Below are 57,116 nucleotides of genomic sequence, written 5' to 3'. Positions count from 1 at the left end.
AGGGCCGCGTCACCATGCCGGGCCCGGTCGACGCCGCCCGCATCCTGGTGTTCGAGCTCGTCGACGGCGCCTTCGAAGGCGTGTCGGGGCAGGTGGGCCCCGACTGGAGCAAGGCGCGGGTAGGTTAGGCCAGCCCGCGGCAGTGCGTAGCCCGGACGGAGCGCAGCGCAATGCGGGAATCCTGTTGTTGCTGAGGCGCCGCTCCCGGATTTCGCTGCGCTCCATCCGGGCTACGGCGCTCACAATGACCTAGAACTTGAAGTTCGCGAAGGCCCGCACCCCGATGCCGGGCATCAGCACCTCGTCCTTGTTGTAGGACACCGAGTTGCGGATGTTCTCGTTGAGGAGGTTGTTGCCGACGATGCCGGCCATCATCTCGCGCGCGCCGAACCAGTTGCGGTCGAGCTTGGTCTTGTAGCTGACCTCGGCCTTCAGCAGATTGTAGCCTGCCGTCGGCGTCTCCGCGATCACCGCGACGTTGTTCTGCGCGAAGGCGTGCAGCAGGTTGACCCGCATCAGCCAATTGTCGTCGCGCCAGAACACGCCGCCGCCCATCCGCATGGGTGGAATCCGCGGCACGTTGGTGCCGTCGCTGAACGTGGCACGGACGAAATCGAACTGGTTCTCGATGCCCCAGATGCCGCCCTGGAAGGCCCCGACGTCGAGCTGCGACTGGAATTCGCCGCCGCGGAAGTTGGCATTGCGCTGCGAGTAGACCGCCTGGTTCAGCTCGGCACCCGGCGTACCGCAGGATGCAAAATCGTCGTCGCAGGACACGCCGGTGAGGCGGCGATAGATGAAATTGTCGAAATGCGTGTAGTAGACCGTCGCCTCGAAGCGGAACGGCCCCGTCGCCCTGCGCACGCCGACCTCGATTGATTTCGCGGTCTCGATGGTGAGATTGGGATTGCCGATGTCGAACGTCGCCGTCGCGTCGTGGCCGCCGCGGGAGAACAATTCGGCCGCCTTCGGCGCGCGCTCGACATATTGCGCGGTGATGCTGCCGACCATGCCGCCCGGCAGATCCTGCAACAGGCCGATGCTGCCGCTCTTCGGCGTGAACGACGGATTGCGCGAGATCGCCGCCTGCGGTGTGCCGTCGGGCAGATAATCCGTCGGGAAGTTCGGCGTCGTGCCGTGCAGCTCGACATGCTCGATGCGGCCGGCGACCTGCGCCCGCGTCGCCTCCGTGAATTTGAACTCGTTGAAGGCATAACCGGCAACGCGGTTGCTGTTGTTGGGGTCCCACAATCCGTTGAACAACGTGCCGGGATTGTCCGGGCTCGGCGCGTTCAATTCCTGATGCCCGACCTGGAAGCCCAGCGCCGTCGTCACCTCGGCGAAGCGCGCGTTGAACGGCATCAACTGCACCTCGGTGCGGATCTCCTGCTCCTTGTTGGTGAAGGTCTGGCGGATGCCGTCGCTGGTGAGGTCGGCGGGATCGGCAAGGCCGATCTCGTTGTGGCGGTAGTCAGTCGCGCCAGCCCAGAAGCGGACGGCGTCGATCGCGGCCGCATCGGGATGGTACTCGCCCTTGACGTTGATCTTGGTCTGGTGGCCGTCGATCCGCGTTTGGTGGTCGGCGCCGTCGATGCCGGGGATGTGGTAAAGCGAGTCGTTCTGCGTGATCGACGCGCCGATATAGCCGCCCTGGAAGAAGTAGGAGCCGCCGATCGAGGCGCCGTCCGAACGCGTCGCCGAGTTCGGCTGGCGGCCGTTCACGGGGCGCGACTGGTCGTTCAGATAGGGATAGCTCGGAATCGAATAGTCCGAGGTCGTGCGGCCATAGGCGTCGGCGTGGAAGGCAAAATTGCCGCCGCCGGTGTCGAGCAGCACGCCGCTTTCGACGCCGCGGTCGACCGAGGAGAACGCGGTGCGCGTCTCGGCGGTGACGCAAGGCGAGGTCGAGGCGCTCGCGAGCGGAGCCTTGGTCGGCAGGCCGTAAGCCTGGAATGACGGCGCGCAGGACGGCAGCGCATCCGGAATCCGGTTATTGGTGGCGCTGACGACGCCGCCGATCGAGGTCGAGCCGTAGCGCAGCGCGGCGGGTCCGCGTACCACTTCGATCTGGTTGGTGGCGAGCGGATCGATCGGGACGAAATGATCCTCGCCGAGGTCCGACGCGCCGTTCGCATTGGTGCCGTTCTCCAGGATGCCGACGCGGTTGACGTCGAGCCCGCGGATGATCGGCCGGCTGGATGCGCCGGGCGCGAAGCTCGAGCCGGTGATGCCGGGCTTGGAGAACAGGAGATCGCCGAGCTGGCCGCCGCCTTCGCGGCGGATCTCCTCGTTCGGCACCACGGTGACCGTCGCGAACTGGTTGGTCACGACAGGCAGCACGCCCTGTTGAGGCGTGGCAGGCGCGGCCGTTGCCGGTGTCGCGTCTGCCGCCTGCTCGCGGCTGCGCACCCGCGCCGTCCGCGTGCCACGGCCTGCGTTGCGCGACGGCACCACCGCTCTGCGCACGATGGGGCTCGGCGCCGTTACGGTGACGGCAGGGATCTCGGTCGATGATTTGTCTTGCGCAGGCGTTTGGGCGAAAGCGGGCGTGGCGGCGGCGCCGAGCAGGAGCAGGCTTGCTCCGCCAAGACGCTGCGCGCGTCGCATTTGAAATGACATGGTCCTGATTCCAGTCAGGCGCCGTCCGCGTGATTGTCTGCTGATCGGAGGCGGCCTGCCGTCGCGGCGCGACGGAATTCGACTTCAACGGATCCCGGGTCGTCGCCGATTGGCGGCGAGCCAGGTGTGATTAGATGTTGAGAGTCAGGACGCGGGAGGGGCGCGCGGCTGGAATGCCGTGCCGGCCGATTTCAGATGGAGAAATTCGGCATCGGTGGTGCGGTGGAGCAGCTCGATCGCCTGCGGCAGCTGCAGCAGCGGCGGTGTCGCCGAGACGACGGCGCCCGCCATCGCAATGATGGCGCAGATCGCGCAATTGTCCTCGCCCGGATGTTCGCGGTCCGGGCTCGAGGGCGATTGCTTCTGGACTGCGGCGCGGTCGACAGCCGCTTGGCCCTTGGCGTTGTTCTTGGCGCCGCCGGTCTGCTGCAGCGTAGCCTGGGCCAGCGGTGCGGCCTGCGCAAACCAATGGCTGTGGCCGAACGTCAGCGCGAGCTGCACCAGCATCGCGAATAACGCGAGCCGGGCGCCGTGCCTGATATTCGACCGGAACCAGTTCATTGAAAGTGCCATCCCCACATCGCGAGGCGCCAATCCGCGGCAGCTGCAATGTAATAATGTAACATCGCAGCATTGATCAGTTGGTGTCAATGGTGGGAACACCGGCGGCTGCGGGCAGCCGACCCGATGTGTCGTTCGGGCAACTCGAGCGAGATGGGTTCACGTGGCGGCGCGCTCTGTACACCTCTCCCGCTTGCGGGCTAGGTCGGCGCAATGCGCCGGGTGAGGGCTCTCTCCTCTTGGGGGTTTTTCGATTGCAGAGATACCCTCTCCCCAACCCTCCCCCGCAAGCGGGGAGCACACCTTCGTTGCGGCGGCATTTGAGCCTGAACTTGTTTCGCTTTACCGCCCCTCGCGGACCCACGTCGCCGCGAACGCGCCGAGCAGCAGCAACAGGCCGATCAGGCCGGCGAAGATCGGCAGCACGCCGACACCCTTGACCACGCTGGCATCGCGCATTCGCACGCCCATCCAGCCGTCGCCATGGAACATGCCGACCGAGCGTACTGGCAGGATGCGCGGCAGCTCGATGCTCGAGCCACTGGCCACGCGCACGGCATCGCCGCCGGTCGCCTGGGTCAGTGGCTTCAGCGTATCGACCGTGGAGGTGACTTCCGAAAACTCCTTGGGATTTGTCGGGCCGACATTGATCAGCGCCTTGAGCGTGCCGTCGGTGGCCTGCCACAGGCCGAGCTCGCTGGCGGGAAGGCTGGCGCGCCATTCGCCGGGATCGCCGGGGCTCAGCGTCAAATCGTTCGACACGCCCGACGGCGAGGTCACGCTCACCGGCTGGACGCTGTCGGCCATGGTCTGGCGCACCACGACGAGGTCCTTGCCCTGCACCTGGAGACGCAGCGCCTCTTCGTCGAGATCGGGCTGCTTCATCAGCCAGTGTGACATCCGCCTCAGCAGGTCGAGATGCGGGCCGCCGCCTTCATAACCGCGCGCCCATAGCCAGATGTGGTCGGAGAGCAGGAGCGCGACGCGGCCCTCGCCGAAGCGCGACAGGAACAGCAGCGGTTTGCCGTCGGCCCCCGTCATGACAGGCGGGTTGACCGAGTTGCGGGTGTCGACCGTCCTGAAGAAACGGCTCCAGCGCGGCGGCTCGCTGGCGGAGCCCTCCAGGGCGCGCGTGACGGGATGGCGTTTGCCGACGTCGGACAGATGCGCATAGAACGGCTTCTCGGTCACGCCGACCGGTTCGGCCGGCAGCACCGTGTCCAGCGGCGTGCGCCAGATGCTGGTGTTGGAGGCGTAATCGGGTCCGGCCGAGACCAGCACCGCGCCGCCCGATCGGACATAGCGCGCGATGTTGTCGAAATAGGCGATCGGCAGCACGCCCTGGCGGGCGTAGCGATCGAAGATGATGAGCTGGAATTCGTTGATCTTCTGCTGGAACAATTCGCGGGTCGGAAACGCGATCAGCGACAATTCGTTGATCGGCGTGCCGTCCTGCTTCTCCGGCGGACGCAGAATGGTGAAATGCACGAGGTCGACGCTGGCGTCGGACTTGAGCAGGTTGCGCCAAGTGCGCTCGCCGGAATGCGGCTCGCCCGAGACCAGCAGCACGCGCAGCTTGTCGCGCACGCCGTCGATGGCGACGACGGCGCGGTTGTTGACCGGCGTCAGCTCTTTCTCGAGCGGCGAGGCTTCGATCTCGACGATGTTCGGCCCGGCATGCTTGATGTCGACGTCGACGCTCGCGGCCTGGCCGCTCGACAGCGTGCGCTCGTTGATGACCTCGCCGTCCCGGCGGATCGTCACCTTGGCGCGCTCGCCCGTGACGCCCTGGTCGTCGAGCCGGTAGCTGATGGTCTGGGCCTGCCCGACGATGCCGAAGCGCGGCGCGGCCGTAATCGCGATGCGGCGGTCGCGCTCGTCCTTCTGGCCGGTCACAAGCGCATGCACCGGCGCCTGGAAGCCGAGCGCGGCGGCGTTCGCGGGGATGTCGTGGACGCGGCCGTCGGTGATCAGGAACGCGCCGGCGACGCGGTCGACCGGGACGTCGGACAAGGCCGAGGCGAGGGCGCCGAACAGCTTGGTGCCGTCGGTCTCGCCGTCGGCCTGTCCGGCCTCGACGACGCGGACCTCGAGCCCCTTGATCTTCTTCAAGCTGTCGACCAGGGCTTCCTGCGCCTGCGCGGCCTCGCGGTTGCGGTTGCCGAAATTCTGGCTCGGGCTCTTGTCGACGACGACAGCCGCGACCGAGGTCAGGGGATCGCGGTCCTCGCGGGTGAAGGAGGGATTGGAGAGCGCCAGCAGGAACAGCGCCAGCGCGGCCACGCGCACGGCGGCGCCGCGCGCGCGGGCCACCAGCAGCACGAGCGCGACGACGACGATCGCGGCGAGCGCGAGCCAGAGGACGATCGCGGGGACAAGCGGCGTGAATGCAATACCGTAGTTCATGACGGTCCTATTGCCCCAGCCGTTCGATCAAAGCCGGTGCGTGCACCTGGTCGGCCTTGTAGTTGCCGGTGAGCGTGTACATCACGATGTTGGCGCCGGCGCGATAGGCGAATTCGCGCTGGCGGGTGTCGCCGCCGGTCACCGGCAGCATGGCCTGGCCGTCGGGCCGCACCGCCCAGGCGCCGGCAAGATCGTTCGAGGTGATGATGATCGGCGAGACGCCGTCGCCGCCGCGGGCCGGCCGCTGCGCGCTGTCGTCGTCCTCGTCGCGCGGCAGGGTCTCGACCCAGGTCTGGCCGGTGACGAAGCGGCCGGGGAAGTCGCGCAGCAGATAGAAGGTTTTGGTCAACACGTGCTCGCGCGGCACCGGCTCGAGCTCCGGCACGTCGAGCTGGGACAGAATCTCGCGCAGCGTCTGCATGCCCGGGGTCTGTGCCGCGCCGTTGGCGCCAGGCGGCGCCTCGATCGCATCGCGGGTGTCGAACAGCACGGTGCCGCCCTGCTTCATGTAGGCGTCGATCTTGTTGATGGCGTCCTGCGGCGGCTTGGGTGCGCCCGGCACGATCGGCCAATAGATCAGCGGGAAGAAGGCGAGCTCGTCGCGCGCGGGATCGATCCCGACGGGATCGCCGGCCTCGAGCGCGGTGCGCTGCGCCAGGAACAGCGTCAGCCCGTTCAGGCCGGCCTTGACGATGGAATCGACGTCGGCATTACCCGTGACGACATAGGCGAGGCGGGTCTGCGACGTCGCCTTCATCGCGAAATCGTCAGCGGCGCTGTCGGCGCGTGACGGCGCCGGGGAGAGCGAGGTGAGCAGCAGGCCAAGGACGATCATCGCGGGCGCGGCGCGGCGGCGCAGCAGCGCGGCGATTCCGCCGCCGAGCACCGCGACGATGATGGCGTCGATCAGGAACAGCGCGAGCGCCGTCGACAGCAACCAGCCGCGCAGGTCCCGCGGCTCGGCATTGGTGTAGGTGGCGTGCCGCGCGCGCAAGTTCGCGGTGTTGAGGGCCGCGATGCGGTCGGCGCTGGCAAGCGTGTTCACGGCGAGCGGTCCTTCTGCCGGGCCATAGAAGCCCGGCGGATGATCTGACGTGGCGCGGTCGCGATAGTCCGCGGGCAGCGGCTTTGCGGTCGCCGGCGGCGGGCCGAAGGCGCCGAAGCCGTCGAGCATGTGCAGCGGCGCCACCGTTTCGGTGGTCGCTTCGCTGGCAACGCCGGCGCCGGGCTTGGATGTGTAGCCGGACATGTCGACGACCCGCCGCAGCATTTCGACGAAGGTGCCCGACATCGGCAGATCCGACCAGCGCATGTCGGCGCTGACGTGGAACAGGCTGACGAGGCCCTTGCCGCGATGCTCGCCGGTCACCAGCGGCGTGCCGTCTTCCAGCGAGGCCCAGCTCTTGGTGGCGAGCACCGCGTCGGGCTCGGCCAGCACCTGGCGGTTCACGGTCACGTCCTTGGGCACCGCGACGCCCGCGAACGGGCCGTCGGCGGCGAAGGAGGCCAGATGTTGCGGCTTCTCCCAGGTCAGGCTGCCGCCGAGCGTGCGACCGCCCTTGCGCAGCTTCACCGGCACGAGGTCATCCTCGGCCTGCGCGAGGCGGGGCCCTGCGAACCGCACCAGGACGCCGCCTTGGTCGATCCAGGCATTGAGGCGCTCGCGCAGCTCAGGGGCGACGGTGCCGACATCGGCGAGGATGATCATCGGCAGCTTCTGGTCGAGAAACTGTGTGATGCCCTGCTGCGGCGAGCCCTTGTCGGCGAGCCGGACGTCGGCGAAAGGCGCCAGCGCGCGGGTGAGATAGAAGGTCGGCGCCAGCAACGGCTGCGCGGTCTCGCTGGTCGCGCCCGAGACGAGACCGATGGCGCGGCGGCGCCAGCGCTTGTCGAGTAGCTGCACCGCGCCGGCGGAGCGCTCGCCCGAGATCTCCAGCCGCGTGATGTCGTTGCGCAGCTCGACGGGCAGATCGAACGCGGCGTCGGTCTCCTTGTCCTGCGGGCCGAACGCATAACGGGCTTCGCCGATCGGCGAGGCCTTCTGGTCGAGCGCGCGCACGGTGCCCATGGCGATGCCGCTGTCGGTGCGCAGCACCTTCACCGTCATCCTGGCGGCGGCATTTTCGGCCGCGACGAGCGCCAGCGGCGAGGCGGTGCCGCCTTCGAAAATCGTCAGGCTGCGATCGCCGATCGTCTTGCCGAGGCTGCCTACGAACTCCTCGCCGCGGCCGGTGTCGACGCCGTCGGACAGCCAGGCGATCTCGCAGTCGCCGGTGGCTTTCAGGAAACGGTCGATCGCGGCGAGCGTGTCGACACGGTCGATCGAATAGGGTTTTGGCGCGAGCTGGCGCAGCGCGACGCGGGCGGCGCCCGCCGGCATCAGCGTGATGTCGCGGTTCGGCTCGGACAGCGGCACCAGTGCGATGGCGCGGCGGTCGTTGTCTGCGTTGGCGATCAGCTCGTCGGCGGCCCTGATCCTGACGTCCCAGTGCGAGGCGGCGCTCCAGCCGTCGTCGAACATGATCATCAGCGGCGCCTTGCTGCCGGCAACGCCGGTCTGCGGATTCCAGATCGGGCCGGCGGCTGCGAAGATGACGAGAGCTGCAGCCAGCAGACGCAATGCGGTCAGCCACCATGGCGTCCGCGACGGCGTCTCTTCCCTTGGCGCGATGTCGAACAACAGGCGCGTCGGCGGAAATTCGATGCGGCGCGGCCGCGGCGGCATCACGCGCAGCAGCCACCACAGCACCGGGAGGCTGACGAGGCCGATCAGCAGCAGCGGTTCGGTGAAGGCGAGCGGCAGTCCCATCATGCGGCCGGCCCCGCCTTGATCGTGGTGGTGCGGGCGCCCGACTTGCTCACCTGCATGCCGGCGTGCAGGAACAGCAGCAGCTCGGCAGCGGAGCGATCGGTCGCATGCGTCGTGAACAGCCAGTCGAGCTTGCCCGTCTCGGCGCGGATCTGGTCGCGGTGCAGCGCCAGCCGCGCGGTGTAATCCTGCGCCCAGCTCTCTGCGCGCCCGGCGGTGATCACGCCAAATCCTTCCGGCTCGACGAACTCGACGCGGCCGGAATAGGGGAACGATTCCTCGGCGGGATCGACGATCTGCACCAGCGTACCATGCGCGCCCGAGCCGGAGAGCCCTGCGAGCGTGGTCCTGATCTCGGAGATCGGCGACCAGAAATCCGACAGCACGATCGTCTCGGCCAGCGCTGCGGGCACGAAGGACGGCGGCAGGCTGAGCCGGTCGGCATCGTCATGCAGCATCGCCTGCGCCATCTTGTCGATCACGCTGCGGCTCGCCGTCGGCGCCATCAGCCCGGGAATGCCGACGCGCTCGCCGCCGGAGACCAGGAGCTCGGCCAGCGCGAAGGCAACGATCAGCGTCCGTTCGAGCTTGGACTCGCGCGCGGTCTTCGAGGCGAATGCCATCGAGGGCGAGCGATCCGGCCAGATCCACACCGTGTGCGAGGCTTCCCATTCGAGCTCGCGGACATAGAGATGGTCGTCGCGCGCCGAGCGCCGCCAGTCGACGTTCTGCGCCGGCTCGCCGGAGACGAAGCGGCGGTATTGCCAGAAATTCTCGCCGGAGCCGGCGCGGCGCCGGCCGTGCAGGCCGTGGATGACGTTGGCGGCGATACGGCGGGCCTCGAGCACCAGGCGCGGCAAGGAAGCTGCGAGCGTGCGGCTTTCGCCATCGGCACGTCGGATCGCGATGATCTCCTTCGCCGTGTGCCCGTTCTCCGCCGCCATCAACCGATCCGTGTCTTCAATTGCCGGATCACGTCCGGAATCGTGCGGCCTTCGGCGCGCGCCTGGAACGTCAGCGCCATGCGGTGCTTCAACACGGGCTCGGCGAGGTCGAGCACGTCGTCGACCGAGGGCGCGAGGCGCCCGTCGATCAGCGCACGCGCGCGCACCGCCAGCATCAGGGATTGACTGGCGCGCGGACCCGGGCCCCAGGCGATGAACTTGCCGGCTTCACCGGCATCGGGACCCGGACGGGCCGAGCGCACCAGCGACAGGATCGCCTCCACGACGGAATCGCCGACCGGCAGGCGCCGGATCAGCCGCTGCGCGGTGATCAGCGCATCCGCAGTCATCGATCCCTTCGCCAGCGTCTCCTCGGCGCCGGTGGTCTCGAACAGGATGCGGCGTTCGGCGTCGCGGTCGGGATAGTCGACGTCGATCTCCATCAGGAAGCGGTCGAGCTGCGCTTCGGGCAGCGGATAGGTGCCTTCCTGCTCCAGCGGGTTCTGCGTCGCGAGCACGTGGAAAGGCTTCGGCAGATCGTGGCGGGCGCCGGCGACGGTGATGTGCTGCTCCTGCATCGCCTGCAGCAGCGCAGACTGCGTGCGCGGCGAGGCGCGGTTGATCTCGTCGGCCATCAAGAGCTGCGCGAACACCGGACCTGAAATGAAGCGGAAGGCGCGCTTGCCGGCGGTGCTCTCGTCCAGCACTTCGGCGCCGAGAATGTCCGACGGCATCAAATCGGGCGTGAACTGGATGCGCTTGGCGTCGAGGCCGAGCGTGACGCCGAGCGTCTCGACCAGCTTGGTCTTGGCAAGGCCGGGCACGCCGATCAAGAGCGCGTGGCCGCCGGAGAGGATCGTGACCAGCGTGTTCTCGATCACGCGATCCTGGCCGAAGATGACGGATGCGATCGCCTCTTTCGCTGCGCGAATCTGGCCCGACACCTGCTCGGCCGAACGGACGATCCCGTCCTCGAGTTTCTCGACACTCTCCGCCATCCGTTTAGCTCCTTCAGCCCGCCATGCGGCTCGCCTGCATCGTCACGTGATCACATCAAATCAGGTCATCACGCCAGATCATGGGCCCTATGCTAGACTTGCAGGAAGGCCATGTATTCGTTGAATTAACCTATCCCCACCTTATCGGCTTCGGGTTATGTACGGCATCACGAAGTGGCGACCTCCCACACCGGACTAATCCGGGGTGGAACCGAACACCGAAATACAACGTAGACCTGCACCAATCGTGCCAAGGACAAAGTCAGGGCAAACCATGGCGAACCAAGGGCAGAGCGCCGATCGCGGTCTCGAGGGACTGACTGCCGCTGCCAAAACTGCTGCCAATGCCGAAGGCGCCAAAAAAGGCCTGCCGCCGGTGCATCTGTGGAATCCGCCGTTTTGCGGCGATCTCGACATCCGAATCGCCTCCGATGGTACTTGGTTCTACTTGGGCACGCCAATCGGCCGCCCGGCCCTGGTCCGGCTGTTCTCGACCATCCTCAAGCGCGAGGGCGACAAGCATTTCCTGGTCACGCCGGTGGAGAAGGTCGGCATCCGCGTCGACGACGCGCCGTTCATGGCGGTCGAGATGCTGACGCATGGCGAGGGCCGCCAGCGCGTGCTCAGCTTCCGCACCAATGTCGACGACTGGGTCATTTGCGATGCCGCGCACCGGCTGCGCTTCGAGCAGGCCAAGGACGGCGGGTTGACGCCGTATTTGCATGTCCGCGCCGATCTCTGGGCCAAGGTCACGCGGGCGCTCTATTACGATCTGGTTGACATGGGCGAGGAGCGGATGGTCGATGGCCAGCCGATGTTCGGCGTCGAATCATCAGGCGAATTCTTCGCCATGGCCGATGCGGAGCAGGTGAGGGCCGCGCTTTGAACAAGCCTATCCCCAGGAACGATCCCGCCATCATGGGCGCGGCGGATTTCTTCGCCCGCTCGAAGGCGAAGCTCGGCTTCGACGTGCCGCCCGGTCTCTACGATCCCAACATCATTCCAGCCTCCGGCGATCCCGGCACCGACAAGATGCTGGAGATCATCGCGCGCGAGCAGCCGGTGCGCCCCGCGGCGGTGCTGATCGCCGTTGTCGACCATCCCGAGCCGACCATTTTGCTGACGCAGCGCGCGGCGCATCTCAACGACCATGCCGGCCAGATCGCCTTTCCCGGCGGCAAGATCGACGCGACGGATTCTTCGCCGCTGGACGCGGCGCTGCGCGAGGCCGAGGAAGAGGTCGGGCTGTCCAGGGACTTCGTCGAGCCGCTCGGCTATCTCGATCTCTACGGCACCGGCTTCGGCTTCCGCATCCTGCCGACGGTCGCCAAGGTGCGGCCCGGCTTTTCGCTCACCATCAACCATTCCGAGGTTGATGACGCCTTCGAGGTGCCGCTATCCTTCCTGATGAACCCGGTGAACCATCAGGTGCACAGCAAGGAATTCCGCGGCATGGAGCGGTCCTACTACGCGATGCCGTTCGCGGAACGCTACATCTGGGGTGCGACGGCCGGGATGCTGCGTGTGCTGTATGAGCGGATCTATTCGTCATGATCCGGCCGGTTCTGACCGAGATCGGAATCTTCCTCATTCCCTTTGCCGTCTATGCGCTGTTCCTGGCCGCCACGCGCTCCGGCCTGTTCGCGCGCTCGTCCTGGCCGGTCACCGTCGTGGCGCGCCTCGTTCTGGCGGCGCTCGTGCTTGTCATCGCGGGGTTGATCGGCTTTGCGCACTTCTCCGGCGCCGCACCGGATTCGACCTACGTTCCCGCCCATATCGAGAACGGCAGGCTGGTGCCGGGCGTGGAAAAATAGGGACAGCACGATGAGCGCAGAGCCAATACTCGCCGATGCGCCCTGGCTGATCTCGGGCGGGACCGCGCGCGTCCTGCAATTGCTCAATGCCGACGGCGAGGAGGCGCGGGTGGTCGGCGGCGCGGTGCGCAACGCGCTGCTCGGTCTTCTGCCCGGCGACATCGATATCGCGACCACGGCCCGGCCGGAGGAGGTGATACGGCGCGCCAGGGCCGCCGGCATCAAGAGCGTGCCGACCGGCATCGAGCACGGCACCGTCACGCTGGTGATCGACAGCCACCCCTACGAAGTCACGACGCTGCGCGAGGACACCGAGACTTTCGGCCGCAAGGCCAAGGTCGCGTTTGGCCGCGACTGGGTGAAGGACGCCGAGCGGCGCGACTTCACCATGAACGGCCTGTCGGTCGATGCGAGGGGCGTCGTCTACGACCATGTCGGCGGCATCGCGGATGCCAAAGCGCGCCGCGTGCGCTTCATCGGCGATCCCGACCAGCGCATCGCCGAGGACTATTTGCGCATCCTGCGCTTCTTCCGCATCCATGCTGCCTTCGGCGCGGGCGATCCCGACCGCGACGGCACGCTTGCCTGCATCCGCGGCCGCGCCGGCCTTGCCAGCCTCTCGGCGGAGCGGGTGCGGATGGAGATGCTGAAGCTCTTGGTGGCGTCGGGCGCCTCCGCGGCCGCGCTGGCCATGGCCGACGGCGGCTTGCTGCAGGCACTGGTCGGCGGCGTCGTCTACACCGGACCGCTGGCGACGATGATCGCGATCGAGCGCGAACTCGGCCTTGCCGCGAGCAGCACGCGGCGCCTCGCGGCGCTGACTGTCGCCGTGACCGAAGATGCCAAGCGCGTCGCCACGCGCTTGCGGCTGTCCAATGCCGAGACCAAGGCGCTGGATTCGATGGGCCACCGCTGGTGGCGCTTCGCGACCAAGGACGAGGCCAATGCGCGGCGGTTGCTCTACCGGCTCGGGCCTGAGCGCTATCACGATCGTGTGCTGCTGGGATGGGCGCGCGCCGGCGGCGACGTCGCCTCGATGCGCTGGCGCGCGCTCGCCGAGCTGCCGCAGCGCTGGACTGCACCGAAATTTCCGCTGAAGGCCGCCGACTTCATCGCGCGCGGAATGGCGGAAGGACCCGGGCTCGGGCACGTGTTGACGCTCGCCGAGGACGCTTGGCTTGCGGCGGATTTTCCCCTGGATGAGGCCGCGCTCGCTGCCATTGCCGATCAAGCTGCGGCCCGCATCAGCCGCGACGAGAGAACGTGACCATCGTCCCGCCGATCATGTGTCGCCTTGGTTCATTCCCATGCGATATTGCGTCGGTGAGCAGCCGAACTGGGCGCGGAAGCGGCGATTGAAGTAAGTCACTTCATTGAAGCCGCAGGCGAAGGCGATGTCACTCACCTTTGTGCTGTCGTAGCGAACGTCCGACAGCATCGCCCTTGCCTTGCGCAGGCGCAGTTCAAGGACACGCTCGGAGAATGTCGAGCCGCTTTCAAGCAGCAGGTCGCTCACATAGCGACGCGACAGGTTGAGGGCGTTCGCGATGGTCGTGATCGACAGGGACGGCTCGGCGAAACGCTTCTCGATGACCGCGATCAGCTCGCGCTGCCGCGCGGCGCGCAAGCCGCGTTCCGTAGCAATCTCCGCGACCTCGCCGCGCGCGCCGAGCGCCAGCACGATCAGATCCCCGAGCATGGCCTGCGCGTGACGTGTCAACTCCTGGTCTTCGCAGACCTCGTCGGCATCAAGGAGAAAACCGATGGCGCGATCGAGATGTCTTACCGCCGGATTGGCGGGGTCGAGCAACGTTGCCGGACGATTATCGGCATGCGGAACGAGCTTCAGAATATGCGCACGAGGTATGGACGCCAGATTCCAGGCCGTCAGCCCGTTTGTGAAGCTCGAGACCGGTTGGGCGACGTTGAAGGCGACCACGCTTCCCTGTTTCAGCTCGACGCCCTGGTTTCCCACCGTCCATAATTGCGGTTGGGGGCTGCGATAAAAGCCGACGAGAATATCGTCGCGATCATTGGCCACATGCTTGCGCGTGCGCACGTAGTGCCCGGTCGTCGTGGCAAACCGGCTGACGCTCAACTCGCCGAGCAGAACATTCTTCGACGCGGTATAGAACGGCGTATCCTCGGCATGCTTCATGTCCGCGTTGCCGAGCTGCTCCATCCATATGTCGTGCCAAAGGCGGAATCGGGCTCTGTCATTCAGATGTGATGGAAGCTGGTCCGATGAAAATTCAATCTTCGGCATGTCCGTCCAAAATCCTCGCGCTCCGGTTCCACTCGTATCATGATCGCCGCGCGAAAGGCATCCACCCGCTTTCCCACCGCGGTGATGCAAAAGCGGTCAGCCGTGCATCTCAGGTCAAGTTGAGCGCCGGACAGGTCAAGTCTGCGGCTGCCGACCGTTGCGCCGAAACAACATTCGCCGGCGATCGTGCTGCCGTACCGTTTCGATCAACTCCGGCACCTTCGCGGACAAGACGGCCCGGGCACGACCCGGTAGGGATTCCGAGCGAGGGACTTGCTGGGAATGCCGAACATGAGAAAATTGATCGCGGCCGGATTTGCCGTTTCAACCATGATGCTGTCGCCGGCATCGGCTGCCGACTTGATGGTGAAAGCAAAGCCCGTCCCGATCTATGACTGGACCGGATTTTACGCCGGTGTGAACGTCGGCTATGGCTGGGCCGATCGCGATCTGGGTTTTTCCCCGAACGATGACGCTACCCGGCTCTGGTCTGCCTTTGACGGCATCCCGCCACCAACGTCGTTCAACACGTCGGGTGCGCTCGGCGGATTGCAGTTCGGCTACAACCGACAGCTCGGCGCGGGCTGGCTTGTCGGCCTCGAGGCCGATTTCGCCTGGTCCGGCATCAAGGGCTCAGGCATCAGTTCCGGCGCCTTGCCCCCGGTGCCCATTCCAGGTCCATACTCGGCACCCTTCGACGAGCGGATCGACTGGTTCGGCACGGTGCGAGCCCGCCTCGGCTACCTGCCGACCAGCACGCTGTTGACCTATGTCACCGGGGGTCTGGCCTATGGGCAGGTCACGCGCAGCGGGAGTTATATCAACAATAGCACCGTTGGCTTCACGGCCAATGGACTGCCGGACAACAGCGGCTTCACATGCGCGAGCGGCGCTACCTGCTTTTCCGGCGTGTCGCGCGACGTAACCGCGGGTTGGACGGTGGGCGGTGGATTTGAATACGCTCTCGGAGAGCGCATAACCCTCAAGGCCGAATATCTCTATGTAAGCCTTGCGGGAACGAAAATCACCGAAAGGGCCCTGGCGGTCTTCGTTCCCGGCGATACGCCGGCCTCGATCAGCGCCAATGTCGGCCGCGCTAACTTCAACACCGCGCGCGTCGGTCTCAACTATCGCTTCTAGAGCCTGTTCGATTCCAATTGAACCAGAGCCCGGCTCCTTGCGTCCTTCCCCGTCGTCGCGAAGCAAAAGAAGCGATCGCAGGCGCAGACCCGCCCGCGATCGTCGGCCGCTCAAGATGTGTTGACATTGGCCGAGGAGAGGACGCTTGGCTTGCAGCGGATTTTCCTCTAGATGAAGCCGCACTCGCTGCCATTGCCGATCAAGCTGCGGCCCGCATCAGCCGCGACGAGAGAACGTGACCATCGTCTCAGCCTTCGCCGACATCTCGATCTTTCAGCTTCTGCTGGTCGCTTTGATGGCGTTGTTCGCTTCGATCATCGGTGGTCTCGCCGGCTACGGCACCGGCGCCTTGATGCCGCTGGTGCTGGTGCCTCTGGTCGGCGCCGAGCCGGTGGTGCCGATCATCGCGATCTCTGCGATGCTCACCAATTCGAGCCGTGCACTCGCCTATATCAGGTATGCCGACCGCCGCCGCGCGCTGATCGTGCTGGCCTGCGCGGCGCTGACGACCGCGCTCGGCGCCTACGGCTATACGCGCCTCACCAATGCCGGTGCAGCCCTCGTGATCGGCACCATGCTGATCCTCAGCGTGCCGCTGCGCCGCGTGCTCCGTCGCCGACAGGTGCGGATCGGCGACGGCGGCCTTGCCGCGGGCTCGGTCGGCTACGGCGTGCTGGTCGGCGGCACCTCCGGCTCCGGCGTGATCCTGCTGTCGCTGCTGATGGCCGCCGGCTTGGAAGGGGCCGCGGTCATCGCGACCGATGCGATGATCTCGCTCGGCACCGGCCTCATCAAGATCTCGGTGTTCGGCCTCGCCGGCGCCGTCTCCGCGCAGGTGCTCGCTTTCGCGCTGCTGATCGGAGCCATCGCGATCCCCGGCGCGTTCCTGGCAAAAGCCTTCGTCGAACGGATGCCGCTTCACATCCACACCGCGATCCTGGATGTGGCGGTGATCACAGGCGGGCTGGTGATGATCTCGGCGGCGGCGCGGCAGCTCGTCGCGTAGATGGGTCGCGCGGCATCAGCGACGCAAACAACAGCGTCCAGAAGGTCAGCGCACAGATCGGGATCGTATAGTACTGGGTAAAGATCGGGTGAGTGATGAAGAAGCTCAAATTGATCGCAAGCCCGCTTCCGAGCAGAAGCGCAAGACGGCTCTGACCCCGACGCCAGATCCACACTGTCCAAGCAGCGGAAAGAAGAATGAAAAGCGACTGCGGGTCACCGAGATAGGATCGAATGGTCTCACCGTCGAATGAAGGAGGAACCGTATCGCCGTCGCTGTAGGTGGTCGAGAAGGGACTGCCCGCGTTGATGGCGTTGGCCGCGAGGGTCGGGCTCATGCCGATCACGAGCGCGACGGCGAACAGCGCTCCCTCAAGAAATTGCGTGGCCCTGGTCGTCGCCAGGAATGCGATCAGCAGATAGGTGCAATAGCCGGCCGACAGAAGAAAGTTCGGCACCCGCATATTGACCGCGATGCCGATCAAAAGGCCGATGACCAGAATGAGAAGCATCCTCGGCTTTTGCCGTTCCTCGACGAACAACCTGGCCGTCAGCCATCCGGCTGCGGCGCACAGCACCATGGTCGGCGCAATCGAGTAACTCGCCTTGACCGGATTGATCATCACGTAGATGGCGACAAAGCCAAAGACGGTCGCAATGGCCAGTTGCGCTCTCGATCGCGACAGCCAGATCGCAGCACAGGCAAACAGGAAAATGATCAGCGTGCAGGTGACATAAAGCGGCACGACCTGATGGCCGGAAGGGAACAGCGCCAGCACCAGGCCCGTGCCCGGAGGGTATTGCAGGACCAGCTTGCCGGTCGCGGGCATCGCCGTGTGGCACACCGGACCCTGGCCATCGACCCAGGTCGGCAGCTTCTTCATCTTCGCGACGAAATAGCCATCGTCATCCCGCGCGAAGCTCGTGTCGAGGCCGGCGACACCAAAGCGCTGGAATAGATGCGCTTGCCTGAGGTAGCAGATGTCGTCATTGACGCCGCGGTCCTCGGACCATCGCGACATCGAGAGCAGGTGGCTGGCAAGGATCGCGGCGCAGAGCAGGACACCGATGGCCTTGCCGAGGCGCAGCGAGCTTGCAGACCGGGTCACGGCAGCTTGTCCTGCGTGATGACGGTGAGGCCATGCGGGCCTCCAATGCCCTGCGCGCGCGCTTGCGGAATGAAGGCGGTGGACTTGCCTGGCTCTTCGCCGTCATGCCCGCGCCGTTCGATCGCATCGACGACGAACAGGGGCCTCTCCTTGCTGCTTAGATAGATCCTGCCGACATATTCGCCGATGATGCTGAGCGAGACGAGCTGGAAGAGCGAGGCCAGAATCGTCGAGATCATCAGGCTGGTCCAGCCCGGCACGACCTCCAGATACATCCAGGAATAGAGCGAATAGCCGGCGACGATCAGCAGGACGACGAACATGCCGAGCGCCGCAAGCGAGGAGAACCGCAGCAACACCATGGAATAGCCGAGAAAGGCGTCGGTCGCGAAGGCGAGCATCTTGCGGAGCGGGTATTTGGTCCGCCCTGCAAAGCGTTCCTGCCGGTCATAGACGAACGGCACCTGCCTGAAACCGAGTGAAGCGACCATGCCGCGGATGAACCTGTCCCGCTCCGGCATCCGCGCAACGAGGTCGGCAACGCGGCGGGACATCAGCCGGAAGTCGCCGGTATCCCTGGGGATGATGACGTCGGTGGTGCGCTCGAGCAGCCGATAGAACAGGCTGGCGGACTTCTTCTTGAACCAGCCCTCGCCGGCTCGGCTACGCCTTTGGCCGTAGACCACATCGGCGCGGGTCTCCCGCATGCGCTCCAGCATCGGGCCGACCAGCTCCGGCGGGTCCTGGAGATCGGCATCGATGACCAGAACCACGCTGCCATTCACGGCGGCGAGGCCTGCGGTGAGTGCGATCTGATGCCCGAAATTCCGCGAAAGCCGGATGCCCGTAACCCGGGTGCACTTGGCGATCTCGTTGCGGATCGTGTCCCATGTGGCGTCGGTCGAGCCGTCGTCGATCAGAATGATCTCGTAGTCATCGCCGAAGACGGCCGCTGCGCTGGCGCGGCAGCGCTCGACCAGATGAGCAATTCCATCTTGCTCGTTGAAGCAGGGCACCACGATCGACAGCAACGGCGGGCTGATACCGTCAGACGAGGTCGTGAGCGATGCGTGTGTCATGGACAATCTGCCTCAGGGCGATGAGCGCATCGCTGTCGGATCCAAACCGTTGATGATCTGAATGCCCTCGCAGGCAGGGTCAGGACGCGTGTAGAGTCCGATGCCGAAGCAGCCGCCGGCACGCTTCTCCCATGCCTCGGCGAGCGGCGTGAGGGTGCTGGTCCGCGCCGTCTCCATTTTCATCGCCTGCTGCTGAAGGTTCTCCAGCAGGGGACCGCGTGCGTGTTCGTTCCGATGGTAGCGAACCGAAATGGTGTTCTGCACGCCGAGCGCCGTCAGGAATTGCTGGAGCGAGTGGATGCCCTCAAAAGCGAGTGGTCCTCCAGCCTCTATGATGATGGGACGTTCAGGCGCCGCCTTCGCGAGCTGGGCGAGCCTTTGTACGTCGGTGAAGAACGCCTGGCTTGTTTCGATATTCCGTTTGACGGCGGAGGCGAGCGCCGGGGGCTGGCCGAGATGGCTCGTCACCAGGAAGAAGACCACGAAGAAGGCGGCGGCGCACAGCGCATGATCCACGGTCCGCTTCGGGTAACGAGGGCCCAATTTGTAAACGATCTCGGCAATCAGGATGCATGCCGTGAGCGGGATCAGCAGCATCGCCGGAAAATCGTAGCGGTTGTTGTGCGGAAACAGCATGCGATAGAGCCCGCACTGGGCGGCATACATGGCGATCAGGAACGCATAGGCGGCGAACGCCGGCCCCGATTCCAGAACCCGCTGCTTCCAGCTGCGGGCCGGTATCACCTTGAGCAATTGAAGGACGGCGATCGGCAGGACCCATACCCACCAGGTGCGCGCAACGCCGTCGATCAGGCCGAGCAGCGCGTAGCGCACCGTGACGATCGGTCCGGCGGATCGGCCGTAATAGTCCGCACCGGCCGAGCGCATCTCCCGAACGACGACGACGCCGATGGCCACAATAGAGGCCGTGAGCAGCAGGCCAAGCGCAGCGACAAGCGACAGGGGCAGGCGGCGGGTGATCACCGCATAGCCAAGGACAAAAGCCGGCAGGCCGGCGGCGACCGGGACGAAGGTTTCCTTGAGACCCGCGAGGACAATGGCAAACAGGGTGAGCGCGACGGCTGCGCAGAGCCTCACCCTGCGCCCTTCGGCAAACAGGATGGCGTCGGCTGCGAACAGCATCAGCCCGAGACAGGCCGTGCCGAAGATCTCCGAAGGCCCCAGCCGCGACCAGATATCGGCCCACATGGGCAGGACTGCGATGGCCGCGGTCAAGGCGCCGCTGAGCCACACGCCGATGAAGCGCACAAGTCCCCACCAGATCGAAGCCAGGAAGATGGCGAAGCAGGCGCTGTTAACCAGGTACCAGAGATGGACATCCGCGCCGAGCAACGAGGTTTCGGTGAGCTTCAGGATGTAGAAGGTCGGGCGAAAACGGCCCTGCAGCTGACCGACCTCGGTCTTGGTGATCAGCGTTTCCCAGATCTCGCCAAAGGGCAGCCGCAGATCGGATCCTAGGTAGGTGAAGACCTCATGGTCGTCGATCAATCCCCAATTCGCCTGGGTGATCTGCCGGCCTGTCAGCGCCAAGGAAAAAGCGCAGGCCAGTACTGCAACTGCGAAGAACTGATGAACACGACCAGTCGGAAAGAGCAGCCGCTCAGCTGTTGATTTCATCTCAATAAAAAAATTGTGCGCTATAAATCTACGATTGGTCGTACCCTAGGGGCTGCACGCTTGCAAGTCGCGCCCTCTGGAAAAGCAGGGCAATCGCATAAGGAAACGATCTTGCTGTGGCCGTCCCGCGGGGACCGCCGTTGGCGGCCTCAGGGGAGGGCCGAGTGCGTTGCAGCAGTTTCGACGAGCACCGATGCCGGCTGAGCCGAAGCGAACCAGCTTAGCTCTTTCCGAACCAGGCCGTGACCGTCGCCGGGCACCGCGCGCGGGCAACTGCGTCATCGGATCGCAACAGCGATTGTGAAGCACTTCACAACACGCCCTAAGGCCCGGGGCGTAGGCTCAGCTTTATTGAACGTGTTGCGGATGCGCTGGCGTCCTTCGGTTCTCGCCCGGGCGTAACCATGAAAGCCGGCAAAAGCCGCGCCGGCGAACATTGCATAGTGTGAGGGACTTTGAATGAGCACATCGGCGGATCGTCAGCGGATGGCAGCCGCCATTCTCAGCTTCGAAGCCCGGCGCGACAAGCAGGGACGACTCACGATCTACAAGCTGCCGGCCGACGACGGTGGTGGAGCGTATGAAGTCGCCGGCATCAACGAACGTTTCCACCCTGAAGAAGCACGGATGCTCGCCGATCTGGTCGAGGCGGGGCACTTTCAAGAGGCGGAACGGGCGGCCTGCGAAATCATAGCCACTTACACCGACGGCGTGTCGAGCTGGTCGAGACAGCCGGCGATCGAATGCTACTTGCGCGATTGCTGCTTCAACCGAGGCCCGCGTGGTGCTGCGCGAATACTCCAGAGAGCATTGGACGTTCCCGATAATGGCGTGATCGATGACGCAGGACGAGCACGTGTTGCCGCTCGCGAGGACGACACGTTGGAGCTTCTGCAAGACCTGCGCGCTGCCCGCGAACAGTACGAGCGCGATGTCGCCAAGCGCAGTGAGAGCAGCAAGTTCTGGAAGGGCTTGGTCAATCGCTGGAATAACGCATTGAACGTCGCAAAGAGTTTTATCACCAGCTCAGAGGAGGTTGTCGTGACCGACACGCAGATCGAAAGCCCCGGGATTCAGCCGCAGCCTCGCGGCTTCAGCGCAACACGAGCCGCAACCAGTGCAATGGTGTCGGGCGGAGGTGCAGGCGCTGCACCGGAGGTCGTGCCGATCGCGGAGACGCCGGCTTCGTCGCCGGGTGAATCGACGCGGCCCATCGCTTTGCGGGCGCTTCGGCTTGGCTCGCAGGGACCGCTCGTGAAGGCCTGGCAAAGCTTTCTGCAGGGCCAGCATCTCGATCCCGGTGGCTTCGACGGAGAGTTCGGTGACAAGACCCAGGCGGCGACGAGTGCGTTTCAGGCCGCAAACGGACTGACGAGCGACGGCGTCGCAGGTCGCCAGACCATCATGAAAGCCATGCAACTCGGATTCGAGCTCATTGAAGAGCCCGCTTCCGACATGACGGGTTCAAACTTCCCGCCGCGACCGGATTTTCCGCCGCTCGAAAACACCGCGGCAAGGCAGGCGGTTTTCGGAGCGTTCAACTTCGTCTCGGAGCCCCGTCCGGACAACCGCGAGAACATCCGAATCCTCGGGACCTGGACCAGGGACAACATCGTGAGCGTTCCGATCCCGCAATTGCGGAAGGCATTGGGATCGCACGCGCCTGCTTCCATGCAGTTCCACAAGCTCGCCGCGGCACAGCTGAAGGCGCTTTGGGAGGAGTGGGAGCGCGAGAATCTGCTGGATCGGATCCTGTCCTATGACGGAGCCTTCGTGCCTCGCTTCATCCGGGGATCGACGACGCAATTGAGCAACCACGCTTTCGGAAGCGCGTTCGACATCAACGCCGACGAGAATCCGTTGGGAGCCCGACCAGCGCTCGTGGGCACGCGCGGAGCGGTCCGGGAGTTGGTCCCGATCGCAAACAAGCATGGATTCTATTGGGGCGGACATTTCGGAAGCCGCGCCGACGGCATGCATTTCGAAATCGCCTTCATCCAATAGGCGAACGAACTCGCGTCGCGTGAGGCGACCATCGCAAGCGACCGGATCGGTCGGGCCGAGTCACTCGGCCCGATAGGTCATCTTGTGCTCTAAGAGGGACGTCCGACGTGCTGGAGCTGAAGCACATCAATCCAGATAGGATGCAGTGTTAGCGTTGCCTACTCGTCGTCCTCGTCGTCTTCTTCCTCGTCTTCATCCTCTTCCTCTTCCACCTGCACCAGCGTGGCCAGCGGCAGCGTTTCGCGGAACAGGTCGCCTTCCATGCCCATCCAGAGGCAGAGCACCTCGTTCTCCCTGACCTCCGCAACCGTCAGCGGCTGGCCGCCGGATTTCAGCATCACGACATCGCCGGCTTTCAATTCCATGGATTGTTCCTTTCGAGTGATCAATCCGGGGGAACCTAGCAAGCGGTCATGACAGGCCGATCACGCGGGTCGGGCACAACGGCAAATTCCGCCGACGGGGCGCGCGACGCCCCGCCGTCGCCAATCGGTCATGGCGAAGTTAGTCGTTCGTCAGCAGCAGAAGATGCGGCACGGCCTCGCGGTCGATGGTCGCGCCCAGGCGCTGATAGAATTGCATGGCCTGCGCGTTGTGCCTCCAGACGTCCCAGCCGAGCTTCGTCACGCCGTGATCGAAAGCCCATTCCTTGGCCTTCGTCATCAGCGCTCTGCCGACACCTTGCCTGCGCGCGTCGGCATGCACCGCAATGTCGCTGATGTAGATGCCGGCCTGGGCGCTATAGAGCTCGTGGGTCAGGATCCACGCGATCATGCCGACGACGCGATCCCCGAGCTGCGCGACAAAGAGGTGCACGGGCGCGTGCTCGCGTATGTAGAAGGCGACATATCGGTCGAGCGTCAGCGGCGGTGGCGGCTCTTCGATGTGAGCGGCCAGTGCGTCCGCAAGACCGCGAACGGCGGCATAATCGCTCGCCTCAGCTCTCCGGATGTTCAGTTCTCCACTCACGATGCCGTACCTCCCTTTAGCGCTGAAAAGCGCCCGCGGGGTGATCTACGTGCAAGCATGGCGGCTCGTTACGTCAGCAGGCGAGGAAATTCGCGGCGCCTGCTGCCGTTCGATGCAGAGCAGACGACCGCAGCTCACGCAAAAATTTCCCCGCCGCAAGGTTCGACGATGGCATCATACCCCTGTTTTGCCTGACGGATCAGAAGGCTTTTTGGAAAATCCGTATCCCTTTGATTCTGCTGGGGCCGTCTACTGTGCATGGGGTTGTTTTTCAATATTTTGGTTGGCGGCCCCGTCAGGGCCGGCCGGGCACCAGTTCGGTCAGCGAGCGGATGATGCGATCGGGCTTGACGGTCGAGCCTTCGGGCAGGCCGTCGCCATGCACGTCGATCCAGATCGAATAGATGCCGAGACGCTGCGGCGTCACCACTTCCCATTCCAGATTGTCGCCGATCATCCAGGTGTCCGCAGGCGTGACGCCGAGCGCCTCCATCGCGTGCAGATAGGCGCGCTCCTCGGGCTTGCCGAAGCCGTGCTCGCCCTCGATCTGGATGTGATCGAAGCGATGCGCCAGCTCGAAGCGCTCGACCTTGGCGCGCTGCATGTCGGCGGCGCCATTGGTGACGAGCGCGAGCTTGATGCCGAGCGCCTTGAAGTGGTCGATCGCGTCATGTGCGCCCGGGAAGACGAACATCTCCTCCTCGCGATAGGCGGTGAAGCGGTCGGCGAGGCGGACGGCGAGGTCGTCGGGCAGGGCGCGATGGCCGGCGGCCGCGAGCTCGGCAAAGCCGCCCTTGACCGTGAGGTGCCGCGCCTCGGCGAGCTTCATCCGCCATGCCGCTTCCGCGTTCGCCCAGAAGTTTCGCGCGAAGGCGAGCACCGTCGTTGCGACCAGCTCTGGCGGCAGCGGCGCAAGCTCCTCGGCGAACTCCTGCGCGATCGTGTTCCAGGCGATCTCGGGCCGGCCATAGGCCGACAGGATGGTATCGTCCATGTCGATCAGCATGGCACGGGGCAGGGGCTTCAAGTTGGGCTTCATCGTCGTCACGGCCATTTCACCTCGGGCGGCATCGACGACAGGATCGAATCGACGTTGCCGCCGGTCTTGAGCCCGAAGATGGTGCCGCGATCATAGAGCAGGTTGAACTCGACATAGCGGCCGCGCCGGATCAATTGCTCCTCGCGGTCGGCGGCGGTCCAGGCGCTTGCGAAATTGCGCCTGACGATCTCGGGGTAGATCTTCAGGAAGGCGCGGCCGACGTCCTTGGTGAAGGCGAGGTCGGCCTCCCAGTCGCCGCTGTCGTGCCAGTCGTAGAAGATACCGCCGATGCCGCGTGCCTCCTTGCGGTGCGGCAGGTAGAAATACTCGTCGCACCATTTTTTGTACTTGTCGTAATCGGCAACGCCGCTGTGCTGGTTGCAGGCTTGCTTCATCGCAGCGTGGAAGGCGATGCTGTCGGCGTCCTCCTGCGTGCGCCTCCGATCAAGCACCGGCGTGAGGTCGGCGCCGCCGCCGAACCACGCCTTGGTGGTGACGACGAAGCGCGTGTTCATGTGCACGGCCGGCACGTTCGGATTGCGCATATGCGCGATCAGCGAGATGCCGGAGGCCCAGAATTTTGGATCCTCGGCGGCGCCGGGGATCTGGGCCCGAAATTCGGGTGCGAACTCGCCATGCACGGTCGAACAGTGCACGCCGACCTTCTCGAACAGCCGGCCCGACATCATCGACATCACGCCGCCACCTCCGGCCGCGCCGGTATGGTCGGTGCGCTGCCAGGGCGTTCGCTTGAAGCGGCCGGCCTCGCCCGGATAGAGGCCTTGCGGGGCGTCGTCCTCGAGCCGCTCGAAGCTCGCGCAGATGTCGTCGCGCAAGGCTTCGAACCAGGCGCGGGCGCGGGTCTTGCGGTCTTCGATCGTCGACATGTCCATCTGCATTCCCGGTCGCGTCCTATCTGATGCCGAGCGATTTATGCGTCTGCACGCTCAGCCGCCATTGCGGATGGTGCAGGCAATAGTCGATCGCGCGCGCGGTGTTCTCGATCACCTCCGGGCCGTCCATCGGCTGCAGCGAGAAGCGCTCGAAGGCGAGATGTTCGAAGGTCTCGGGCGCGGCGAGGGCCTGCGGATAGACCAGCTTCAGCTCGTGGCCCTGGCGCAGCACCAGCTCGCTGCCGCCCTTCGGGCTGACGCAGATCCAGTCGAGCCCCTCAGGCGCTTCGATGGTGCCGTTGGTCTCGACGCCGATCTCGAAGCCGCGGGCGTGCAGCGCCTCGACCAGCGCGGCGTCGACCTGGAGCAGCGGCTCGCCGCCGGTGAGCACCACGTAGCGGTTGGCGGCCGAGGCCTGCCATTGTGCAGCGATGGTGTCGGCGAGTTCTTCGGCCGTGCCGTAGCGGCCGCCGAGGGTGCCCTCGGTCCCGACGAAATCCGTGTCGCAGAACTTGCAGGTGGCCTCGCTTCGGTCCGCCTCGCGGCCGCTCCAGAGGTTGCAGCCGGCAAAGCGGCAGAACACGGAGGCGCGGCCCGCATGGGCGCCTTCGCCTTGCAGGGTCAGGAAGATTTCCTTGACCGCGTAACTCACTCGTCTCTCCTCAAATCTTCAAACTCAGGGATTCCGGATTTGCCGCAGCGCCTCGCCTGCGGCCATCGCCGCGGTCATGGCGACGTTGAGCGACCGCAGCCCCGCTTTGATCGGGATCACCAGCCGCGCATCGGCAGCCTCGACCACCGCGTCGGTGACGCCGGCGCTCTCGCGACCGAATAGCAGGATGTCCGAGGTCTGGTAATGGAAATCGCGATAGTCGGTGGCGGCCTTGGTGGTGAACAGCAGCAGGCGGTAGCCATGCCCGGCGCGCCAGTCCTCGAATTTCTGCCAGGAGTCGTGCCTGACGATGCTGACATGGCCGAGGTAATCCATTCCCGCCCGGCGGAACGCGCGGTCGGAGACCGGGAACCCCGCCGGTTCGATGATATGGGCGTCCAGTCCCAGGCAGGCGCAAAGTCTGAGAATCGTGCCGGTGTTCTGGGGTATGTCGGGTTGGAAAAGCGCTATCTGCATCGTTGCCGGCGGGTTGGTTGCGGGGGCGGAAATGTCTCAATAAAACATCGCCTGCCCGGGAATTCGTGCATGGCACGCTCCCGCGCCGATAGCGGGCTTGCGCTCGCCGGGCAAGGGTGCCAATAGAACGATTCTGGACTGCTGTTTCGCCCGTTTAGAGGTGGATAAGCGAAGTTCTGCCGCCGCGGGGGGCCGCGGGCGCCGGCAGCCTTTCCGGGGACCTCATGGGCGCCCTCTGGAGCGGTTCCGCCGGCTGCACAAGAAGAAAGGGTTGGAATCGTGACGACAGCGTCTTCGGCGGACCATCCGACACGCCGTGATTTCTTATTCGTTGCAACCGGGGCAGCTGCAGCAGTAGGGGGCGCAGCTGCGCTCTGGCCCTTCATCTCCCAGATGAATCCTGACGCCTCGACCATCGCGGCGGGTGCGCCGATCGAGGTCGATCTCAGCCCGGTCGCCGAAGGCCAGGACATCAAGGTGTTCTGGCGTGGCAAGCCGATCTACATCAGCCACCGCACCAAGAAGCAGATCGACGAGGCGCGCGCCGTCAACGTGGCGAGCCTGCCCGATCCGCAGTCCGACGAGGCGCGGGTCAAGTCCGGCCACGAGCAATGGCTGGTCGTGATCGGCATCTGCACCCATCTCGGCTGCATCCCGATCGCCCATGAAGGCAATTACGACGGGTTCTTCTGCCCCTGCCATGGTTCGCAGTACGATTCGTCCGGCCGCATCCGCCAGGGGCCCGCGCCCGCGAACCTGCCGGTGCCGCCGTACACTTTCGTTTCCGACACCAAAATCCAGATCGGCTGAGCCTCGGACTCGCGTCCGAAGCTTCGCGCCGTCTCGTCGTTTTATTTCCTCAGGATCGCATCATGAGCGGACCATCCGACTACCAGCCGAGCAATCCGGCCCTGCAATGGATCGAGCGGCGTCTGCCGATCCTCGGCCTCATGCACTCCTCCTTCGTCGTCTATCCCACCCCGCGCAACCTGAACTATTGGTGGACCTTCGGCGCCATCCTCTCGTTCATGCTGGGGATGCAGATCCTGACCGGCGTGATCCTGGCGATGCACTACACGCCGCATGCCGATCTCGCCTTCAAGTCGGTCGAGCTGCTTGTTCGTGACGTCAACTACGGCTGGCTGCTGCGCAACATGCACGCCTGCGGCGCGTCGATGTTCTTCTTCGCGGTCTACGTCCACATGCTGCGCGGCCTCTATTACGGCTCCTACAAGGAGCCGCGCGAGGTGCTGTGGATCCTCGGCGTCATCATCTACCTCTTGATGATGGCGACGGGCTTCATGGGCTACGTGCTGCCGTGGGGCCAGATGAGCTTCTGGGGCGCCACCGTCATCACCAATCTGTTCTCCGCCATTCCCTATGTCGGCGAGAGCATCGTGACGCTGCTCTGGGGTGGTTATTCCGTCGGCAACCCGACGCTGAACCGCTTCTTCTCGCTGCACTATCTCTTGCCGTTCCTGATCGCGGGCGTCGTCGTGCTCCACGTCTGGGCGCTGCACGTTGCTGGCCAGAACAATCCTGACGGCGTCGAACCGAAGACGGAAAAGGACACGGTGCCGTTCACGCCGCATGCCACCATCAAGGACGGTTTCGGTGTCGCCTGCTTCCTGCTGCTCTACGCCTGGTTCATCTTCTACATGCCGAACTATCTCGGCGACGCCGACAACTACATTCCGGCGAACCCGGGCGTGACGCCCCCGCACATCGTGCCGGAATGGTATTACCTGCCGTTCTACGCGATCCTGCGCTCGATCCCGAACAAGCTCGCGGGCGTGATCGGGATGTTCTCGGCGATCATCATCCTCTGCTTCCTGCCCTGGCTCGACGCCGCGAAGACGAGGTCGTCGAAGTACCGTCCGCTGGCCAAGCAGTTCTTCTGGATCTTCGTCGCGGTCTGCATCCTGCTCGGCTATCTCGGCGCGCAGCCGCCGGAAGGCATCTACGTGATCGCCGGCCGGATCCTGACGGTCTGCTACTTCGCCTACTTCCTGATCGTGCTGCCGCTGCTCTCGCGCATCGAGACGCCACGGCCGGTGCCGAACTCGATCTCGGAGGCGATCCTGAGCAAGAGCGGTAAGGCCGTTGCCTCCGTCGCGGTCATGATCGTCGCCGCCGGTGCGCTGTTCCTCGGCAGCGTGCAGGATGTCCGCGCCTCCGAGGGTAGCGACAAGCCGCCGGGCAACAAATGGTCGTTCGCCGGCCCCTTCGGCAAGTTCGATCGCGGCGCGCTCCAGCGCGGTCTGAAGGTCTACAAGGAGGTCTGCGCCAGCTGCCACGGCCTGTCCTATATCGCCTTCCGCAACCTCGCCGAAGCTGGCGGACCCGGCTATTCCGTGGCGCAGGCGGCAGCGTTCGCGTCCGAGTACAAGGTCAAGGACGGCCCGAACGATGCGGGTGACATGTTCGAGCGCCCCGGCCGCCCGGCGGACTATTTCCCCTCGCCGTTCCCGAACGAGCAGGCTGCTCGTGCCGCGAACGGCGGTGCGGCGCCGCCCGATCTGTCGCTGATTACCAAGGCCCGCTCCTACGGCCGCGGCTTCCCCTGGTTCATCTTCGACTTCTTCACCCAGTACCAGGAGCAGGGCCCGGATTATGTCTCGGCAGTGCTGCAGGGTTTTGACGACCACGTCCCCGAGGGCGTCACGATCCCGGAAGGCTCGTACTACAACAGGTACTTCCCGGGTCACGCCATCAAGATGCCGAAGCCGCTCAGCGACGGCCAGGTGACCTATGATGACGGCTCGCCGACCACGGTGGCGCAATACGCCAAGGACGTCACCACGTTCCTGATGTGGACCGCCGAGCCGCACATGGAAGCGCGCAAGCGCCTCGGCTTCCAGGTCTTCGTGTTCCTGATCCTGTTCGCGGGCCTGATGTACTTCACCAAGAAGAAGGTCTGGGCCGACTCGCACTGAGCGGCGCGAAACGAGAAACGAAGAAGCCCCCGAGAGGGGGCTTTTTTGTTGGTCTCGTGTCCCGGACGCGCTGCAGCGTGCAACGCTGCTGCGCAGAGCCGGGACCCAGCGTGCTCGCAACTGGGCCCCGGATCAGCAATGCACTACGCCGCGAAGGGCGGCGCATTGCATTGCATCCGGGGCACGAGACTGTGTTGTTTGCCACGATTGCGTATCACTCGCTCAATCGCCAAAATAGCGCCAACGCTCCCCCAAAGAACTCATCGGAGGACACCATGGGAACCGCCATCACTTTCAAGCGTCCGGACGGCAAGGATGCTTCGGGCTATCTCGCCAACGCCGCAGGGGGCAATGCGCCGGGCGTGGTCGTGATCCAGGAATGGTGGGGCCTGTCGGACCAGATCAAGGGCCTGTGCGACCGCTTCGCGCTGGCCGGCTTCGATGCGCTCGCGCCCGATCTCTACAAGGGCAAGGTGGTGCCGTATCACGACACCGACAGCGCCAACAAGGAGATGAACTCGCTCGACTTCATGGACGCCACCACGCAGACCGTGCGCGGCGCCGCCCAATATCTGTCGCGCAACGGCGCCAAGGTCGGGCTCACAGGCTTCTGCCTCGGTGGCGCCGTGACGATCATCGGTTCGGTGCACGTGCCTGAGCTCGCCGCGGGCGTCGTGTTCTACGGCATCCCGCCGGAGCAGGCCGCCAAGCCCGCCGACGTCAAGATCCCGCTGCAGGCCCATTTCGCCAACAAGGACGATTGGTGCACGCCGGAGCTGGTCAACGGCTTCGAGAAGGCCATGAAGGCCGCCGGCAAGTCGCTGGAGCTGTTCCGCTATGACGCCGAGCACGCCTTCGTCAACGAGCAGCGCCAGGCCGTACACGACCGCGAAGCCGCCGAGCTCGCCTGGGGCCGTGCGACGGAGTTTTTCAGGAAGCATCTGGGGTGATGCTGGAACGGCCCGAGCAGGAGCAGCGAGCGCATGCCCATTCCATCTATCGCCCGCCGAACGCCCGGTTCGATCGCTCGGTCGATACTTGGTGTTGGCGCCCTGATGCTGATGGCAGCTCAGGCGCCGGCAGAGCAAGCCTTTGTCACGCTGAACGGCGATCTCAAGAAAGAGGCATGGTGGGTCATCGCTGAGTTTCATCCGTTCACGACCGAGATTCGCGGTATCCCCGCGAACCAGATCCGCAAGAACTGGTGCAAGGCGACGGAATTCCGCAAGGACCTGATCCCCAAAGAGCTGCTGTTCGAGAACGGCACCGACGTGATGAAGGGCGCCGACATGTCCTTTGCCGTCGAGGGGCGCTTCGACGGCTCCGCTCCGAAGCAAATCGCTGTGGTCGGCGTGTTTCAGGAGTGTGCCGGCCCAAAGGGCAGGTTCATGCTGATCCTCGATCAGCCGGACGGCGGGAAGCCTAAGGTGCGCTTTGTCGACGCCGTGCGAACCAACCGCCAATTCGCAGCTCTTTCGAAGGACAAGCACGGCAAGCTCGTCCTTTGGGGATGCATGGAATGCGACGGCTATTCTGTCCTCAAATGGGATCGAAAGAAGAGCAGGTTCGGCTGGGAGCCTGACCCTCTCGAGCAATAGTCCAAGCCGGCTGTCGCAGGTGGCGCCCTTGACGCCGTCCCCGCGCCATGGTGAGTATCCGCCCATGAGCACCGCCGTCCGCCCAGCCCGTCTTTGGTGGCGCACCTCCTAAGAGGTGGCCGGTGCGATTTCTTTTCCCAAAATCGTCTGAGGTCGCCTGCACAGCGCGGCGGCCTTCTCGTTTGTCCTGTGTGGCGTTCCCTCGGCAAGTTTCGTAAGAGGACGACATGAACAGGACAGTCTTTGCCCTCCCGGCCAGAAGTGAGTACGCGACCCGCGCGGGTCTGGCGATCACGCGCGTGGCGGAGCAGTTTACCGGCGGCGCCAACAGGCTCGACGACCTCATCAACCTGCTCGACCGCCGCCGCGGCGTGGTGCTGTCCTCGGGCACGACCGTGCCCGGCCGCTACGAGAGCTTTGACCTCGGCTTCTCCGATCCGCCGCTGAAGCTCGAGACCACGGGCGTCGATTTCAAGCTGGAAGCACTGAACGCGCGCGGGGAGGTGCTGATCGCCTTCCTCGGTGATGTGCTGCGCGAGCCCTGCGTCGTGATCTCCGAGACGACCGCTTCGCGCCTGGCCGGCCACATCGTCCGCGGCGACGCCCCGGTGGAGGAGGACCAGCGCACGCGGCGCGCCAGCGTGATGTCGCTGGTGCGGGACATCATTGCCGCCTTCTCTGCCAACGATGACGGGCTGCTCGGCCTGTTCGGCGCCTTCGCCTATGACCTCGTGTTCCAGATCGAGGACCTCGTGCAGAAGCGCCCGCGCGAGGCCGATCAGCGCGACATCGTGCTCTATGTGCCGGATCGCCTGCTGGCCTATGACCGCGCCACCGGCCGCGGCGTGGTGCTCGCGTACGACTTCGCCTGGAAGGGCAAGTCGACCGAAGGCCTGCCGCGCGAAACCGCCGAAAGCCCCTATCTGAAGACGCCGCGCCAGGGCTTTGCCGATCACGCGCCCGGCGAATATCAGGCAACGGTGGAGACCGCGCGCGCGGCCTTCGCCCGTGGCGATCTCTTTGAGGCCGTACCCGGACAGCTGTTCGCCGAGCCTTGCGACCGCTCGCCGGCCGAAGTGTTCCAGCGCCTCTGCGTCATCAATCCCTCGCCCTACGGCGCGCTGATGAATCTGGGCGAAGGCGAGTTTCTCGTCTCCGCCTCGCCGGAAATGTTCGTGCGCTCGGACGGACGCCGCGTCGAGACCTGCCCGATCTCCGGCACCATCGCGCGCGGCACCGATGCGATCGGCGATGCCGAGCAGATCCGCCAATTGCTGAACTCGGAGAAGGACGAGTTCGAGCTCAACATGTGCACCGACGTCGATCGCAACGACAAGGCGCGCGTCTGCGTTCCCGGCACCATCAAGGTGCTGGCGCGGCGGCAGATCGAGACCTACTCGAAGCTGTTTCACACCGTCGATCACGTCGAGGGCATGCTGCGCCCCGGCTTCGACGCGCTCGATGCCTTCCTTACCCATGCCTGGGCGGTCACCGTCACCGGTGCGCCGAAGCTGTGGGCGATGCAGTTCGTCGAGGATCACGAGCGCTCGCCGCGCCGCTGGTATGCCGGCGCGATTGGAGCTGTGAATTTCGACGGCAGCATCAACACCGGCCTCACCATCCGCACCATCCGCATGAAGGATGGTCTCGCCGAAGTGCGCGTCGGCGCCACCTGCCTGTTCGATTCCGATCCGGCTGCCGAAGACCGCGAATGCCAGGTCAAGGCCGCCGCCCTGTTCCAGGCGCTGCGTGGCGATCCGCCGAAGCCGCTGTCGACCTTTGCGCCCGATGCGACCGGCTCGGGCAAGCGGGTGCTGCTGATCGACCACGACGACAGTTTCGTGCACATGCTGGCTGATTATTTCCGCCAGGTGGGCGCCGAGGTCACCGTGGTCCGCTACGTGCATGCGCTCGACATGCTCAAGCAGAGGACGTGGGATTTGCTGGTGCTGTCGCCGGGCCCCGGGCGTCCTGAGGACTTCGGGATCAAGACAACGATCGATGCCGCGCTCGAGAAGAAGCTGCCGGTGTTCGGCGTCTGCCTCGGCGTGCAGGCGATCGGCGAATATTTCGGCGGCGAGCTCGGCCAGCTCACCCATCCCGCGCACGGCCGGCCCTCGCGGGTGCAGGTGCGGGGCGGGCGCTTGATGCGCAATCTGCCGAACGAGATCGTCATCGGCCGCTATCACTCGCTGTTCGTCGAGCGCGACAGCATGCCGGAGGTGTTGTCCGTCACCGCCAGCACCGAGGACGGTGTCGCCATGGCACTGGAGCACAAGACCCTGCCGGTCGCCGGCGTGCAATTCCATCCGGAATCGCTGATGTCGCTCGGCAACGAGGTGGGACTACGTATTGTTGAAAACGCGTTCCGGCTGGATGCGCGCGCTGATTGAGAGGCACCAATGACCTTCGACCACGACATCAAGGCGAGCGTCCGCACGATCCCCGACTATCCCAAGCCCGGGATCATGTTCCGCGACATCACGACCCTGCTCGCGGACGCGCGCGCCTTCCGCCGCGCGGTCGACGAACTCGTCAATCCCTGGGCCGGCAACAAGATCGACAAGGTCGCCGGCATGGAAGCGCGAGGCTTCATCATCGGCGGCGCGGTGGCGCACCAGCTTTCGGCGGGCTTCGTGCCGATCCGCAAGAAGGGCAAGCTGCCGCACACCACTGTGCGCATCGCTTACTCGCTGGAATACGGCATCGACGAGATGGAGATGCATGTCGACGCGATCGCGCCCGGCGAGCGCGTCATCCTGGTGGACGACCTCATCGCCACCGGCGGCACCGCGGAAGGCGCGGTGAAGCTGCTGCGTCAGATCGGCGCCAACGTTGTCGCCGCCTGCTTCATCATCGACCTGCCCGAGCTTGGCGGCGCCGCCAAGCTGCGCGCCATGGACGTGCCTGTGCGCACGCTGATGACGTTCGAGGGGCACTAGCCGCCGCAGCGGTCAGATCGCCTCGGCCTTCAGCTCCGACTGCCAATGCAGCATGCGCTCCTTCAGGAGCGCGTTCCTGACATAGGCGCTCTCCTCATCCTCCAGCCGTTCGCATTCGCCAAAGGTCAGGCCGGCCTCGCCATGGGCGTTCCATGCAGCCTGGAGGCTGCGACAGGTGTGGCTGCCCTGGCGCAGGGAGAACCAGATGCGGTTCTGGATCGTCTCCAGATTGGGTGCCTGGCCCACCCAGGCCTCGCCCGAGGCCGCGCAGCGCACGGCGAAGATGCCGGCGATGGTCTTGCGTTCCTTATAGGCGGCGATCGCTGCTTTCCGGTCGATGCTCACGGGGAAGGGCCTTGCTGAGGGATATTGATGCCCCCTCAATAGGTCGGCCTCAGCCTGCAGTCAATATTATCCGGGTAAAATAATCCAATCGGGATGGCGGGGCGCGGTGTCGTTCCCACCGCTATTCCGGGCTCGCGACTTCGTCGCGCTCTGGAATGACGCCGGTCAGGAGCGCTGCAGGATCAGGCTGAGCTCGAGCTCACGGAAGGCGAGGTAATTGCGCCGGGTCCATTGATGCAGCTCGGTGGAGGCGTCCTTTTCCTGGCGCAGGTAGCCGGTGAAGGAGAAGTTCAGCCGGTCGATATAGGTCTTCAGGAAGCCCGGCAGTGCGGGCAGGCGGAATAGGCGGCCACCCGCCATCGCGGCCGGCAGCTCGCCGCGCACGACAAATTCGTTGTCGACCGTGATCAGGTTCATGCGCGGGATCCGTTCGCGCAGCATCTCGTGGGCGCGAAGAGAGACGCGGTCGGTGTCGGCCATGAACAGGATCTGGGGCGCGACATGGCGGCGCGCGGCCTCCTTCAAAAGCCCGATCTCGTCGGTCATCTTGAAGAACTCGTCGAAGGCGTGGAAGCCGAGGTCGATCACCTTGGCAAGCCCGTCGTCGACGATGACGCGGTCCATCAGCTGCATCTTGCCGTAGGTGTCGATCACGTCGGCGGTCTCGGTGACGCCGGGCAGGTAGTCGAGCAGCGACGGCTCCTTCAGATTGACGTCGAAGGCCGCGACATTGCCGTTCTTGAGCAGCAGGAATTCGCTCAATAGCCGCGCCAGCAGGGTCTTGCCGACCTGCGGGCGAGGGGAGCAGATGATGTAGACGGGCGTTGCGGGCATCGACGGCTATATCAGTCGAACTTGGCGACCAATCCAGCCGTATCAGCCCGGCTTGCGCAACTATTTTTCGCTGTTGCGGGTGACGGACTTCGAACCGACGATGTCGGTCAGGCGGATGCGGTCGAACTCACTCCAGACATTGGCCAGCCAGTGCCGGACATAGCCGCGCAGCACGAAGGAATAGTTCGCGGCCTCGTCGTTGATGCCCTTGTTGGCGACGAATTTCAGGAACGGAACGGAGGAGACCTCGACCTGCTCATAGGCCATTTCGTTGAGCTTGGGGATGGTCAGCTCGGTCGCGTCCTTGATGCGGTGGAAGTAGGAATTATAGGTCGCCTGGTCCCACTGGAAGAACTGGGTGTCGTTGATGAAGTTCTTCACCAGGAAATACTTCGCGCCGGTCATGAAGCCCGCGGTCTCGGCGATCTCGTCCAGCGAGGCGATCGAGGGGCCGAGGATGTGGAACACCGCGAAGGTGATCTGGCCGGCCTTGGCGGCATCCAGGAAGCCGATGTCGCGCAGCGAAGCCAGCGCCGGCGAGAGCAGGCCGGCGCGGACGTCGATCACGGTGACCGACGGGCTGGTCGCATTGAGCGTATCGAAAATCTTCATCTGGTCGGCCGTCGTCGTCATGTCGACGATCTCGGTGATATCAGGGTGGAAACGCTTCAGGGTTCCGCGGGGCGATTCCGTGTCGAAGGCGCGCGTCGGCACGTTGTTGGCCGAGAAATAATCGAGCAAGGTGCGCGATACCGTGGTCTTGCCGACCCCGCCCTTGTCCGCGCCCACCACAACCACTGCCGGCTTTGCCATTGCTGTCCCCTAACGCGGGCCCCCGATCGCGAGGTCGAAATCGGCCGAGCCCCAAATCGATGTCCCAAAAGACGTCCCGAGTCTGCTGTTGGGCGCGAACATGGCAGAAACAAGGGAGAATTCAATTCCGCAGGCCGACGATAGGGCAATTCCCGAAGTTTTTCCCAATCGCGGCGAACCTGCCGCGCATCGCGGGACGTCGCGCGCTCAATGACGGCCCCAGGGGCCCATGGGGTTGCCAATCGGATTGCCGACGGGGCTGCTGTTCGCGGTTCCGGATGGGCCGGGTGCAGGCACGGGCGGCGGAGCGGCTGGGCCACCGGCATCGTCCCAAGGGCCATGACGCAGCGGCGGTGGGGTGTCCTGCTGGTCGGCTCGTGCCTCGGGCTCGTCCGTGTCCTCAGTCGGCGGCAGCGGGCCCGGGTCGTGGCCGCCGGCAAACTTGACCAGCGCGTCGACCCTGGATTGCACCGAGGGGTGGGTTGCGAACAGATCGGCAAAGCCCTCACGGGGATTGTCGACGCAGAGCTCCATCACGGCCGAGGTCGCGCCCGGCAGCTCGCCCCGGTTCTCGATCTTGCGCAGCGCCGAGATCATCGCATCGGGGTCTTTCGTCAGCTCCACGGAGCCCGCGTCGGCGAGATATTCGCGGGAGCGGGACAACGCCAGCTTCACCACCTGCGACATCAGCCAGGCCACGATGATCAGCACGATCGCGATGATGATCACGATTACCGCGCCGCCGCCGGAATTCTTGCTGTCGCTCGATGACGAGGACGAGCGCGACGAGGAGGAGCCCGAGGACCATGAGCCGCCGGAGCCGGAGCTCCAACTGAAATTCGTGAACAGGCGGAAGAACAATTCGCCGAAGAAGCCGACCACGCCGGCGATGATGACAGCGACCACCATCAGCTGCACGTCGCCGTTCTTGATATGGGTCAGCTCGTGGCCCAGCACGGCCTCGATCTCCTTGTCATTGAGCGCGTCGAGGAGACCCGTGGTGACGGTGATGGAATATTGCCGGGGGTTGAGGCCGGTCGCGAACGCGTTCAGCGCCGGGCTCTCCATGATCTTCAGCTTCGGCATGGTGATGCCGCGCGAGATGCAGAGGTTTTCGAGCAGATTGTAGAGCCGCGGTTCCTCTTGCCTTGTGACGTCGTGGCCGCCGGTCACGGCATCGATCATCGACTGGTGGAAGAAATAGGCGATCACGATCCAGACCGCCGCCACGACCGTCGCAACGGGCGCGGCGACCTTCAGGTCGGCGAGGGCGTGGCTCAGATAATAGGCGACCGTGCCGTTGCCGTTGATGACGACCTCGGCGACCAGCGCGCCGGCATAGACCAGCACGTAGACCAGCGCGAACAGGCCTGCGAGCAGCAGCATCGAACGAAACTTGTTCGAGGCGATGTGCGTGTAGAGACCATACGCGGCCATGACGCGCTGCCCTGCCGGCCTATCGGCTCAACTTTAGAACTTCACCTGCGGCGCCGCCTCGACCTCGGTGCGGCTGGCGCCGAGATCGAAGAAGTCCTTTTTGGTGAAGCCGAACATGCCCGCGAACAGGGCGGCGGGCAGCTGCTGGATGCCGGTGTTGTATTCCTGGACCGCGTTGTTGAAGAAGCGGCGGCTCGCCGCGATCTTGTTCTCGAGGTCGGAGAGCTCGGATGCGAGCTGCTGGAAATTGGCGTTGGCCTTGAGGTCCGGATAGGCCTCCGACAGCGCGATCAGCCGGCCGAGTGCGCCGGAGAGCTGGTTCTCGGCCGCGGACACCTGGGCGGGGCCTTGCGCCGACATCGCCGAATTGCGCGCCTTGATGACGTCGTCGAGCGTGCCGCGCTCATGCGAGGCGTAGCCCTTCACCGTCTCGACCAGGTTCGGAATGAGATCGTGGCGCTGCTTGAGCTGCACGTCGATGTCGGCAAAGGCCTGGCCGACCCGCTGGCTCAGCGCCACCAGGCGGTTGTAGGCGCTGAAGGCCACGAAGGCGAGAACGACGATGACGCCGAGAACGATCCAGCCGGTCGACATGGAGAACTCCTGAAGGGGGAAGAAGGCGGGGCCAGCCTAGACCATATTGGCGCAGGAAGAGAGCCCCGCGCAGAGGGAAGGTAAGGCTTGGTCGAATGAGGAGCCGCCCGAGTTCAAGGCAAAAGCAGGTCGCGAGGTTAACTTTCCGCAATGACCGCATCGCCCCAACGCCAACGCCGGGCGCTTGCATAGGCGGCCTTGTCGCGCCGCGGGACTTTCGTCGGCGCGACGCCATCCTCGGTGCAGAGCTTGGCGGTGATCTCGGCTTTGCCGACGTCCGGCGGCGCCAGCACGCGCGCGGCGCGCGTGGCGGGCGGGGTGCGGGTCAGCGCGACGTAGATGTAGCGCTCGTCCTCGAACGGCACCTCGGCGCCCTTGATCTGGCGATGCGCCTGCGAGCGCGGCAGGCGCTGGTTGAAATGGCACCAGTCGGGCGCGTTGAGCGGGCAAGGCTTTTCGTGCGGGCAGGGGGCGGCGACGAAGGCGCCTGCCGCGATCAGCTGCTGGCGCAGGGCGAGGATGCGTGCATAGCCGGCGGGCGTGCCAGGCTCGATCACGACCAGCGCGTGGCGCGTTTTGGCCCACATCGCATTGGTGAGCTTGCGCTGATCGACCTCGTTGAGTTCGCCGATGATGTAGCTGGCAATGACGAGATCGGCTTGCGAGACCTCCGCAAGGTTGCCCAAGGCGTCGCCGGGCAGATAGCGGCACTCCGCGAGGCGCGTGCTGTCGCGAGCCAATTCGAGCGCGAGCCGGCTCAGCGTGGCGTTGGCGTCGAGGAGCGTGAAATCCTGCAGAGACGGGAAGGCCTCCGCGGCTGCCCAGCTCGCGGTACCCGGGCCCGCGCCGACGTCGAGCAGCGTCTCAGGTGCAAAGTCCGGTGCGATCTCGGTCAGCGCATTGAGGCTGGCCGCCACCGCCGCGTAAGTCGCCGGCATGCGCGCCAGCGCATAGGCGAGGGCATCGGCGTCCGACTTGATCGTGCCGGAGCCGCCGCCGGCGCGATAGGTGGTCGAGATTTTTTGCGAGCGCTGGGCCGCGTCGATGCGCGAGAAGCCCTGGAGCTTGCCGTCGAGGGCGGCCTTGAGTTCAGCGGGGAGGGTGGGGGAGATCATCATCCGCGGTCATGCCCCACGAAGGCGGGGCATCCAGTACTCCGAGACAGTGCCGTTAAAGCCGGGAGGCCGCGGCGTACTGGATCATCCGCCTTCGCGGATGATGACGTCAATGGGTGTGGAACGCGCGCAGCCTCACGCCACGTTCTGGTCGAGAATGTCCACCGCCTCGGACAGGCTGACCGACACCAGCTGCGAGACGCCGCGCTCGGCCATGGTGACGCCGAACAGGCGATTCATCCGCGCCATGGTGATCGGGTTGTGCGTGATGATGATGAAGCGCGTGTCGGTCGAGCCGGTCATCTCGTGCAACAGATTGCAGTACCGCTCGACGTTGTGGTCGTCGAGCGGCGCGTCGACTTCGTCCAGCACGCAGATCGGCGAGGGGTTGGTCAGGAACACCGCGAAAATCAGCGCCATCGCGGTCAGGGCCTGCTCGCCGCCCGAGAGCAGCGACAGCGTCTGCGGCTTCTTGCCCGGCGGTTTGGCGATGATTTCGAGGCCGGCTTCCAGCGGGTCGTCGCTCTCGATCAAATGCAGTGCGGCTTCGCCGCCGCCGAACAGCTCGACGAACAGGCGCTTGAAGTGGTTGTTGACGACCTCGAACGACGTCAGGAGCCGCTCGCGCGCTTCCTTGTTGAGGCTCTGGATGCCCTGGCGCAGCCGCTTGATGGCTTCGACGAGATCGTCGCGCTCGGTGACCAGACCGTTGTGCTGGGTCTCGACCTCGCGCAGCTCTTCCTCGGCGCGCAGATTGACGGCGCCGAGGCGCTCGCGGTCGCGGCGCATCTTTTCGAGGTCTTCCTCGATGTCGTGCAGCGGCGGCAGCTCGGCGCCGGGCTCGATCTCGGCCAAACCTGCGACGGCCTGCGGCTCGACTTCCAGCATGTCGCGGATCTCGCGCTCGATGTCCTCGAGCCGGCGCCGCGCGCCTTCCATGCGCTCCTCCGCGCGGGCTGTCGCCTCGCGAGAACTGGAGAGTGCTTCGAGGGTCAGCTTGGCGACACGATCGGTCTCCGCCATCGCGCTTTCCGCGGTGGCGAGCGCGTCGGCGGCCATGCGGCGGTCGTTCTCGGCGTATTCGATCTCGGTGATCAGCGCGCTGCGCTTCTCGGCGAACACGGCAGGCGCGTTTTCGAGCTCGCTGCGCTCGATCGTGAGCTCGGCGATGCGGGCCTGGATGGTGTCGATGTGGGAGGCCGCGCTCTCCTTCCGGTTCTGCCACTCGGTGCGTTCGGCCAGGATCGCCTGCACGCGGCGGTCGGCGAGTTCGGCCTCGCGCGCCAGCGCCTGCGCTTCGGCGCGGACCTGGGCCGCCATGCGGCGATGGCCTTCGATGTCGCTGCGCACCGCGGCGAGGCGGGTCTCGGTGTCCTCGCTCGACGGCAGCTCGGAGATGCCGGCTTCGGCATATTCGCAGGCGGCCTCGGCCTCGGCGCGGTCGGCGGCGAGACGGCTGTGCGCTTCCGACAGCGTCGCCTTGCGCGCGGCATGGCGGCTGATCTCGCGCTCTGCGTTGGCGTGGCGCTCACGCGCGACGTTGAGCTCGCGCTGCGCGGCGCGCCAGGCTTCGCGGCTGGCGCCTTCGGTGCTGGCCGCCATCTGCAGCTCGGACTCGGCGTTCTCCAGGGCCTGGCGCTTGATCTGCGCGTCGATGCGGGCCTGCTCCAGCTCGTTCTCGATGTCGACGAGGCGGGCGCGCTCGGCGAGCCGGCGGGCGGCGCCGGTCGGAGCGTGCGCGGCGGCGACAAAGCCGTCCCAGCGCCAGACGTCGCCCTCGGGCGAGACCAGACGCTGGCCGGTCTTGAGTTGCGAGACCAGCTCGGCACCGCGCTCGCGCGGCACCACACCGATCTGGGCGAGACGGCGTGTCAGCTCAGCCGGCGCCTGAACGTGGCTCGCGAGCGGCTCGACGCCTTCGGGCAAGGCCGGATCGTCTTCGGTGTGGCCGACATTGGTCCAGCGCATCGGCGCCGACGGGTCGATCGGCGCATCGAGATCGTCGCCGAGCGCGGCGCCGATAGCCTTTTCAAAGCCCTTGTCGACGGTGATGCCGTCGATGATCGGCGGCCACAGATTCTTGGTCTCGCCGTTGAGGATCTTGGAGATCGTGCGCGCCTCGGTTTCGAGCCGCTGTGCGCGCTTGTCGGCCTCGACCAGCGGCGAGCGCGACGATTCGAGCGTCTGGCGGGCCGCGACATGGGCGGCTTCGCTCGCCTGCGCCGCAGCTTCCGAAGCCGCCAGCGTTTCCTCCGCGGTTTGGACCGCCGCGGTCAGCTCGTCGAGATCGCCGAAGCCGCCGGTCTCGGCGGCAAGCTTCTGCTCTTCCGCCGCGACGTTCGCGATCTCCTGGTCGAGCCGGGCGAGCTTGTCGCGGTGGGTACGGACGTTGGCCTCGAGCTGGTTGCGCTTGGCGGTGAGGTCGGCGAGCGCGGTGGTGAGCTCGGCGAATTGCTGCTCGGTCTCGGTCAGCACCGCCTCGGCTTCGGCGACGCGCTCGTCGACGCCGGAGCGCTTCTCGACGCGCGACTTGATCTCTTCCTTCAGCTCGGAATCTTCGGTGTCGAGCCGCTGCAACGCGACGTCGGCGTCCATGGTCTGCTGCTGGGCGCGGGAGATGTCGCCTTCGAACTGGGCGAGGCGGCGCTCCAGCTCGGCGACGCGCTCCTTGGCGCGCTCTTCTTCGCGGTCGAGCAGCTCGCGGGCATTGGTCAGGCGCTGCAGGCCTGCAGCGGCGCGCGCTTCCGCATCGCGCAGCGCCGGCATTTCGGCGGCGCGGATCGCCTGGATGCGAGCGGCCTCGGCCTGGTGCTGGGTGCGCTCGGCCATCTCGCGGACGGCGAGATCATGGGTCTGGCCGGATTCGTTGACGTCGGCATGGGCGCCGATCCAGCGCAGATGGAACAGGGTGGCTTCGGCCTTGCGGACCTTGGCCGCGACCTCGCGGTAGCGCACCGCTTGGCGGGCCTGCTTCTTCAGGCCTTCCATCTGCCCGGAGAGCTGGCCGATCACGTCCTCGACGCGCGTGAGATTGGTTTCGGCAGCCTTCAGCCGCAGCTCGGCCTCGTGGCGGCGGGCGTGCAGGCCAGCGACGCCGGCGGCGTCTTCCAGCACGCGGCGGCGCTGCTCGGGCTTGGCCTGGATGATCTCGCCGATCTTGCCCTGGTGGACGAGGGCCGGCGAGCGCGCGCCGGTGGCGGCGTCGGCGAACAGGATCTGCACGTCGCGGGCGCGCACGTCGCGGCCGTTGATGCGATAGACCGAGCCCGCTTCGCGCTCGATGCGGCGGGAGATTTCGAGCAGCTGGCTGTCGTTCATCGCCGCCGGCGCGGTGCGATCGGCATTGTCGATCGTCATCGTCACTTCGGCGTGGTTGCGCGCGGGACGGTTGCCGGAGCCGGCGAAGATCACCGCGTCCATGTCGGCGGCGCGCAAGCTCTTGTACGAGGTCTCACCCATCGCCCAGCGCAGCGCCTCGACGAGATTCGACTTGCCGCAGCCGTTGGGTCCGACCACGCCGGTCAGGCCGGGCTCGATGACGAAGTCCGTGGGCTCAACGAAGGACTTGAAGCCGTGAAGGCGCAGGCGGGTGATTTTCATAAGCACGCATCTCTGTTGGCAGGCGCGAATCCCCCTGCCGGGACATTACCATGGAAGGCAATGTCGCTATCCGGGCGAGTCGCGCGAGGCGCCTCATGCGGCTGGACAATGGCCGCGGTATGCCGTGAGGGCAACCGGCCAAAGCCGCTTTTCCCAAGGGATTTATGCCGGGAAAGATACGGCTTTCGAGATGCGAATCAGAGTCTTGACGAGCGAATCAGCTCTTCAGCAGCGGATTGATCTTCTTGGCGAACTCCTCGAACGAGGCCTCTCCCTTGATCTTCTCGCCGTTGATGAAGAAGGTCGGCGTCGAATCCACCTTGAGCACGTCGCTGGCGTATTTCTGGTCGGCGGCGATCTTGTCGAGCAGCGCCTGGTCCTTCAGGCAGGCTTCCACCTGCTGCTGCGTGAGGCCGGCCTGCTTGCCGATCCGCGTCAGGGTCTCGGTGGTGTTCTTCACGACCCAGTCGTTCTGCTGGCGGAACAGCATGTCGGTGACCGCGAAATATTTCGGCCCGTCGTCCTTGGCGATGCAGCGCGACAGCATCGAGCCGGCCGCGGCTTTGATGTCGAGCGGGAACTCGCGGAAGATGTAACGCACCTTGCCGGTGTCGATGTATTCCTTCTTGATCTTCGGGAACACCTGCTCGTTGAAGGCGGCGCAGTGCGGGCAGGTCATCGAAGCGTATTCGGTGATGGTGACGGCAGCGTCCTTCGGGCCGAGCGCCATGTCGGGCAGCGACACCGGCTTGGCCACATCGCCAGCCGACTGCGCCATGGCGTCGGAGATGAACCGGAGCGGCGAGAACCCGGCGACCGCGGCAAGCCCGGTCAGCGACAGCATCGTGGTGAAGGCGCGGCGGGTGATGATCAAGGTCGGCTCCCGGATTGGCGTGGTCTTGCCCCAGGGGGTTATGAGTTCCCACCCGGGCGGCCTGTCGCTAGCTTGAAACGTGGTTTGAGGCAATGGCGAGCGGCAGGGACGGGTCCAGATTGGCCGCAAAATAAGGCTCAATTTCGCTTGATGGCCGCCCCGAGCCGCGCCAGCGCCGTCTTCAGTTCTTCGTCTTCGATCGCCCCCAGGCTCTCCGCCACCTTGGCGACCGATTTGGGGTCCGGCGGGCCGGGCCGCTTTCGGGCCCGCGGCCGCGAGAGCGGGGCTTGGCGGAAAGCCAGCTTGCCGACCGCGCTCCAGCCGAAGAAACGGTTGACCCGCTGCAGGATCACGTCGGCGGAATGCTGGATCTCCAGCGCCATCGGCCCTTCGACCCGCAGCACCAGCGTCGCCGGCTCCTGCGGCTGGCCCTCCACCGGCCGCGGCCATTGCATCTTCAGCGGCTCGGCATGGGCCGCGATTTCGGGCCCTGCGATCTGCGCCCACCGCGTCACCAGCTCGCGCGCGGCAAAACCCTGCTTGGCATAGGCCTCGGCAAAGACGTCGTCGAGCAGGATGCCGAGCGGTTTGGCGCTGATCGGGCCGGGTTTGAAGATGGGACCGGATTTGGACATGGGGCCTTATAGCATTTTGGCGGGCGGGCCACATGGGCTTCGCCGTCATGGCCGGGCTTGTCCCGGCCAACCACGTTCTTCCTACTCATCCACGTTCTCCCGCGAAGAAAGACGTGGATGCCCGCGACGAGCGCGGGCATGACGTGGAGAGATCGACGTAACGTCGTTAGGGTGAGAGCATGAGCCCAAAATCTGCCCTCAAGGCCAGGCCGGAACCTGCGCCGTCGAAAGCGTCGTCGCGCCCGACCCTCCTGCTCGCCTGGTACGACCGCCACCGGCGCCGGCTGCCTTGGCGGGCGGCGCCCGGAGAGGCGTCGGACCCGTACCGCGTCTGGCTGTCGGAGATCATGCTGCAGCAGACCACGGTGAAGGCGGTCGGGCCTTACTTCGAGAAATTCGTCGCGCGCTGGCCTGACGTCACGGCGTTGGGGAACGCCTCGCAGGACGACGTGCTGCGAATGTGGGCCGGCCTCGGCTATTACTCGCGGGCGCGCAATCTCTACGCCTGCGCGGTTGCCGTGACGCGCGAGCACGGCGGCGTCTTTCCGGACACAGAAGACGGCCTGCGCGCGCTGCCGGGGATCGGGCCCTACACGGCGGCCGCGATCGCGGCGATTGCCTTCGACCGCCATACCATGCCGGTGGACGGCAATATCGAGCGCGTGGTGTCGCGGCTTTTTGCCGTTGAAGAAGAACTCCCGCAGGCGAAGCCGCTGATCCAGCAATTGGCGGCGACGCTGCTGGCGAATTCGCGCGCCGGCGACAGTGCCCAGGCGCTGATGGATTTGGGCGCCTCGATTTGCACGCCGAAGAAGCCGGCCTGCTCGCTGTGTCCGCTCAATGAGGATTGTATCGCGCGTGCGCAAGGCACGCAGGAGACGTTCCCGCGCAAAGCCCCGAAGAAGAGCGGGACGCTGCGCCGCGGCGCTGCCTTCGTGGTGACACGCGGCGACGAGCTGCTGGTCCGTTCGCGGCCGGAAAAAGGCCTGCTTGGCGGCATGACGGAAGTGCCGGGCTCGGACTGGCTCGCCGGCCAGGACGATGCGACCGCGAAGCGGCAGGCGCCGGAGCTGAAGGGATTGTCGCGCTGGCAGCGCCAGGTGGGCGTTGTCACCCACGTCTTCACGCATTTTCCGCTGGAGCTCGTAGTCTATACGGCGAAGGCCGCTGCCCGCACGCGGGCACCTGCGGACATGCGCTGGGTGCCGATCGCAACCCTTGCCGGAGAAGCGCTGCCCAATGTCATGCGCAAGGTGATCGCGCACGCGCTGGACCTTCCACCGGGCCCATCCTCCTGACAGCACGTTGGCAGCAGCGTTGCGCTACGGGATTGCGAAACGGAGGTTGCCAATGGTCAAGACCGCACTCGACAACTTTCCACGGCCGCCTTGCGCCGAACTGCTCGGCTGGCGTCTGCTCGATGCGCTTCCGGAAGAGGGGTGGATCAAGCTCGCCTTCGAGGGCAAGCCGGAGTTCTGTAATCCCGCCGGCTTCATCCAGGGCGGCATGCTTTCGGCCATGCTCGACGACACCATGGGCCCGGCCGTGCTGGTGATGAGCGAGGGCCGGCTCTACACCACGACCATCAGCATGACCGTGAATTTTTTGGCCCCGGCCAAGCCCGGTCCGATTATCGGCGAGGCCAAGGTGACGCAGCTCGGCAAGACCATTGCTTTCGTCGAGGCGAAGCTGATGGCGGAAGACGGCACCGTGCTGGCAACGGCAAGCGCAAGCGAGCGGCTGCTGGAGGCGGCGAGGGTGGTGAAGTAAGGCGGCGCCGCTCTGCCGCTCCCTCGCCCCGCTCTTCGCGGGGAGAGGTGAAGAGGACTTCGCGGCTCGTTGACTAGCTACCTCCCGCCCGCGCGTCCTTGCTCACGATCGGCGGCTTGGCATTCAGCGCGTCCACCTGGAATCCCGCGACGCGCTTGTAGTTCGCCGCGATGTCTTCCAGCTCTTTTTGCGACAGCACGTCGGCGACGACCTTGTAACCATCGGGTGCGCGTTCCTCGACCAGCTGCATCACCTGCTCGGGGCCGTTCTTGCGGTTGAGCAGCACGAGGTCGGTGGTCGCGGGCCGGCGCTCGGCCTCATAGGCGAGCAGCGCCGCGGTGGTCGGTCCATGCGCGAGAATCTCGCGGGTGATGGTGCGGGCATCGAGGATCGCCTGCGAGGCGCCGTTCGATCCGATCGGGTACATCGGGTGCGCCGCATCGCCCATCAGCGTGACCTTGCCAAAGGTCCATTGCGAGACCGGATCGCGGTCGACCAGCGGATATTCATAGGCGTGCGGGCAGTTCCTGATCAGGCCGGGCACGTCGAGCCAGTCGAACTGCCAGCTCTCGAACCAGGGCAGGAACTCCTCGAGCCGCGCGGTGCGGTTATAATCCTCACGCCGCCACTGATAGGTCGGCGGCATGTGCCGCTCGGCGACCCAGTTGATCAGGTGGTTGCCGTTTGCGTCCGGCTCCTTCGAAATGGGATAGCAGACGAATTTCAGGATCTCGTGCCCGGCCATGATCATGGTGCGGCCGGTGAGGAAGGCCTTGGCCGGCGTGACGCCGCGCCAGAGGATGCGTCCGTTCCAGATCGGCGGGCCTTCGTTCGGATAGAGCTTTTCTCGCGCGGCGGAATGAATGCCGTCGGCGGCGATCAGGATCGCGCCTTCATAGGTCCCGGCGGCCTTGCCGGTCGCCCGGTCGATGAAGTCGGCGCGCACGCCCTCGGTCGTCTCGGTCCAGCCGGTCAGGTGATGGCTGGTCAGAATGTTGTCGCGGCCGAGCCGCTCGACCGCGGTGTCGAGCAGGAGCTGTTGCAGTGTGCCGCGGTGGATCGAGAATTGCGGCCATTTGTAGCCGGCCTCCAGCCCGCGCGGCTCGCTCCAGATCGGCTTGCCGTGCTTGGAGAAATAGGCGAGCTCACGCGTCCGCACGCCGCTGGCGTCCAGCCTGTCCAAAAGCCCGAGCTCGATCAGCTCGCGCACCGCATGCGGCAGCACGTTGATGCCGACGCCGAGCGGCTTCAGTTCGGCGACGCTCTCGAACACTTTTACGGGAACGCCGATTCCGTGCAGGCTGAGCGCAAGCGTCAGCCCGCCGATGCCGCCACCGGCGATGAGTACGGTCATGACAAGATCCCCCTCCGATTGACGCGTCTTCGCATAGCAGGGCGGCGGTGGGCAACTGCGAAGAGCTCGCCTATGGACGGCGCGGCGAGGGGCCGTTAACCTCGGGCTTTCCCAATGAGGTCCGCCATGCTCAAGCTCTACTACGCCACCGGCACCTGCGCGCTCGCCACCTACATCACCCTGGAGGAGGCCGGCGCCGACTACACGGCCGAACGGCTGAGCTTCAAGGACAACCAGCAGAACAGCCCGGACTATCTCGCGATCAACCCGAAGGGGCGCGTGCCGGCGCTGGTGACCGATCGTGGCGTCCTCACCGAGACGCCCGCGATGCTGGCCTACGTCGCGCAGACGTTCCCCAAGGCGAGGCTCGCGCCGCTCGACGATCCCTTCGACTTTGCCCAGGTTCAGTCGTTCAACTCCTATCTGTGCTCGACCGTGCACATCAATCATGCCCACAAGATGCGCGGCGCGCGCTGGGCGACGCAGGAGAGCTCGTTCGCCGACATGAAGGCGAAGGTGCCGCAGACCATGGCCGCCTGCTTCGCGCTGATGGAGCAGAAGATGTTCAGGGGCCCCTGGGTGATGGGCGATCAGTACACGATCTGCGATCCCTATCTCTACACGCTCTCGACCTGGCTCGAAGGCGACAGCGTCGACATCAACGCAACGCCGAAGATCGCCGATCACTTCAAGCGCATGTCGGACCGCCCGGCGGTGGCGAAGGTGATGGCGGCGCAGAAGGCGTGACAGCTCTTGAGGGTGGGTTAGCTGAGCAGATGCGCAAAGCGCATTTGCTCGGCGCAACCCCCCATGTCTCGACGAGGTTGGCGGATTACGCCTTCGGCTAATCCGACCTACGAAGATTTTTGCTCCAGCTCCCGTCCGGTCTGAAGCATCAGCCGTCGCAGCCAGATCGAGCCGGGGTCCATCTGCGCCCGCGTCGGGTGGAACATGAACTGTTCGTCGATCCCTGGGTCGAGCGGCGGCGTCACCGTGACGAGGCCGAGCTGTTTCGATAGCGCCGCGATCAGGCGGCGTGGCACGAAGGCGACAAGGTCGGTCCGCGCGGCGACATGCAGCGCTTCCAGATAGCCTGACACCACCAGCGAAATGTGCCGCTCGATGCCTTTGGCGCGCAGCCAGGTATCGATCAAATCCTCATTGCTGCCGCGGATGATCACGCCGACATGGCGCGCGGCTAGGAAGGTCTCACGCCGCTTCAGCTTCGCGGCCCAGGGGTGGCCGCGCCGCACCGCGAGGGCATCGCTGTCGGTGTAGAGCAGCTGGCGGTGAAAGCCTTTGAAGGCATTGCCGATCGAGATCACGAGGTCGATGGTTTGGGCAAACTCGGCGTGGAAGATCGCAGGTCCCCGCCACGGCACGACGTCGATGCGGACGTTGGGCGCGGCCCGCGTCACCTTCTCCATCAGCGGCGGCATCAGCAGCTCGACCGCCAGGTCCGGCATCATCAGGCGGAATTGCCGCTCGCTGCGCGCGGCGTCGAAATCGTCGGGCACGAACAGCCCGCGCACCTGGTCGAGCGCCTGCGCGAGCGGCGCGCGCAGGGCCTGCGCCCGCGGCGTCAGCTCCATGCGTGCGCCGGTGCGCACCAGCAGGGGATCGCCGAGAATGTCGCGCAAGCGCTGCAATGCATGGCTCGCCGCCGGCTGAGACAGGCCCATCCGAAGCGCGGCGCGACTGACACTGGCCTCGCGCAGCAAGGCGTCGAGCGCGGTCAGCAGGTTCAGGTCGAGCGAATTCAAATTCATCAGGTGAATACATATCATATCTACTATCGATTTGAAGAATGGAGATCGGCCGACGATGATCTCGGTGTTCTCACCAAACGGAGATGCCGCCATGAGCGCTGCCACCAACAAGAAACTGATGCAGGATATTTTCGCAGCTGCCGCCAATCCCGACCCGGCCGCGCGCGACCGTGCGCTGTTCACCGCGAGCCTTGCCGAGGATGCCAAATGGGTCGTGACCGGCCAATATTCCTGGTCGCGGACCTTTTCGGGCAAGCAGGCCATCCTCAACGATCTCCACGGCTATGTGCGCACCCGCCTGCGCGACCGCACGCGTACGGTCGCGCACCGCTTCATCGCCGATGGCGACGTGGTCGTCGTCGAAGCCAAGGGCGACAACGTCACGCACGAAGGGGTGCGCTACGACAACGACTACTGCCTGGTGTTTCGTCTCGAGGACGGCAAGATCAAGGAGATCCGCGAATACTGCGACTCGATCCTGACCGAGAGGGCGCTGGGTCCGTATCCGCAAACGGCAGCACGGGCCGCGGGCTAGCGGCTTGAGCGCCCTCTGGTTGACCAGCTTGCGGCGTCCGTCCCGATTGACATGGATCGTGCCGGTCTGGCGGACGCTGGCGGAGATGGTCCGGATCCGGCGGCAGCGCTCTCGCCAATGCTGCCAACTCGCCGCCCTGAGCGAGCGGGAGCTTCAGGACTTCGGGATGACCCGGGCCGAGCTAGCCTACGAACTGGATAGGCTTGTCCGGCGTAAATAAACAGGCGAGCCGGAAGCGGCGCCGCCCGTGCCGCTTCCGGCTCGAACCCTCGGGAACCTTTGCAGCGCCTCGAACGTTTGGGTGGGTTGCTGGGGCAATCGCGCCCGAGACCATGGGCTTTTGGGAATTGCATGCTGGTTGGGGCTTCGGACGTGACGACACATGCGGGCCGCAGCCATTCCGGACTCCGTCAACGCCTACGAGATGCGACATCGGATGCCCATCGCGAGCTCGATGCGCAATTGTCGGCGTTCGACCTGTCCGGCCTTGCCGGCTATCGCCGCTTCCTCGGTGCCAGTGCCGGTGCACTTCTTCCGCTTGAAGCCGCCCTGGCGGATGCTGGTGTGGATCGCATCTTTCCCGACTGGCCGGAACGGTCGCGGAGTGCTGCCATCGCGGCCGATCTCGGGCGCCTCGGTGCAACCGCTTCGCCGGCAGTCTCTGTGCCGCCGCTCACGCACAGCGGCATGCTCGGCACCATGTACGTGCTGGAGGGCTCCCGGCTCGGCGCGAAGTTTCTGCTGAAGACCGTCGCCGATGCGAACGATCCGCGCATCCGCGAGGCCTGCACCTATCTCCGCCACGGCGCAGGCAGGAGGCTCTGGCAGAGTTTCCTGTCAAAGCTCGAAAGCGAGGAGGACTGCAACGAGGTCGAGGTGATCGCGGCGGCGCGGGTCGCCTTTGCCGCCTTCGAGCAGGCGGCGGACCGCGCATGAACGAGGCGATCGATCTCACCAATTGCGATCGCGAGCCGATCCACATTCCCGGCAGCGTGCAGCCGTTTGGCTTCATGCTCGCCGTGCTCTCTGATTTCACGATCTGCATGGCCTCGGACAATGTTGGCGACTTTCTCGGAAGCGACGTTGCCGACCTGCTCCAGCGGCCGCTATCGACCGTCATCTCGGAGGCCGCTGTCGAAACCATCCGCAGCCGCGTCGACCATTTGATCGGGCCGGATGCGACCGAGCGTCTGTTCGGTGTCGAGCTTCAGGCCGGCAGGCCGCTCTACGATCTCGCGATCCATTTCTCCGGCGTCTACCTCGTCGTCGAGGCGGAGCCGAGCGTCCACGAGCCCGGCGTCAATTCCGGCGAGCTCGTCCGCCTGATGCTGGAACGGATCCGCAAGACGCGCGGCATGACGGATCTCGCGCGGGAGGCGGCGCGCCAGCTCAAGGCGCTGACCGGCTTCGACCGCGTCATGGTCTATCAGTTTCACCCGGACGGATCGGGCGAGGTGATCGCGGAGACGGCGGAGACGGGGCTCGAATCCTTCCTCGGCCTGCGTTATCCCGCGTCGGATATCCCAAGGCAGGCGCGTGCTCTCTATCAGCGCAACTGGCTGCGCATCATCGCCGACGTCAATGCCAGGCCGGCTGCGCTGACGTCGACGGCGACGCACAATGCGGGCTTGCTCGACCTTTCGATGAGCGTGCTGCGCTCGGTATCGCCAATCCATATCGAATATCTGCGCAACATGGGGGTGGCGGCCTCGATGTCGGTGTCGATCCTGCGCGATGGCAAGCTGTGGGGGCTGTTCGCCTGTCATCATTATTCGCCGCGCTACATCTCGTTCGACAAGCGGACGGCCTCCGAGCTGTTCGGGCAGATGTTCTCCTGGATCGTCGAGGGGCGCGAACGCGAGGGCGACGTCGCCTATGAAGCCCGCGCCCATCAGGTGCAGGAGCGGTTGATCGAGATCGCGGCCTCCCACGAGCACAGCCGTCGCGCGATCGTCGACTTCCTCGGCGACTATCGCAAGATGATCGACTGCGACGGCATCGCGGTGTGGTCCGACAACAAGATCGCGCTTCAAGGAGACACGCCGACCGAAGACGAGGTGAAGGACCTCGTTGCCTTCATCAACCGAAATTCGCCGGGACGGATCTTCGCCAGCGCCGAGATCGCCAAGGTCTATGCCGCCGGTCAGTCCTTCCGGGACCGCGCCGCGGGGTTTCTCGCCATCCCGATCTCGCGAACGCCGCGCGATTGCCTGATCTTCTTCCGGCGCGAGGTCACGCGTTCGGTGAACTGGGCGGGCGCCCCCAACAAGGTCTACGACGAGGGCCCGAACGGGCCGAGGTTGACGCCGCGCAAGAGTTTCGAGCTCTGGCAGGAGACGGTGGCGGGCCAGTCGAAGCCGTGGTCGGCGGCCGATATCCGCATCGCCGAGAGCCTGCGCGTCACGCTGCTGGAGGTCATCCTGCAATTGTCCGATCTCGCCGCGCACGAGCGCCGCGGGGCGCAGGAGCGGCAGGAGCTGATGATCGCCGAGCTCAATCACCGCGTCCGCAACATCCTGAGCCTGGTTCGCGCCCTGGTGGCGCAGAGCAAGGACACCGCGACGAGCGTGGAGGAGTTTGCCGGCGTTCTCGGCGGCCGCATCCAGGCGCTGGCCCGCGCCCACGACCAGATCACCAATCTGAACTGGGCGCCGGTGGCGCTGCGGACCCTTGTCGAGTCGGAAGCCGGCGCCTACCTCGGGGCACGTGCAGGCCGGGTGAAGATAAGCGGGCCAGACGTCGCGCTCGATCCCAAGGCATTTGCCACGCTCGCCCTCGTCGTACACGAGATGATGACCAATTCCGCCAAATATGGCGCGCTCGCCGATTCCACCGGCAGTGTCGAAATTGTCTGGAGCCTCGATCCCGCGTCGAGCCTCGTGATCGAATGGAAGGAAAGCGGCGGCCCGCCGGTGCAGCCACCCACGCGGCGCGGCTTCGGCACCACGATCATCGAGCGCTCGGTGCCGTTCGATCTCAAGGGCGATGCCGAAATCCGCTTCGACCTGCTGGGCGTGCAGGCGAAGTTCGTCATTCCCGCCAATTTCGTCGAACTGGTGCCGTCAATAGCAGGAGCCGCCATGCGCATCGAGGAACAGCAATCCAGTCGTCCCCGGCTGTCCGAAACCGCGCTGATCGTCGAGGACAATTTGATCATCGCCATGGCGGCCGAGGTCATCCTGCTCGATCTCGGCGCCCGCCATGTCGACACCGCCGCAAGCGTCGATCAGGCGCTGCGCGCGATCGAGCGCACCCGGCCGAGCTTTGCCTTGCTGGATCTCAACCTCGGCAGCGAGAGCAGCATCAAGGTGGCGCAGAAGCTGAAAGAGATCGGGGTGCCCTTCATCTTCGCGACCGGCTACGGCGAGCGCGCGCCGTTGCCGGAGGAGCTCGCCTCGGTGCCGGTGGTCCAGAAGCCGTACACGCTGGAAGTGGTCGAGCACGCGCTTGGCAAACTGCAGCAGGTCGGTGCGCAGTAAACGCTTGCATGCCGCGCTATGCATGCCGCTGCGGATTCTTGCACGACTTCGCATAGCTGCCGATAAAATCAGCAGACCTTACGTGCGACGACACGTGCGCGCGCGAACAATTTGAAGGTTCAATTAACGAGTGTCCGCCATTGTGTCGCGGTGCAGCGTGGGTCGCATGGATGCGGCGCGCGGCTGTCAGGGTGGCCGGTGACGATCGCCGGAAGCGTTCGGCCGCTCGAAGTGGAATGCATCTGGGTGGACAGTGGGAATGCCGAAGTTTCGTTTGCGGATCAGGGGACGCCTGTACGCAGGCTTCATGGCCCTGGTGGCGGTTGGCCTCGTGATGGCGGTGGTTGCCGTCTGGAATTTGCGGGCGGTGCAGGATCAAGTCGCGAGGCAATCCGCACTTTCGGACAGCACGGCGCGGGTTTTGGAGATATCGACCCATCTCCAGGCGATCCAGCGCGCCAATCTGCGTTACGTCTACGACGCCAACGAGCCCGCAATGAAAGAGGCGCAGGAGCGCGAGACCGCGGCGATCGAGCTGTTGCGGGTCGGGGCAAAAGGAACGGCCTCCGAGGAGCGGCGGGCGCTCTATAACGGCCTGATCGACGACATCGGCAAAATGCGACGCCTGCGTGACAACCTCGGCGACGCCGTCAACGAGGCGAGAACCGGCAAGGCGACGTTGCTGCCGAGCGGCGAGGATCTCGCCACCAAGACCGGCAAGCTGGTCGATGTGGCGCGTGCGGCCGTCGACGAAGACACCGCGGCCCTCGTCGCCGACCTCGAATCCAGGATCCTCCTGGTCCGAATCGCAAACTGGCGTTTCCTGGCTTTGCGCGACGTGCAGGGGCCGGCGAACTTCCGGGCCAGCGTCGACAGGGCGGCACAACGGCTCGCGGCGCTCGAGAAGAGCCCGCAGGCGACGGAACTGCGCTCGACACTGGCGCCGGTGAAGACCGCGCTCGGCCTCTACAAATCGGCGTTCGAGACGACCTCCGCCGCGATGCTTCAGGCCGACGAGATCTATCACAAGAGCCTCGCGCCCCTCATCGTCGACAGCATCGGCAGGCTCAAGGCCGCGGAAACGACCTTGAAGAAGGACTATCAGGATTCGCGCAGCCAGGCCGAAGCCGTGATCGCCAGCACGACGACCATTCAGGCGATCGCAGGCGGCCTTGCCATCCTGTTCGGCGCCATCGTGGCGTTCCTGATCGCGCGCAGCATCGTCGGGCCCCTGGCCTCGATGACGAGCGCGATGGGGCGGCTTGCCGGCGGCAATCTCGAGGTCGAGATCCCCGGCCGCGGCAAGGCCGACGAGATCGGCGACATGGCCAAGGCGATCCAGGTCTTCAAGGACAACATGATCGACACCGAGCGCATGCGCGCCGAGCAGTCCGAGGTCGAGGCGCGGCAGGCGGAAAGCCGCAAGAAGGACATGGTCAGGCTCGCCGACCAGTTCGAGCAGGCGGTCGGCGAGATCGTGAACACGGTGTCGTCGGCGTCGAGCGAGCTCGAAGCCTCCGCCGGCACCTTGACCACGACGGCTTCGCGGGCCCAGGACCTGTCGACGGAGGTGGCCTCTGCGTCCCAGGAAGCGACCGCGAATGTCCAGGCGGTCGCCACCGCGACCGAGGAGCTGTCGTCCTCGGTCGGGGAGATCGCCCGCCAGGTGCAGGAGTCCGCACGCATTGCGGGCGAAGCCGTCGGCCAGGCCAGCCGGACCAACGATCGCGTCGGCGAGCTCTCCAAGGCCGCGGCCCGGATCGGCGACGTGGTCGAGCTGATCAGCACCATCGCGGGTCAGACCAACCTCCTGGCGCTGAACGCCACCATTGAGGCCGCTCGTGCGGGCGATGCCGGCCGCGGCTTTGCCGTCGTCGCCACCGAAGTGAAGGCGCTGGCCGAGCAGACCGCCAAGGCCACCGGCGAGATCGGACAGCAGATTGCAAGCATCCAGACGGCGACCGAGCAATCGGTCGGCGCCATCAGAGAGATCAGTGGCACTATCGAGCGGCTGTCGGAGATCTCCTCCGCGGTCGCCGCCGCGGTGGAGCAGCAGGGCGCGGCCACGCAGGAAATCTCGCGTAACGTGCTGCAGGCCGCTCACGGCACCCAGCGGGTCTCGACGAACATTGGCGACGTGCAGCGCGGGGCGTCCGAAACCGGTTCAGCCTCATCGCAGGTGCTCTCGGCGGCGCGGTTGCTGTCGGCCGACAGCAACCGGCTGAAGCAGGAAGTTGCCAAGTTCCTCAGCTCGGTTCACGCCGCCTGAGCCGTGCAAAGCAAAGGGCCACGCGCATGCGCGTGGCCCGGCCGGCGTCGTGGTGCGCTCAGGCCACCTTGGTCGTCAAGTGCTTGAACATGTTGGCGCGCGCCTCGTCGTCCATCTCGGCCTTGAAGGTGAACTTGTCCTTCAACGCGATCGCGCGCGCCGCCGCCGGCCGCGCAGAGACCTCGTCCACCAGCCGCTTCACGTTGGGGTAGCGCGCAAAGGCGTCGTCGCCGAGCTTGAACGGCACCATCCGCGCCCAACCCCACAGCGCCATGTCGACGATCGAATAGGTATCGCCGACCATGTAGCGGCGGTCTTTGAGGTGGCCGTCGAGAATCGTGTAGTGGCGATCGGTCTCGTACTGGTAGCGGTTATGGGCGTAGTCGTGGTTCTGGTCCTTCGGCGCGAAATGCTTGAAGTGCACCGCCTGGCCCGAATACGGCCCGACGCCGGTGGCGATGAACATCAGCCAGGACAGCGTCTCGCCGCGCACGCTGGCCGAGGGCAGGAACTTGCCGGTCTTCTCGGCGAGGTAGAGCAGGATGGCGTTCGAATCGAACACGATCGTCCCGTTGTCGTCGATCGCCGGCACCTTGCCGTTCGGATTGATCTTCAGATAGTCCGCCGTGAATTGCTCGCCCTTGCGGGTGTCGATCTTGACCGGCTCGTAAGGCAGGCCGGACTCTTCCAGATAAAGCGCGACCTTGGTCGGGTTCGGCGATCCATTGAAATAGAATTTGAGCATCATTGATCTCCCCAGTGTTGTTTGCCGAGCGCGAACGCAGCGTCGTCGCCGCAGGGTCGTCTTCTCTTGCCCGAACCTTCTAAAGGAGGGCAACCGGCGAGTTTGCCGGGCGGTACCTGCGCCCCGCGCAGATCAGCCGGCGTAACAAAGGCCGATCGCCGCCGTAAGGACCATCGCCGCGCCGACCGCTTCCAAGCGCAGTCCGAGCCGTGCGGCCAGATGCATATCGGAGGCGCGCGCCTTGCGCTCCGATCCGCGCGCATAGCCGTGCACGATGACATCTTGATTGAAATTGTCGTGCGCCTCGTTGCTGCTGGCGAGCCCGACGGAGATCACGAGTACGCCGAACAGCGCGAGGCCGAAGAAGCCGAGCAGGGCGATCAGGAACATCGGAAACATGCCGACCAGGAAGATCGGCAGCAGCGGCACCAACAGCAATGTCTCGGACTGTCGTCGCATCGGACCAAGCCGGCCAGAACGGAGGCTGATCCGGGGAGCTTAGTCCTGGCTGGGGCAGCATTCAACCATTACGCCGTCATTCCGGGGCGCGCTTCTTGGCGCGAACCCGGAATCCATTGGGCGGCATGGGACGTAGTTGGGTGGATTCCGGATTCTCGCTTCGCGAGCCCCGGAATGACGAAGGGAGGAGCCTACTCCGCCGACATGCCGGCGCGGATCTCGGCGCGCAGCTCGTCGATCAGCTTGAGACCCTTCTTGGTCTCGACGTGCCAGAACGTCCAGCCGTTGCAGGCTTGTGCGCCTTGCGCCACCGCGCCGATGCGGTGGATCGAGCCGACCTTGTCGCCGAACATGATGGCGCCGTCGGCGCGCACCAACGCCCCCAGCTTCTTCTTGGCGTCGAACAGTTTTGTGCCGGGCATGATCATGCCGCGCTCGATCAGCTCGGAGAACGCGACGCGCGGCGCTTCGCGCGCGGTCATGAACGGGGCGAGGCTGGCTTCCGGCAGCGGCTCGATCGCGGCGATGCGCTGCTCCGCGGCCTTCGCGTAAGTCTTGTCGCGCTCGAAGCCGATATAGGAGCGGCCGAGG

At 65.4% G+C, this 57,116-nt stretch carries 52 protein-coding genes (1 of these 52 running past the window's edge); 22 read left to right on the top strand and 30 right to left on the bottom strand.

Going from position 1 to position 57,116, the window contains the following annotated elements:
• A protein-coding gene (locus SE92_RS15840; protein WP_063196601.1) for a GNAT family N-acetyltransferase crosses the window boundary here: on the top strand, positions 1-128 show its 3' end. It extends 391 nt beyond the left edge of the window; the window shows 128 of its 519 coding nt (coding positions 392-519); its start codon lies beyond the left edge, outside the window; its stop codon occupies positions 126-128.
• Between the two features lie 121 nt (positions 129-249).
• Here the strand turns inward: SE92_RS15840 and SE92_RS15835 are convergent, their stop codons facing one another.
• From SE92_RS15835 to SE92_RS15810, 6 genes are all read right to left on the bottom strand, one after another.
• On the bottom strand, positions 250-2,619 hold the full coding sequence (locus SE92_RS15835) for a TonB-dependent receptor (RefSeq protein ID WP_063196600.1): 2,370 nt from the start codon (positions 2,617-2,619) through the stop codon (positions 250-252).
• Between the two features lie 144 nt (positions 2,620-2,763).
• On the bottom strand, positions 2,764-3,180 hold the full coding sequence (locus SE92_RS15830; RefSeq protein WP_063196599.1) for a DUF2946 family protein: 417 nt from the start codon (positions 3,178-3,180) through the stop codon (positions 2,764-2,766).
• 342 nt (positions 3,181-3,522) lie between these two features.
• Positions 3,523-5,586 (bottom strand): hypothetical protein, encoded by a 2,064-nt coding sequence (locus SE92_RS15825; protein ID WP_063196598.1) that lies wholly within the window; start codon positions 5,584-5,586, stop codon positions 3,523-3,525.
• Between the two features lie 7 nt (positions 5,587-5,593).
• Positions 5,594-8,398: a DUF4159 domain-containing protein gene (locus tag SE92_RS15820; RefSeq protein ID WP_063196597.1), complete on the bottom strand. Its 2,805-nt coding sequence runs from the start codon at positions 8,396-8,398 to the stop codon at positions 5,594-5,596.
• Positions 8,395-9,339 carry a DUF58 domain-containing protein gene (locus tag SE92_RS15815; protein ID WP_063196596.1) on the bottom strand — a complete coding sequence of 315 codons (945 nt, stop codon included), beginning with the start codon at positions 9,337-9,339 and terminating at the stop codon, positions 8,395-8,397. The genes SE92_RS15820 and SE92_RS15815 overlap by 4 nt, the downstream gene beginning before the upstream one ends.
• Complete coding sequence (locus SE92_RS15810) at positions 9,339-10,337, bottom strand: AAA family ATPase (RefSeq protein WP_063196595.1); 999 nt, start codon at positions 10,335-10,337, stop codon at positions 9,339-9,341. Before SE92_RS15810 ends, SE92_RS15815 begins: the two co-directional genes overlap by 1 nt.
• Positions 10,338-10,611: 274 nt before the next feature.
• Here SE92_RS15810 and SE92_RS15805 point away from each other — a divergent pair, with 274 nt between their 5' ends.
• The 4 genes from SE92_RS15805 to SE92_RS15790 are packed head-to-tail and all read left to right on the top strand — an operon-like array spanning position 10,612 to position 13,418.
• Entirely contained in the window at positions 10,612-11,223 is a 612-nt protein-coding gene (locus SE92_RS15805; protein ID WP_063196594.1) for a DUF1285 domain-containing protein, read from the top strand.
• Complete coding sequence (locus SE92_RS15800; protein WP_063196593.1) at positions 11,220-11,891, top strand: CoA pyrophosphatase; 672 nt, start codon at positions 11,220-11,222, stop codon at positions 11,889-11,891. The genes SE92_RS15805 and SE92_RS15800 overlap by 4 nt, the downstream gene beginning before the upstream one ends.
• The gene (locus SE92_RS15795) at positions 11,888-12,151 is read left to right on the top strand and encodes a DUF6111 family protein (protein WP_014497409.1); all 264 of its coding nucleotides are present in this window, start codon (positions 11,888-11,890) and stop codon (positions 12,149-12,151) included. The genes SE92_RS15800 and SE92_RS15795 overlap by 4 nt, the downstream gene beginning before the upstream one ends.
• Positions 12,152-12,161: 10 nt before the next feature.
• Positions 12,162-13,418: a CCA tRNA nucleotidyltransferase gene (locus tag SE92_RS15790; RefSeq protein WP_063196592.1), complete on the top strand. Its 1,257-nt coding sequence runs from the start codon at positions 12,162-12,164 to the stop codon at positions 13,416-13,418.
• Positions 13,419-13,433: 15 nt separating this feature from the next.
• Here SE92_RS15790 and SE92_RS15785 read toward each other — a convergent pair whose 3' ends face one another.
• Positions 13,434-14,417 (bottom strand): AraC family transcriptional regulator, encoded by a 984-nt coding sequence (locus tag SE92_RS15785; protein ID WP_084251823.1) that lies wholly within the window; start codon positions 14,415-14,417, stop codon positions 13,434-13,436.
• A 291-nt stretch (positions 14,418-14,708) separates the two neighbouring features.
• On the opposite strand from SE92_RS15785, the gene SE92_RS15780 reads away from it, so the two are divergent.
• Complete coding sequence (locus tag SE92_RS15780; protein WP_063921256.1) at positions 14,709-15,557, top strand: outer membrane protein; 849 nt, start codon at positions 14,709-14,711, stop codon at positions 15,555-15,557.
• A 235-nt stretch (positions 15,558-15,792) separates the two neighbouring features.
• Positions 15,793-16,563, top strand: coding sequence for a sulfite exporter TauE/SafE family protein (locus tag SE92_RS15775; protein WP_063196589.1), 771 nt, complete (start codon positions 15,793-15,795; stop codon positions 16,561-16,563).
• Here SE92_RS15775 and SE92_RS15770 read toward each other — a convergent pair.
• The 3 genes from SE92_RS15770 to SE92_RS15760 all read right to left on the bottom strand — a co-directional run bounded on the left by SE92_RS15770 (position 16,511) and on the right by SE92_RS15760 (position 20,388).
• Positions 16,511-17,446, bottom strand: a complete 936-nt coding sequence (locus SE92_RS15770; RefSeq protein WP_198172651.1) for a hypothetical protein — start codon at positions 17,444-17,446, stop codon at positions 16,511-16,513. The two genes, SE92_RS15775 and SE92_RS15770, sit on opposite strands and share 53 nt — an antisense overlap.
• A 221-nt stretch (positions 17,447-17,667) precedes the next feature.
• On the bottom strand, positions 17,668-18,750 hold the full coding sequence (locus SE92_RS15765) for a glycosyltransferase family 2 protein (protein ID WP_063921217.1): 1,083 nt from the start codon (positions 18,748-18,750) through the stop codon (positions 17,668-17,670).
• A gap of 12 nt (positions 18,751-18,762) precedes the next feature.
• A complete protein-coding gene (locus SE92_RS15760) occupies positions 18,763-20,388 on the bottom strand; it encodes a hypothetical protein (RefSeq protein WP_198172649.1) in 1,626 nt (541 codons plus the stop codon).
• 459 nt (positions 20,389-20,847) lie between these two features.
• Between SE92_RS15760 and SE92_RS15755 the strand changes: the two genes are divergently transcribed.
• Positions 20,848-22,392 (top strand): M15 family metallopeptidase, encoded by a 1,545-nt coding sequence (locus tag SE92_RS15755; protein WP_084251821.1) that lies wholly within the window; start codon positions 20,848-20,850, stop codon positions 22,390-22,392.
• A 158-nt stretch (positions 22,393-22,550) separates the two neighbouring features.
• On the opposite strand, the gene SE92_RS15750 is transcribed toward SE92_RS15755, so the two are convergent.
• From SE92_RS15750 to SE92_RS15725, 6 genes are all read right to left on the bottom strand, one after another.
• Positions 22,551-22,757 (bottom strand): YodC family protein, encoded by a 207-nt coding sequence (locus SE92_RS15750; RefSeq protein WP_063196586.1) that lies wholly within the window; start codon positions 22,755-22,757, stop codon positions 22,551-22,553.
• Between the two features lie 139 nt (positions 22,758-22,896).
• A complete protein-coding gene (locus tag SE92_RS15745) occupies positions 22,897-23,361 on the bottom strand; it encodes a GNAT family N-acetyltransferase (RefSeq protein ID WP_063196585.1) in 465 nt (154 codons plus the stop codon).
• A gap of 295 nt (positions 23,362-23,656) precedes the next feature.
• A complete protein-coding gene (locus tag SE92_RS15740; protein WP_157095472.1) occupies positions 23,657-24,415 on the bottom strand; it encodes an HAD family hydrolase in 759 nt (252 codons plus the stop codon).
• Positions 24,406-25,293, bottom strand: coding sequence for an oxygen-dependent coproporphyrinogen oxidase (hemF, locus tag SE92_RS15735; protein ID WP_063203559.1), 888 nt, complete (start codon positions 25,291-25,293; stop codon positions 24,406-24,408). Before hemF ends, SE92_RS15740 begins: the two co-directional genes overlap by 10 nt.
• A 19-nt stretch (positions 25,294-25,312) precedes the next feature.
• The gene (queE, locus tag SE92_RS15730; protein WP_063196584.1) at positions 25,313-25,945 is read right to left on the bottom strand and encodes a 7-carboxy-7-deazaguanine synthase; all 633 of its coding nucleotides are present in this window, start codon (positions 25,943-25,945) and stop codon (positions 25,313-25,315) included.
• 24 nt (positions 25,946-25,969) lie between these two features.
• Positions 25,970-26,422 carry a tRNA (cytidine(34)-2'-O)-methyltransferase gene (locus tag SE92_RS15725; protein ID WP_063196583.1) on the bottom strand — a complete coding sequence of 151 codons (453 nt, stop codon included), beginning with the start codon at positions 26,420-26,422 and terminating at the stop codon, positions 25,970-25,972.
• A 279-nt stretch (positions 26,423-26,701) separates the two neighbouring features.
• Here SE92_RS15725 and petA point away from each other — a divergent pair, with 279 nt between their 5' ends.
• The 6 genes from petA to SE92_RS15695 all read left to right on the top strand — a co-directional run bounded on the left by petA (position 26,702) and on the right by SE92_RS15695 (position 33,898).
• The gene (petA, locus tag SE92_RS15720) at positions 26,702-27,232 is read left to right on the top strand and encodes a ubiquinol-cytochrome c reductase iron-sulfur subunit (protein ID WP_041748489.1); all 531 of its coding nucleotides are present in this window, start codon (positions 26,702-26,704) and stop codon (positions 27,230-27,232) included.
• A gap of 62 nt (positions 27,233-27,294) precedes the next feature.
• Positions 27,295-29,358, top strand: coding sequence for a cytochrome b/c1 (gene fbcH, locus SE92_RS15715; RefSeq protein WP_063196582.1), 2,064 nt, complete (start codon positions 27,295-27,297; stop codon positions 29,356-29,358).
• A gap of 275 nt (positions 29,359-29,633) precedes the next feature.
• Positions 29,634-30,308 (top strand): dienelactone hydrolase family protein, encoded by a 675-nt coding sequence (locus SE92_RS15710; RefSeq protein ID WP_063196581.1) that lies wholly within the window; start codon positions 29,634-29,636, stop codon positions 30,306-30,308.
• Between the two features lie 105 nt (positions 30,309-30,413).
• Positions 30,414-30,956 (top strand): hypothetical protein, encoded by a 543-nt coding sequence (locus tag SE92_RS15705; protein WP_245324592.1) that lies wholly within the window; start codon positions 30,414-30,416, stop codon positions 30,954-30,956.
• 227 nt (positions 30,957-31,183) lie between these two features.
• The gene (locus SE92_RS15700; protein ID WP_063196580.1) at positions 31,184-33,349 is read left to right on the top strand and encodes an anthranilate synthase component I; all 2,166 of its coding nucleotides are present in this window, start codon (positions 31,184-31,186) and stop codon (positions 33,347-33,349) included.
• A gap of 9 nt (positions 33,350-33,358) precedes the next feature.
• A complete protein-coding gene (locus SE92_RS15695) occupies positions 33,359-33,898 on the top strand; it encodes an adenine phosphoribosyltransferase (protein ID WP_063196579.1) in 540 nt (179 codons plus the stop codon).
• Between the two features lie 12 nt (positions 33,899-33,910).
• Here the strand turns inward: SE92_RS15695 and SE92_RS15690 are convergent, their stop codons facing one another.
• The 9 genes from SE92_RS15690 to SE92_RS15650 all read right to left on the bottom strand — a co-directional run bounded on the left by SE92_RS15690 (position 33,911) and on the right by SE92_RS15650 (position 44,145).
• Positions 33,911-34,243 carry a GIY-YIG nuclease family protein gene (locus tag SE92_RS15690; protein ID WP_063196578.1) on the bottom strand — a complete coding sequence of 111 codons (333 nt, stop codon included), beginning with the start codon at positions 34,241-34,243 and terminating at the stop codon, positions 33,911-33,913.
• 165 nt (positions 34,244-34,408) lie between these two features.
• A complete protein-coding gene (locus tag SE92_RS15685) occupies positions 34,409-35,077 on the bottom strand; it encodes a hypothetical protein (protein WP_063196577.1) in 669 nt (222 codons plus the stop codon).
• 60 nt (positions 35,078-35,137) lie between these two features.
• Positions 35,138-35,890, bottom strand: coding sequence for a P-loop NTPase family protein (locus SE92_RS15680; RefSeq protein WP_063196576.1), 753 nt, complete (start codon positions 35,888-35,890; stop codon positions 35,138-35,140).
• 207 nt (positions 35,891-36,097) lie between these two features.
• A complete protein-coding gene (locus tag SE92_RS15675; RefSeq protein ID WP_063196575.1) occupies positions 36,098-37,327 on the bottom strand; it encodes a M48 family metallopeptidase in 1,230 nt (409 codons plus the stop codon).
• 33 nt (positions 37,328-37,360) lie between these two features.
• Positions 37,361-37,921, bottom strand: a complete 561-nt coding sequence (locus SE92_RS15670) for a LemA family protein (RefSeq protein WP_063196574.1) — start codon at positions 37,919-37,921, stop codon at positions 37,361-37,363.
• A gap of 137 nt (positions 37,922-38,058) precedes the next feature.
• On the bottom strand, positions 38,059-39,039 hold the full coding sequence (locus SE92_RS15665) for a small ribosomal subunit Rsm22 family protein (protein ID WP_063196573.1): 981 nt from the start codon (positions 39,037-39,039) through the stop codon (positions 38,059-38,061).
• A 132-nt stretch (positions 39,040-39,171) separates the two neighbouring features.
• Positions 39,172-42,636: a chromosome segregation protein SMC gene (smc, locus tag SE92_RS15660; RefSeq protein ID WP_063196572.1), complete on the bottom strand. Its 3,465-nt coding sequence runs from the start codon at positions 42,634-42,636 to the stop codon at positions 39,172-39,174.
• Between the two features lie 217 nt (positions 42,637-42,853).
• Positions 42,854-43,510 carry a DsbA family protein gene (locus tag SE92_RS15655; RefSeq protein ID WP_063196571.1) on the bottom strand — a complete coding sequence of 219 codons (657 nt, stop codon included), beginning with the start codon at positions 43,508-43,510 and terminating at the stop codon, positions 42,854-42,856.
• Positions 43,511-43,647: 137 nt separating this feature from the next.
• The gene (locus SE92_RS15650) at positions 43,648-44,145 is read right to left on the bottom strand and encodes a DUF721 domain-containing protein (RefSeq protein ID WP_063196570.1); all 498 of its coding nucleotides are present in this window, start codon (positions 44,143-44,145) and stop codon (positions 43,648-43,650) included.
• Positions 44,146-44,324: 179 nt separating this feature from the next.
• Between SE92_RS15650 and mutY the strand changes: the two genes are divergently transcribed.
• Positions 44,325-45,443, top strand: coding sequence for an A/G-specific adenine glycosylase (gene mutY, locus SE92_RS15645; protein WP_063196569.1), 1,119 nt, complete (start codon positions 44,325-44,327; stop codon positions 45,441-45,443).
• Positions 45,444-45,495: 52 nt separating this feature from the next.
• Positions 45,496-45,915, top strand: coding sequence for a PaaI family thioesterase (locus SE92_RS15640; protein ID WP_063196568.1), 420 nt, complete (start codon positions 45,496-45,498; stop codon positions 45,913-45,915).
• Positions 45,916-45,988: 73 nt separating this feature from the next.
• On the opposite strand, the gene SE92_RS15635 is transcribed toward SE92_RS15640, so the two are convergent.
• Positions 45,989-47,269, bottom strand: a complete 1,281-nt coding sequence (locus SE92_RS15635; RefSeq protein WP_063196567.1) for a flavin-dependent oxidoreductase — start codon at positions 47,267-47,269, stop codon at positions 45,989-45,991.
• Between the two features lie 126 nt (positions 47,270-47,395).
• On the opposite strand from SE92_RS15635, the gene SE92_RS15630 reads away from it, so the two are divergent.
• Positions 47,396-48,016 (top strand): glutathione S-transferase family protein, encoded by a 621-nt coding sequence (locus SE92_RS15630; protein WP_063196566.1) that lies wholly within the window; start codon positions 47,396-47,398, stop codon positions 48,014-48,016.
• A 107-nt stretch (positions 48,017-48,123) separates the two neighbouring features.
• Here SE92_RS15630 and SE92_RS15625 read toward each other — a convergent pair whose 3' ends face one another.
• Positions 48,124-49,038, bottom strand: coding sequence for a LysR family transcriptional regulator (locus SE92_RS15625; protein WP_063196565.1), 915 nt, complete (start codon positions 49,036-49,038; stop codon positions 48,124-48,126).
• Positions 49,039-49,129: 91 nt separating this feature from the next.
• Between SE92_RS15625 and SE92_RS15620 the strand changes: the two genes are divergently transcribed.
• The 5 genes from SE92_RS15620 to SE92_RS15605 all read left to right on the top strand — a co-directional run bounded on the left by SE92_RS15620 (position 49,130) and on the right by SE92_RS15605 (position 55,321).
• Positions 49,130-49,573, top strand: coding sequence for a nuclear transport factor 2 family protein (locus tag SE92_RS15620; protein ID WP_063203556.1), 444 nt, complete (start codon positions 49,130-49,132; stop codon positions 49,571-49,573).
• Between the two features lie 85 nt (positions 49,574-49,658).
• Positions 49,659-49,793 (top strand): YjiS-like domain-containing protein, encoded by a 135-nt coding sequence (locus tag SE92_RS35005; RefSeq protein ID WP_084251967.1) that lies wholly within the window; start codon positions 49,659-49,661, stop codon positions 49,791-49,793.
• A gap of 59 nt (positions 49,794-49,852) precedes the next feature.
• Entirely contained in the window at positions 49,853-50,509 is a 657-nt protein-coding gene (locus SE92_RS15615; RefSeq protein WP_349510039.1) for a biliverdin-producing heme oxygenase, read from the top strand.
• The gene (locus SE92_RS15610; RefSeq protein WP_063196563.1) at positions 50,506-53,052 is read left to right on the top strand and encodes an HWE histidine kinase domain-containing protein; all 2,547 of its coding nucleotides are present in this window, start codon (positions 50,506-50,508) and stop codon (positions 53,050-53,052) included. Before SE92_RS15615 ends, SE92_RS15610 begins: the two co-directional genes overlap by 4 nt.
• Before the next feature lie 259 nt (positions 53,053-53,311).
• Positions 53,312-55,321, top strand: coding sequence for a methyl-accepting chemotaxis protein (locus tag SE92_RS15605; RefSeq protein WP_063196562.1), 2,010 nt, complete (start codon positions 53,312-53,314; stop codon positions 55,319-55,321).
• A 58-nt stretch (positions 55,322-55,379) separates the two neighbouring features.
• Here the strand turns inward: SE92_RS15605 and SE92_RS15600 are convergent, their stop codons facing one another.
• The 3 genes from SE92_RS15600 to SE92_RS15590 all read right to left on the bottom strand — a co-directional run.
• Entirely contained in the window at positions 55,380-56,066 is a 687-nt protein-coding gene (locus tag SE92_RS15600; protein WP_063203555.1) for a glutathione S-transferase family protein, read from the bottom strand.
• Positions 56,067-56,198: 132 nt separating this feature from the next.
• On the bottom strand, positions 56,199-56,525 hold the full coding sequence (locus SE92_RS15595) for a hypothetical protein (RefSeq protein WP_063196561.1): 327 nt from the start codon (positions 56,523-56,525) through the stop codon (positions 56,199-56,201).
• Between the two features lie 191 nt (positions 56,526-56,716).
• Positions 56,717-57,116: restriction system modified-DNA reader domain-containing protein (locus SE92_RS15590; RefSeq protein ID WP_502686763.1), on the bottom strand; the 400-nt coding region annotated here is incomplete at its 5' end.

Origin of the sequence: Bradyrhizobium sp. AT1, assembly GCF_001590795.1 — a bacterium.
Classification (GTDB): domain Bacteria; phylum Pseudomonadota; class Alphaproteobacteria; order Rhizobiales; family Xanthobacteraceae; genus Bradyrhizobium.
The sequence above is the reverse complement of the archived record's forward strand: the minus strand, read 5'-3'. Positions and strand labels throughout refer to the sequence as shown.

Bases quoted from the DNA above. Each gene is read 5' to 3' on its own strand.
- SE92_RS15835 (WP_063196600.1), bottom strand. From the start codon at position 2,619: ATGTCATTTCAAATGCGACGCGCGCAGCGTCTTGGCGGAGCAAGCCTG.
- SE92_RS15830 (WP_063196599.1), bottom strand. From the start codon at position 3,180: ATGAACTGGTTCCGGTCGAATATCAGGCACGGCGCCCGGCTCGCGTTA.
- SE92_RS15825 (WP_063196598.1), bottom strand. From the start codon at position 5,586: ATGAACTACGGTATTGCATTCACGCCGCTTGTCCCCGCGATCGTCCTC.
- SE92_RS15820 (WP_063196597.1), bottom strand. From the start codon at position 8,398: ATGATGGGACTGCCGCTCGCCTTCACCGAACCGCTGCTGCTGATCGGC.
- SE92_RS15815 (WP_063196596.1), bottom strand. From the start codon at position 9,339: ATGGCGGCGGAGAACGGGCACACGGCGAAGGAGATCATCGCGATCCGA.
- SE92_RS15810 (WP_063196595.1), bottom strand. From the start codon at position 10,337: ATGGCGGAGAGTGTCGAGAAACTCGAGGACGGGATCGTCCGTTCGGCC.
- SE92_RS15805 (WP_063196594.1), top strand. From the start codon at position 10,612: ATGGCGAACCAAGGGCAGAGCGCCGATCGCGGTCTCGAGGGACTGACT.
- SE92_RS15795 (WP_014497409.1), top strand. From the start codon at position 11,888: ATGATCCGGCCGGTTCTGACCGAGATCGGAATCTTCCTCATTCCCTTT.
- SE92_RS15790 (WP_063196592.1), top strand. From the start codon at position 12,162: ATGAGCGCAGAGCCAATACTCGCCGATGCGCCCTGGCTGATCTCGGGC.
- SE92_RS15785 (WP_084251823.1), bottom strand. From the start codon at position 14,417: ATGCCGAAGATTGAATTTTCATCGGACCAGCTTCCATCACATCTGAAT.
- SE92_RS15780 (WP_063921256.1), top strand. From the start codon at position 14,709: ATGAGAAAATTGATCGCGGCCGGATTTGCCGTTTCAACCATGATGCTG.
- SE92_RS15770 (WP_198172651.1), bottom strand. From the start codon at position 17,446: ATGAAGAAGCTGCCGACCTGGGTCGATGGCCAGGGTCCGGTGTGCCAC.
- SE92_RS15765 (WP_063921217.1), bottom strand. From the start codon at position 18,750: ATGACACACGCATCGCTCACGACCTCGTCTGACGGTATCAGCCCGCCG.
- SE92_RS15760 (WP_198172649.1), bottom strand. From the start codon at position 20,388: ATGAAATCAACAGCTGAGCGGCTGCTCTTTCCGACTGGTCGTGTTCAT.
- SE92_RS15755 (WP_084251821.1), top strand. From the start codon at position 20,848: ATGAGCACATCGGCGGATCGTCAGCGGATGGCAGCCGCCATTCTCAGC.
- SE92_RS15750 (WP_063196586.1), bottom strand. From the start codon at position 22,757: ATGGAATTGAAAGCCGGCGATGTCGTGATGCTGAAATCCGGCGGCCAG.
- SE92_RS15740 (WP_157095472.1), bottom strand. From the start codon at position 24,415: ATGGCCGTGACGACGATGAAGCCCAACTTGAAGCCCCTGCCCCGTGCC.
- hemF (WP_063203559.1), bottom strand. From the start codon at position 25,293: ATGGACATGTCGACGATCGAAGACCGCAAGACCCGCGCCCGCGCCTGG.
- SE92_RS15725 (WP_063196583.1), bottom strand. From the start codon at position 26,422: ATGCAGATAGCGCTTTTCCAACCCGACATACCCCAGAACACCGGCACG.
- fbcH (WP_063196582.1), top strand. From the start codon at position 27,295: ATGAGCGGACCATCCGACTACCAGCCGAGCAATCCGGCCCTGCAATGG.
- SE92_RS15710 (WP_063196581.1), top strand. From the start codon at position 29,634: ATGGGAACCGCCATCACTTTCAAGCGTCCGGACGGCAAGGATGCTTCG.
- SE92_RS15705 (WP_245324592.1), top strand. From the start codon at position 30,414: ATGCTGATGGCAGCTCAGGCGCCGGCAGAGCAAGCCTTTGTCACGCTG.
- SE92_RS15700 (WP_063196580.1), top strand. From the start codon at position 31,184: ATGAACAGGACAGTCTTTGCCCTCCCGGCCAGAAGTGAGTACGCGACC.
- SE92_RS15695 (WP_063196579.1), top strand. From the start codon at position 33,359: ATGACCTTCGACCACGACATCAAGGCGAGCGTCCGCACGATCCCCGAC.
- SE92_RS15685 (WP_063196577.1), bottom strand. From the start codon at position 35,077: ATGCCCGCAACGCCCGTCTACATCATCTGCTCCCCTCGCCCGCAGGTC.
- SE92_RS15680 (WP_063196576.1), bottom strand. From the start codon at position 35,890: ATGGCAAAGCCGGCAGTGGTTGTGGTGGGCGCGGACAAGGGCGGGGTC.
- SE92_RS15675 (WP_063196575.1), bottom strand. From the start codon at position 37,327: ATGGCCGCGTATGGTCTCTACACGCACATCGCCTCGAACAAGTTTCGT.
- SE92_RS15670 (WP_063196574.1), bottom strand. From the start codon at position 37,921: ATGTCGACCGGCTGGATCGTTCTCGGCGTCATCGTCGTTCTCGCCTTC.
- SE92_RS15665 (WP_063196573.1), bottom strand. From the start codon at position 39,039: ATGATGATCTCCCCCACCCTCCCCGCTGAACTCAAGGCCGCCCTCGAC.
- smc (WP_063196572.1), bottom strand. From the start codon at position 42,636: ATGAAAATCACCCGCCTGCGCCTTCACGGCTTCAAGTCCTTCGTTGAG.
- SE92_RS15650 (WP_063196570.1), bottom strand. From the start codon at position 44,145: ATGTCCAAATCCGGTCCCATCTTCAAACCCGGCCCGATCAGCGCCAAA.
- mutY (WP_063196569.1), top strand. From the start codon at position 44,325: ATGAGCCCAAAATCTGCCCTCAAGGCCAGGCCGGAACCTGCGCCGTCG.
- SE92_RS15640 (WP_063196568.1), top strand. From the start codon at position 45,496: ATGGTCAAGACCGCACTCGACAACTTTCCACGGCCGCCTTGCGCCGAA.
- SE92_RS15635 (WP_063196567.1), bottom strand. From the start codon at position 47,269: ATGACCGTACTCATCGCCGGTGGCGGCATCGGCGGGCTGACGCTTGCG.
- SE92_RS15630 (WP_063196566.1), top strand. From the start codon at position 47,396: ATGCTCAAGCTCTACTACGCCACCGGCACCTGCGCGCTCGCCACCTAC.
- SE92_RS15625 (WP_063196565.1), bottom strand. From the start codon at position 49,038: ATGAATTTGAATTCGCTCGACCTGAACCTGCTGACCGCGCTCGACGCC.
- SE92_RS15620 (WP_063203556.1), top strand. From the start codon at position 49,130: ATGAGCGCTGCCACCAACAAGAAACTGATGCAGGATATTTTCGCAGCT.
- SE92_RS35005 (WP_084251967.1), top strand. From the start codon at position 49,659: ATGGTCCGGATCCGGCGGCAGCGCTCTCGCCAATGCTGCCAACTCGCC.
- SE92_RS15610 (WP_063196563.1), top strand. From the start codon at position 50,506: ATGAACGAGGCGATCGATCTCACCAATTGCGATCGCGAGCCGATCCAC.
- SE92_RS15605 (WP_063196562.1), top strand. From the start codon at position 53,312: ATGCCGAAGTTTCGTTTGCGGATCAGGGGACGCCTGTACGCAGGCTTC.
- SE92_RS15600 (WP_063203555.1), bottom strand. From the start codon at position 56,066: ATGCTCAAATTCTATTTCAATGGATCGCCGAACCCGACCAAGGTCGCG.
- SE92_RS15595 (WP_063196561.1), bottom strand. From the start codon at position 56,525: ATGCGACGACAGTCCGAGACATTGCTGTTGGTGCCGCTGCTGCCGATC.